The organism is Stenotrophomonas maltophilia (genome assembly GCF_001676385.1).
Lineage (GTDB): Bacteria > Pseudomonadota > Gammaproteobacteria > Xanthomonadales > Xanthomonadaceae > Stenotrophomonas > Stenotrophomonas maltophilia_J.
Genome location: NZ_LYVJ01000015.1, coordinates 1 through 52,214 on the forward strand (window position 1 = coordinate 1; position 52,214 = coordinate 52,214).

Consider the following 52,214-nt stretch of genomic DNA (forward strand, 5'->3'; position numbering starts at 1 on the left):
ATTCACGGCGTCCCCTGCCCAGCCCACCCGCTCGGCCCATCCCCGGGATCGCGCTTTGCGTCCACCCACGGGAAGAAAAAAAAGAAGAGCAAAAGCTGCTTGGCTGGGCGCTCTTTCTGGAGCCGAGCCCACGCTCGGCTGCTGTTCGCGGTAGACCCGGCCGAGCATGGGCTCGGCTCTACATTATTTTTCTCCGACAACAGAAACCGCTCTTGCTTCCGCCTTTGCCATCCGCTCTGCCTCATGAACCTGTCGAGGCCGGGGCGGTGTGGGCTGGCAGGGGTATCCGCGCCATGGATGGCGCGGCTAAGCCCCCAGGGAGGGGTTTACGGCGTCCCCTGCCAGCCCGCACCGCCTCGGTCCACCCATAGCGTCACAAGGCGCCAGCGCTTTGGCTTTGGCTCTGGCTGTTGCTGTCGCTCTGCGCCTCTGCCTGCCGCAGGCATCGGCCCTCCCACCACCCGCACCCGATACAATGGCCGTCTGCCGTACCCCGGCATCCCGTCCCTGAGCCAAAGAGTTGCCCATGTCCATCGTCCGCATGACCGACCTCGACCTCTCCGGCAAGCGCGTGCTGATCCGCCAGGATCTGAACGTGCCGATCGAGAATGGCCGCATCACCTCCGAACAGCGCATCACCGCTTCGCTGCCGACGCTCAAGCGCGCGCTGGAGCAGGGTGCGGCGGTGATGGTCACCTCGCACCTGGGGCGCCCGAAGGAAGGTGTTTGGAGCGAGGCCGACTCGCTGGCGCCGGTCGCCCAGCGCCTGTCCGAGCTGCTCGGCCGCGAGGTTCCGCTGGTTCGTGACTGGGTTGACGGCGTTGACGTGCAGCCGGGCCAGCTCGTGCTGCTGGAAAACTGCCGCATGAATGTAGGCGAGGGCAAGGACGACGAAGCCCTGTCGAAGAAATACGCCGCCTTGTGCGACGTGTTCGTGATGGATGCCTTCGGTACCGCGCACCGCGCGCAGGCTTCCACCCACGGCGTCATCCGTTTCGCCCCGGTCGCGGCCGGCGGCCCGCTGCTGATGGCCGAGCTGGACGCGCTGGCGCAGGCGCTGGATGCACCGGCCAAGCCGCTGCTGGCCATCGTCGCCGGCAGCAAGGTCAGCACCAAGCTGGAACTGCTTGCCAACCTGGTCGGCAAGGTCGATCAGCTGATCGTGGGTGGCGGCATCGCCAACACCTTCATCGCCGCCGCAGGCTACAACGTCGGCAAGTCGCTGTACGAGCCGGACCTGCTGGATACCGCGAAGAAGATCGTGGCTGATGCCAAAGCGCGCGGCGCCGACATCCCGCTGCCGGTCGACGTGGTCACCGCCAAGCAGTTCCTGCCCGACGCCGTTGCCGAAGTGAAGGCGGTCGACGCCGTTGCCGAAGACGACCTGATCCTCGACATCGGCCCGCAGACCGCCGCGCAGTATGCGCAGCTGATCGAGAAGGCGGGCACCGTGGTCTGGAACGGGCCGGTCGGTGTATTCGAGTTCGAGGCCTTCAGCAAGGGCACCGAAGCCCTCGCCCGCGCCATCGCCAGCTCCAAGGCGTTCTCCATCGCCGGCGGTGGTGACACCCTGGCGGCGGTCGACAAGTTCGATATCGCCGGGCAGGTCAGCTACATCTCCACCGGCGGTGGTGCGTTCCTGGAGTTCCTGGAAGGCAAGGCCCTGCCGGCGGTGGCCGCACTCGACGCGCGCGGCGCATGAGTGCCGGGCGCAGCAGGGATGTCCTGTTCTTCGACCTGGACGGCACCCTGATCGATTCGCAGGTGGGCATCACCACCTGCATCGCCTACGCACTGCAGAAGATGCAGTACCCGGTGCCACCGCAGGACACCCTGCTGGGCTGGATCGGCCCGTCGCTGCGGACCACCTTCGCACCGCTGTTCCTCGAGCCGGCGCGGGTGGAACAGGCAGTGGGCTTCTACCGCGAACGGTTCGATGCGGAAGGCTGGCGCGAGCACACCGTGTACCCGCAGGTGGAAGACACCCTGCGCACCCTGCACGGTCGTGGCCACCGCCTGGCGGTGGTGACCGCCAAGAACGAGCCGCATGCACGGCGCATCCTCGCCCACCTGCCGTTCGGCGGGTTGTTCGAGGAAATCGTCGGTTCGACTCTGGACGGCTCGCGCAGCCACAAGCCGGAACTGGTCGGGGAAGCACTGCGCCGCCTGCAGGTACAACCGGCACAGTGCTGGATGATCGGCGACCGCCGCATGGACATCGAAGGCGCGCGCCACCACGGCCTGCGCAGCGTCGGGGTCCTGTGGGGCTTTGGCGGCGAGGCGGAGTTGACCGCCGCCGGCGCCAGCCAGCTGGCGCATGAGCCGGCACAACTGCCAACGCTGCTGGCCTAGCCTGCTGTAGCGCCGGGCCCATGCCCGCTTGATCCGGCGTGGACCCGGCCGGCATGGGCGCGGCGCTGCAGAGCACCCTGCGCCAGCGTATGTCCTGGTGATGTCCGTTCCGTGACCCAAGAGCCAGGCGGCACAAGGCTGTAACCGTATACATGGGGCGTGAAGGATGTGCTAATTTCCGTTCTTTACCGGGAGAGGCCCATTCACCATGTTCGAGCGTCAGCGTCGCACCAAGATCCTAGCCACCCTCGGTCCGGCCACTGACCCGCCGGGCGTGCTGGAGGATCTGTTCCGCGCCGGCGTCAACGTGGTGCGCCTGAACTTCAGCCATGGCGACCCGTCCGGCCAGGCCAAGCGTGCTGCCGACGTGCGCGCCGCTGCTGCGCGCGTGGGCGTGGAAGTGGGCATCCTGGCCGACCTGCCGGGCCCGAAGATCCGCATCGAGCGCTTCGCCGAAGGCAAGGTGCAGCTGAAGGCGGGTGACCGCTTCGATCTGATTGCCAGCGACAGCGCTGGCCCCGGCGATGCGACCCAGGTCGGCGTCAGCTACCTGGGCCTGCCACAGGACGTTGGTCCCGGCGACGTGCTGCTCCTCGACGATGGCCTGATGCAGCTGCAGGTCGTGGAAGTGCAGGGCGAGCGCATTGTCAGCACCGTGCTCAACGACGGTGTGCTGTCCGACCGCAAGGGCCTGAACAAGCAGGGGGGCGGCTTGTCGCTGGGCGCGCTGACCGAGCGTGACAAGGAGCTGATCGGCATTGTCGCCAAGATCGGCGTCGACTTCATCGCCGTGTCGTTCTGCCGCAATGCGCAGGACATGAACGACGCGCGTGCGATCGCCCGTTCGCACGGCTGCGACGCTGCGCTGGTATCGAAGATCGAGCGCACCGAGGCCATCGAGAACCTGGAGGAAATCGTCGAAGCCAGCGACGTGGTAATGGTCGCCCGCGGCGACCTTGGCGTGGAAATCGGCGATGCCGAGCTGCCGGGCCTGCAGAAGAAGATCATCAAGGCCTCGCTGGCGCAGAACAAGGTGGTGATCACCGCCACGCAGATGCTGCAGTCGATGGTGGAAAGCCCGATTCCCACGCGCGCGGAAGTGCTGGACGTGGCCAACTCGGTCATCGACGGTACCGATGCCGTGATGCTCTCGGCCGAAACCGCTGCCGGCGCATGGCCGGTGAAGGCCGTCGAAGCGATGGCGCGCATCTGCCTGGGTGCGGAGCGGCAGTTCCAGACCGAGACCGACTTCAACGCCTCGCCGCGCAACCTGGAGCGCGCCGACCAGGCCATCGCCATGGCGACCATGTTCCTGTCACAGCACGTGGGCGTGCGTGCGATCGTGGCGATGACCGAATCCGGCGGCACGGCGCGTTACCTGTCGCGTTTCCGCGCCAAGGCACCGGTGTTCGCAGTGACCCGCCATGACGGTGCACGGCGCCAGATGGCGCTGATGCGCGACGTGTTCCCGATCAACTTCGACAGCCGTGGCCTGACGCCGCGCGAAGCGGCACGTGGCAGCATCCGCCTGCTGGTGGAATCGGATCTGCTGCAGCCGGGCGACCGTGTGGTGTTCACCAGTGGCGAGCACATGGAAACCCATGGCGCCACCAACACCCTGCGCCTGCTTGAAGTCGGCGCGGATGGCCGCGCCAGCGGCCTGGGCGACCTGTAAACGGTGGCCACATCGGGTCGGATCCGCGCAGCGGCTCCGACCCGGGGGCAGACCCCCCTAAGGGGCCCTGGCCCCCAACGGCAGGACACGGCCTGTCCGGTGCAGACATTGGAATCGTTTCCAGCCTGGCTTCGACATCGGGGTGACAGGCAGCGGAGCTATACTTGTGTTTTTCCCGCACCCGCCACAGGAAGTACATGAGCATCGAACAGCTGGCTGAAACCGCCCAGGCCATGGTTGCCCCGGGCAAGGGCATCATCGCGATCGACGAATCCACCGGTACCATCGCCAAGCGTTTCGCTGGCGTCGGCATCGAGAACACCGAGGAGAACCGTCGCGCCTATCGCGAGCTGCTGCTGACCACGCCGAAGCTCAACGAGCACATTTCCGGCGCCATCCTGTACGACGAAACCATCCGCCAGTCGACCCGCGATGGCGTGCCGTTCGCCAAGTACATGGCCGACCACGGCATGATTCCGGGCATCAAGGTCGACAAGGGCGCTCACCCGCTGGCCGGCTGCCCGGGCGAGCTGGTGACCGAGGGCCTGGATGGCCTGCGCGAGCGCCTGCAGGAGTATTACAAGCTGGGTGCGCGCTTCGCCAAGTGGCGTGCAGTGATCAACATCGGCGAGAGCATCCCGTCGGGTACCTGCATCGAGTCCAACGCCCACGCGCTGGCCCGCTATGCCGCGCTGTGCCAGGAATGCGGCCTGGTGCCGATGGTGGAGCCGGAGGTGATCATGGACGGCGATCATGACATCGAGACCTGCTACGAGGTCACCGAGGCCACCCTGCGTTCGCTGTTCGATGCCCTGTACCAGCAGAACGTGCTGCTGGAAGGCACCATCCTGAAGGCCTCGATGGTCATCTCCGGCAAGGACTGCGAAGAGCAGGCCGATGTCGAGGAAGTGGCCGAGTCGACCGTGATGTGCCTGAAGAGCACCGTGCCGGCGATCCTGCCGGGCGTGGTGTTCCTGTCCGGCGGCCAGAGCGACGAGCAGTCCACGGCCCACCTCAATGCCATGAACCAGCTGGGCAACCTGCCGTGGCCGCTGAGCTTCTCCTACGGCCGCGCCATGCAGCAGGCTGCGCTGAAGCTGTGGGCCAAGGACATGAAGGGCAACTACGCGGCTGCCCAGAAGACCGTGTTCGAGCGTGCCAAGGAAAACGGCCTGGCTGCGCTGGGCAAGTGGAACGGTTGACCGTTCCCATCGCTGGATGAACAGGGCAGCGCCGGCACCACGCCGGCGCTTGCTTTTGCGGGTATCGTTTCCGCCCTCGTGCGCCCGGCCGGTGCGCGGGTACTACATGGAAGGCCAAGGAGAAAACAACATGCGTTTGACAGCAATCACACTGGCCGTGGCCACCGTCCTCGCCGTGGGCGGGTGCAATCGCCTCGGCGGCAGCGCGGAGGGTGGCAAGGTCACGTCGCTCGATTTCGACAAGCCGGTGTCCGGCGAGATCACCTCGCGCAGCGGCGTCAATTTCAATGATGGCAGCCATCACCAGCTTTACCAGATAAAGCTTGAGGACAAGCAGCTGGTCGGCCTGAAGCTCACCGGTGCCCTCAGTGGTTCCATCGCCGTGTTCAACAACGGCAGCCTGGTTTCCACCAGCAATACCGGGCACGAGCACGAAGGCGATGTCTCACTGGCATTCCGCGCCAATGGCGCCGGCACCTACCAGGTGGCGGTCAATGCCGTAGGCCCAACGGCCTTCGGCCCGTACCGCCTGCGCGCCGAGAAGCTGAAGCCGTATGACGGCAAGCCGATTGCGGGCAGCGGCCAGATCGTCGATATGCTGGCCGGCAGTTCGCAGGAGTACGCCCTGCAGGTGGAAAAGGAAGGCCTGTACGAGATCCGCCTGGTGTCGGACGCGTTCGATCCGGTGCTGAAGCTGTCGGGCCAGGGCATCGATGCCGAAAACGACGACGGCAACGATGGCACCAACTCGCGTCTCAGCCTGGTGCTGAAGCCGGGCAGGTACACGTTGACGGCAACTGGCCTGGGTGATGGTGCCAATGGCATGTTCACGCTGTCCGCCAACAGCATCGAACTGCCGGCCAACCTGGTCCAGCGCGATGGTACCGCGTTGCCGAAGTCGGGCAGCGTGCACACCATGCTCGACAGCGAGGGCCGGCGTCGCTTCCTGCTGACCCTGGATCGTGCGGCGGACGTGCGCCTGGACGCGCTCTCCAGCCAGGTTGACACCGTGTTGCGCGTTGTCGGTGGCGACACCGAGTTCACCGACGACGACGGTGGCAATGGCACCAATGCCCGCCTGGAAGAAACACTGCCGGCCGGCCACTACACCGTGGACGTGACCAGCCTGAGCAACGGCGCTGGATTGGTGGAAGTCCGGGTGCAGGTGGATGGCGCCAGCGCCGATGGCATGGCTGCCGCCGCAGACCGCGCCTCCGCGGACGCGGCCGCCGCTGCGGCCGATGACGAAGCGGCAGTGGACGCTGCCAGTCGTTGAGTCCAGTTCACGCCTTGCGTGATCGAACAGGAAAGGCCGGGCAAATGCCCGGCCTTTCTTCATTCCGCGCGTCGCGGGGTCAATGCGCGGCAGCCAGACCCGCGTCGCCCAGCGGCGGTGGCGACGCCGGGCGCGATGGGCTCTCCGCGCTGCGTCCTGCAGCGCTCAACGCCTGCTGGAAAGCCTTGGCCGTGGCGGTATTGAACGCAACCAGCATGATGTGCATCGATTGTGCATGGCTGCGTTGCCACGCCAGCGTCTCGGTCACTGCGATCTGCGCGGCCAGGTAGAGCGGATAGCCGTACACGCCGCAGCTGATTGCCGGGAACGCAATCGTCTGCACGCCCAGCGATTCGGCCAGCTGCAGCGATTTCCAGTAGCAGTTGGCCAGCAGCGCGGGCTCGTCGCGCTGCCCGTCGTGCCAGACCGGTCCGACCGTGTGCAGCACGTGCCGCGCGGGCAATGCGTGGGCGCCGGTGGCACGCACTTCGCCCGTCGGGCAACGCACGCCCGGGCGCAGCTCCGGCAACTGCTCGCATTCGGCCAGCAACCCGGGGCCGGCGGCGCGGTGGATCGCACCGTCCACACCGCCTCCACCGAGCAGCGATTCATTGGCCGCGTTGACGATCGCATCCACCGCCAGGGTCGTGATGTCACCCTGCCAAACTTCGATCTTCATGCGTCCGTCTCCTGCCTGTGAGGTGTTCCGCGCAGCCTCTGCGCCGGCTGTCCCACAGTAGGGGACAGGGCATCGATACTGCGTCACGACCGTCTCACGCGCTGCGATCCGACGGCCTTGACGCACGATGGCGGGCGTCGCCTTCACGCAGGCTGAAGCGAGCGGGGGGCAGAACCCTTTCCGCGCGGAACAGGCTCTGAACCCCTCATGTTTCCGTGGCGCGGGACGGGATCAGGGCCCTTCCCGACGGGAAAGGGATTCTCCCGTGTTCATCACGGCAGGCCGGCCAGCCACTCGTCGTCGGACCCTTCATTCACCTCGGCGAACAGCGGCGTGGAGAAGTAGCGTTCACCGGTATCGGGCAGCATTGCCAGGATCACTGCACCGGGCTCGGCCCGGGCGGCTACGTCCAGCGCGCTGGCGACGGTGGCACCGGCGGAGATGCCGACGAAAATGCCTTCCTCGGCGGCCAGGCGGCGTGCAGTGGCGATCGCGCGCTCGTCGTCGACGGAGAGCAGTTCATCCACCACATCGCGGTTGAGCACATCCGGCACGAAGTCCGGGGTCCAACCCTGGATCTTGTGCGGCTTCCAGTCGTCGCCCTTGAGCAGGGCGGCACCGGCCGGTTCGGTGGCGACGATGCGGGTCTGCGGCCGCGCCACCTTCAGCACTTCGCCGACGCCGGTGAGCGTGCCGCCGGTACCCCAGCCGCTGACGAAGTAGTCCAGCCGACTGCCGGCGAAGTCGCGCAGGATCTCGGCGGCGGTGGTGTTGCGGTGATACGCGGGGTTGGCCGGGTTGGCGAACTGGCTGGCCAGGAACCAGCCATGCTGTTCGGCCAGCTCGCGTGCCCTGCGCACCATGCCGCTGCCGCGTTCGGCGGCCGGGGTCAGGATCACCTTGGCGCCGTAGGCACGCATCAGCTTGCGCCGCTCCACCGAGAAGGTCTCGACCATCGTCGCCACGAACTTGTAGCCGCGTGCGGCGGCGACCATGGCCAGCGCCACGCCGGTATTGCCCGAGGTAGCCTCGACAATGGTGTCCCCCGGCTTGAGCAGGCCACGCGCCTCGGCGTCGAGGATGATCGCCAGTGCGAGGCGGTCCTTCACCGATCCGCCCGGGTTGAACGACTCGACCTTGGCGTAGAGGCTGACCTGCGGCGGCGCCAGGCGCTGCAGCTTGACGATGGGAGTATTGCCGACGGTATCGAGGATGGAGTCGTAAAGGGCCATGGGAGCGCTCCAGAAACGGGGCCGCGCCGGGCTGCGGCGGGCAAGGAGGGGAGGGCTGGCGGTTCAGGCCAGCGGCTGCCGGCTGACCGTAGCGCCGGCATATGACACCCGGAAATGACCAGATACCTTTCTTAAACAACCTTTGGTTATAAGCTGGTGACGGCAATTGACCCTAGAGTGGACCTCCGCCCCACGCCGCCTGCCTGCCCATGACGCTGACCCAGCTGCGCTACCTGGTTGCCATCGCCGACGCCGAGCTGAACATCACGCTGGCTGCCTCGCGTGTGCACGCCACCCAGCCGGGCTTGTCCAAGCAGCTCAAGCAGCTGGAGGACGAGCTCGGCTTCCTGCTGTTCGTGCGCAAGGGCCGCAGCCTGGAATCGGTGACCCCCGCGGGCGCCGAGGTCATCGCGCGCGCCCGGGCGGTGCTGGCCGAGGCCAACAACATCCGGACGTACGCGGCCAACCAGCGCCGCGAAAGCCAGGGCCAGCTGATCCTGACCACCACCCATACCCAGGCGCGCTTCGTGCTGCCACCGGCGGTGGCAGCCATCAAGCAGGCCTACCCGCAGGTGAGCGTGCATCTGCAGCAGGCCGGTGAAACCGATGCGCTGGACCGCTTGAACCAGGGTGATGCGGATATCGCGGTCATCAGCACGGCGGGCGCCGAGCCCACCGATGGCGTCGCCGTGCCCCTGTTCCGCTGGCGGCGCCTGGTGGTAGTGCCGAAGGGGCACCCGCTGGACCGCGCCGGCCGTGCACCGGATCTGGCCGCGCTGGCGCGCCAGCCATTGATCAGCTACGAATCCTCGACGCGTCCGAACTCATCTTTGCAGCGCGCCTTCGCTGCCAACGGCCTGGTGCCGGATCTGGCACTGACCGCGCTGGATGCCGACCTGATCAAGACGTACGTGCGTACTGGTCTGGGTGTGGGCCTGCTGGCCGAGATGGCGGTCAGTTCCAACGATGAAGACCTGAAGGCGTGGCCGGCCCCGTCGCCGATCGCCGAGTGCATAGCGTGGGCGGTGCTGCCGCGCGACCGCGTGCTGCGTGATTACGCGCTGGAGCTCGTGCACGTGCTCGCCCCTCAGATCGATCCGCGCGACCTGCGGCGGGTGCTGGATGGCAACCAGGTGGCGGCCTGGCCGCTGCCCCCGACATGGGAGTCACTGACCCAGACCATCACGGTGTGAGGGGTTGGTCGAGCAGGGCTTGCAGCCCTGCACCTGCTGCGGACAAAGGCAACAGCAACAGCAGAAGCGGCATTCCGTGGGTTGGCGGGGCGGTGTCGGAGTGCGGGGACGCTGCAAGTACGTCCCTGTAAGCTTGGCAGCCGCATCCATGCGGCTGACACCCCGCACTCCGACACCGCCCCACCTCTGACAGATTCCGGTGGCTGTCGGTAGGTGTCGACCTTGGTCGACACGGTAGATCCACGCCATGCGTGGATGCTTTTCGATTCCAATTCGAAATATTCGATGCCGATGGAGATTCATCCACGCATGGCGTGGATCTACAGCAGATGGCGAGAATCTGTCGAAGGCGGGGTGGGTCCGGTTGCGGGGGTGTCCGCGGCATGGATGCCGCGGCCAAGGCTACAGGGATGTACTTGCGCCGTCCCCCGCAACCGGACCCACCCCGCCATCCCAAGGATTGCCCGCTTTTGACGTTGACGTTGACGTTGTTCAGCGGGTGCAGGGCTGCAAGCCCTGCCGATAAACCCCCTCCTGCGACGGTTCGTCGCACCGGCAACCGGTGACCCACCTCTACACTAGCGCGGTGACCCGCCTGTCCCGCCCGCAGCGCCTCCTGCTCCAGCTCGCCGTCCTGGCGACGCTGCTGATGGTGCTCGCGCCGCTGGTCAGCCGCGCGCTGCAGTCGTCGCCGATGGCTCCCGCAGCTATGGCGGGAATGGACCATGCGCACATGCACCATGCTGGCGCCGGATCGGGTCAGAGCCCTCTGCATGGGCAGAGGGCTCTGACCCCACCGGCCGATCCCCACGCCATGCACGGCGAAGCCTGCGAATACTGCGTGCTGGCCATGCGCCTGCTGCCGTGGCTGGCGGTGCTGGTACTGCTGTTGCCGTTGCTGTGGCGGCCACGGCCTGCGTTCCCGTGGTCGCAGCAGGTGCTGCCTGCACTGCGCTGGCCGGCACATGCTGCACGCGGGCCGCCACTCTTCTCCATCGTCCGCTGATATCCCCATGAATCTGCCGCACGACGCCCGACCGGGCGCCGTGCGCGCGTGCGTACCTTGGAGCTGTTCCGATGAAAATGACTTCCCGCCCCGCGGGCGCCTGCGCGCGCCTGCCGGTTGCCCTTGGCCTGGCCGTGGCTGCGTCCCTGGCGCATGCCGCGCCGGCCGAAGACACGCGTACCCTGGACACCCTGGTGGTGACCGCGGCCGCACCGTCCTCTCCGCTGCACTGGGTGACTGACCCGCGCCTGCCGCGGCAGCCGGTGCCGGCCAGTGACGGTGCCGATTACCTGAAGACCGTTCCCGGCTTCTCCGCCATCCGCAACGGCGGTACCAACGGCGATCCGGTGCTGCGCGGCATGTTCGGTTCGCGGCTGAACATCCTCAGCAATGACGGCAACCTGATCGGTGCCTGTCCCTCGCGCATGGATAACCCGCTGTCCTACATCGCGCCGGAGAGCTTCGACCGGCTGACCATCATCAAGGGCCCGCAGAGCGTGCGCTGGGGTGCAGGCGCCTCGGCCGGCACTGTGCGCTTCGAGCGCGATACGCCGCGCTTCGAGGAGCCGGGCCTGCGGGCCGAGGCCAGTGCGCTGGCCGGTTCGCGCAACCGCAATGACCAGGTGCTGGACCTGACCCTGGGCAATCCGACCGGCTATGTGCGCGCCAGCGGCAACCGGTCCGAAGCCGATGACTACAAGGATGGCCACGGCGACGTGGTGCCGTCGAAGTGGCGCAAGTGGAACGGCGACGTGGCCATCGGCTGGACGCCCGATACCGACACGCTGCTGGAGATTTCCGCCGGTGCCGGCGACGCGATCGCGCGTTACGCCGGCCGTGGCATGGACGGCGCTGCATTCGAGCGCACCAGCTATGCCGCGCGCTTCGAGAAGCGCAATCTGGCGGGTGCCTGGGACACCTTGCAGGCCAACGTGTACTACAACAACGCCGACCACGTGATGGACAACTACACGCTGCGCACGCCGAATCCGCACAGCATGATGCCGATGCCGATGGCCTCCAACGTGGACCGCCGCACCCAGGGCGGCCGGGTCAGTTCCGAATGGCGATGGCAGGACATGCAGGTGGTGGCGGGTGTGGACGGCGAAGACAGCCGTCACCGCAGCCGCATGGGCATGGGCCGCGACACCTACCGCCAGGCGGCACGGGAGACCGATGCCAACTTCCGCCGCTACGGCGTGTTCACGGAGTTGACCCTGGGAGCCGGCGCCGACCAGCGCTGGATCAGCGGCCTGCGCATCGATCGTGCCAGCGTGCGCGATGAGCGGCAGTCCATCCGCGCGATGATGGGGAACGTGCCCAATCCGACCGCAGGCGAGCGCCGCAGGGAATGGCTCGGCAGCGGCTTCCTGCGCTACGAGCAGGACCTGGCCGGTGGGCTGACCTGGTACGCGGGCCTTGGCCGCAGTGAACGCATGCCCGACTACTGGGAGCTGTTTTCGCCCGACCACGGCCCGGCCGGCGCAGCGAATGCGTTTGCCGGCATCCAGCCCGAACGCACCACCCAGCTTGACGTCGGCCTGCAGTACAAGGGACCGCGCGTGCAGGCGTGGGTTTCGGCGTACGCCGGGCAGGTCCAGGACTACATCCTGTTCACCTACCACGGCAGCGGCATGATGGGCATGAGCCAGGCCCGCAATGTCGATGCGCGCATCGCCGGCGCCGAGGCCGGAATGGAAGTGAGAGTGGGGGGGCAGTGGAAACTGGGGAGCACGCTGGCCTACGCCTGGGGCGAGAACCGCGACCAGCAGCGTCCGCTGCCACAGATGCCGCCGTTGGAAGCGCGCCTGAGTGCGAACTGGGAAGGCCAGCGCTGGAGCGCCGGTGCGCTGCTGCGTGCGGTCACCCATCAATACCGCGTTGCGGAGGGCCAGGGCAACGTCGTTGCCCAGGATCTGGGACCGAGCAGTGGCTTCGCCACGGTCGCCCTCAATGCCGCCTACCGATTCAGTTCGCAGCTGCAGCTCAGCGCCGGGGTCGACAACCTGTTCGACCGTGCCTACAGCGAACACCTGAACCTGGCCGGCAGCGCCGACTTCGGCTTCCCGGCCGATCCGGTGCGCATCAATGAGCCCGGGCGCAGCCTGTGGATGAAGGTGAACTACCGGTACTGATCCGCCGCGCACGGCCCGGCGCTACCCCACGCGTAACGGGCAAAAAAAACGGGGCCGGATCCCCGCCAGGATCCGTCCCCGCCCGACGCCCTCTGTCGGGCAGCGTCCACTCTACGATGCCGCTGTCGGTCCTGGGCCGCTGGATACACCTCGACACATGCCGACACCGCTGCCGGCAACCTTGCACGGAACGGGTTCAAAGCGCCATCGTGGCGATGGTTCCACGCCGGTAAACGCTTGGCACATACCGCTTTTGCGGGCCCTTGCCTACACTCGGCGGCCGTGGATCAATCAGGACCGTTCATGTTGGCTCGTATCGCTTCGACCCTGGCCCTTGGCCTCAGCCTGGCCGTGCTGGCCGGGTGCGCAGGCAAGCAGGAGTCCGCCGCGCGCGGGCAGGGCGAAGCCGTGCCGGTCACCGCGCAGATCGTGCAGCCCATGCCGTGGAATGACACCCTGCAGGCGCTCGGCACGGCGAAGGCGCGCGAGTCCATCAGCGTCACCGCCAAGGTCAGCGAGATCATCGAGAAGGTGCACTTCGAAAGCGGCCAGCACATCGCTGCCGGTGCGCCAATCGTGACCCTTCGCGGGCAGGCCCAGGAAGCCGCACTGGTGCAGGCCCAGGCCACCTTCCATGAGGCCGACCAGCTGTACAGGCGTCAGCGCGAGCTGGCCGCGCAGCGCCTGGTGTCCAGCGCCACGCTGGATACGCAGAAGTCGATCCGCGATGCCGCTGAAGCGCGTGTGATGGAGATGCAGGCAGACATCGGCGACCGCCGCGTGCGCGCGCCGTTCGCCGGCGTGCTTGGCATCCGCCAGGTCAGCCCCGGCTCGCTGGTGACGCCGACCACAGTGATCGCCACCCTCGACGACATCGAGCACATGCACGTCGATTTCCAGGTGCCGGAAGTGGAACTGGCTGCGCTGGGTGTGGGTGACAAGGTCAGTGCCACCAGCGTGGCCTGGCCGGGCCGCACCTTCGAAGGCGTGGTCAGCACCATCGACGCACGCATTGATCCGGCCACCCGCGCGGTGACCGTGCGGGCCGATTTCGCCAACGCCGACCATGCGCTGCGCCCGGGCATGCTGCTGGATGTGCGCCTGTTCCGCCCTGAACGCCCGGCGCTGGTGGTTCCGGAGATCGCCGTGGTGCAGGTCGGTCGCGATACCTTCGTGTATCGCATCAAGGCCGACGACAGCGTCGAGCGCGTGGACGTCACCACCGGCGCGCGCCGTGCCGGCGTGGTCGAGATCAAGCAGGGCCTGGAAGCGGGCCAGCGCATCGTGGTCGATGGCACCGGCAAGCTGCGCCCCGGCCTGAAGGTCGATGCCAGGGATGCGGCGCCGGCCGGAGCTGCCAAGCCGGCGGAAGCACCGGCGACGGCCGGGGGCCACGGCGGATGAAGCTGTCCGACGTTTCCATCCAGCGGCCGGTGTTCGCCGTGGTGATGAGCCTGTTGCTGGTGGTACTGGGCATCATGTCGTTCACCCGGCTGACCCTGCGTGAACTGCCGGCGATCGACCCACCGATCGTCTCGGTGTCGGTGGACTACACCGGCGCCTCGGCGGCGGTCATCGAGAGCCGTATCACCCAGGTGCTTGAGGACGCGCTGGCCGGCATTGAGGGCATCGATACGATCAACGCCCGCAGCACCAACGGCCGCTCGCAGGTCAGCATCGAATTCACCTCCAACCGCGATATCGAAGCGGCGGCCAACGACGTGCGCGATGCGGTCAGCCGCGTTGCCGACCGCATGCCGGAAGAGGCGCGGCCACCGGAGATCGCCAAGGTCGAGAGCGATGCCGACCCGATCATCTGGTTCAACATGGTGTCCTCGACCATGGACACGCTGGAACTGAGCGACTACGCCGACCGCTACGTGGTCGACCGCTTCTCCAGCCTCGATGGCGTGGCCCAGGTGCGCATCGGTGGCCGCCAGCGCTATGCAATGCGCATCTGGCTGGACCGCGACCAGCTGGCCGCACGCGGGCTGACCACCGGCGACGTGGAAACCGCGCTGCGCAACGAGAACGTGGAACTGCCGGCCGGCCGCATCGAGTCGACCGATCGCGACTTCACCCTGCGCGTGGAGCGCAACTACATCAAGCCCGAAGACTTCGCGACCATCCCGCTGGGCAAGGGCCGCGACGGCTACGTGGTGCGCATGGGCGACGTGGCGAAGATCGAGCTGGCCTCGGCGGAACGCCGCGCGTACTACCGCAGCAACGGCGAACCCGGCATCGGCCTGGGCATCGTCAAGACCTCCACCGCCAACTCGCTGGACGTGGCGCGCACCGCGCGCGCCGAAGCCGAGCGGGTGGCGCTGACCCTGCCCAAGGGTACGCAGATCTTCGTCGCCTTCGACAACACCACCTTCATCGAAGCGGCGGTGGACCGCGTGTACGCCACGCTGGTGGAGGCGATGATCCTGGTGCTGGCGGTGATCTGGCTGTTCCTCGGCAGTTTCCGCGCCGCGTTGATCCCGGCGGTGACGGTGCCGGTCTGCCTGGTGGCGGCGTTCATCGCGTTGTATGCGTTCGACTTCTCGATCAACCTGCTGACCCTGCTGGCGCTGGTGCTGTGCATCGGGCTGGTGGTGGACGATGCGATCGTGGTGGTGGAGAACGTGCAGCGCCGCATCGACCTGGGCGAACCCCCGCTGGTGGCCTCCAAGCGCGGCACCGCGCAGGTCGCCTTCGCGGTGATCGCCACCACGGCGGTGCTGGTGGCGGTGTTCCTGCCAGTCGGTTTCCTGGAGGGCAACACCGGGCGCCTGTTCCGCGAGCTGGCGGTGGCGTTGGCTGCCGCCGTGGCGTTGTCCGCGTTCGTGGCCCTGACGCTGACGCCGATGATGGCCTCCAAGCTGCTCAAGCCGCATACCGGACAGGCGCCACGCGGGCTGCATGGCTTCATCAACCGCAACCTGGAGCGCCTGGCGGGCGCCTATGGGCGGGTGCTCGATCAACATGTCGACCGTACCTGGATCTACCTGCTGGTGATGGTGGCTGCGCTGGCCGCCAGCTGGGGCCTGCTCAAGCTGCTGCCATCGGAACTGGCGCCGGCCGAAGACCGCGGTTCGTTCCAGATCATGATCGACGGCCCGGAAGGCGCCGGCTACGACTACACCGTGCAGCAGGTGCAGCAGGTAGAGGCACTGCTGGCCCCGCATGTCGGGCCCGACAAGCCGATCGTGCGCGCCAATCCGCGCGTGCCCGGCGGGTGGGGCGCCAGCGAGGAAATGCACACCGGGCGCGTCAGCGTCTTCCTGCAGCCGTGGCGCCAGCGCAGCGAAGATACGCCGGAAGTCGCCAACGAACTGCAGAAGGAGCTGGACACCATCCGCGGCGTGCGCGTGCGCACGCAGGTGGGAGGGGGCCTGGTGCGCAGCGGTGGCCAACCGTTCCAGATCGTGCTCGGCGGCCCGGAATATGGCGAGATCGCACAGTGGCGTGATCGCATCCTGCTGCGCATGGCCGACAACCCCGGCCTGGTCGGCCCGGACTCGGACTACAAGGAAACCCGGCCGCAGATGCGGGTCAACATCGACCGCCAGCGCGCAGCCGACCTCGGCGTGCCGGTCACTGCGATTGGTTCCGCACTGGAAACCATGATGGGCTCGCGTCGCGTCACCACCTTCGTCGACAACGGCGAGGAATACGACGTGCTGGTGCAGGCCGGCCGCGATGGCCGTGCCAGCCCGGCCGACCTGGCCGCGATCCGTGTGCGCGCAGACTCCGGCGAACTGGTGCCGCTGTCCAACCTGGTCACGCTGAGCGAGGTGGCCGAGGCCGGCACCCTGAACCGCTTCAATCGCCTGCGCTCGATCACCATCAGCGCCGGGCTGGCGCCGGGCTATCCGCTGGGCGAGGCGATCGCCTGGGCACAGGATGTGGCCCGCGAGGAACTGCCGCAGTACGCGCAGGTGAACTGGAAGGGCGAGTCGCGCGAGTACCAGAGTGCCGGTGGCGCGGTGCTGCTGACGTTCGCCATGGCCCTGCTGGTGGTCTACCTGGTGCTGGCCGCGCAGTTCGAGAGCTTCATCCACCCGTTGACCATCATGCTGACCGTGCCGCTGGGCGTGCTCGGCGCGCTGGCCGGGCTGTGGGTGAGTGGCGGCACAGTGAACCTGTTCAGCCAGATCGGCATCGTCATGTTGGTCGGCCTGGCGGCGAAGAACGGCATCCTCATCGTCGAATTCGCCAACCAACTGCGCGACGACGGCCGCAGCGTACGTGCGGCGATCATCGAATCGGCCATGGTGCGCCTGCGACCGATCCTGATGACCTCGATCGCCACCGTGGTCGGTGCCATCCCGCTGGTCGTGGCCGGTGGTCCGGGTTCGGCCAGCCGTGGCACCATCGGCATCGTGATCATCTTCGGCGTGACCCTCTCGACGTTCCTGTCGCTGTTCGTTGTGCCGGCGTTCTACGCGCGGCTGGCGCCGTACACCCGTTCGCCGGAAGCAGTGAAGCGCGAACTGGAGAAGCAGGAAGCGGAATCGCCGTCGGTGGGTGGCCATGCCTGACCGGCACGCCGACGGGGTTGGATCAGGGGTCGGATCCCTTTCCGGAACGGAAAGGGCTCTGACCCCGCCACTGCAGGGTGAAGGTTTCCAGCTGCGCCCCTGGCGCCAGGATGATCTGGACTCGCTGCTGCGCCACGCCAACGATGCCGACGTCTCGCGTGGCCTGCGCGACCGTTTCCCGTACCCGTACACGCGCGAGGATGGCGAGGCCTTCCTCGCTGGCCGCGTGCTGGCCGCCGGCACCCTGAACCTGGCCATCGAGATCGACGGCCAGGCCTGCGGCAGTATCAGCGCCCAGCAGGGCGTGGCCGAGCGTGGGCATACCGCCGAACTGGGCTACTGGCTGGGCCAGGCCTACTGGGGCCAGGGCCTGATGACCCGGGTGGTCGGTGTGTTCGCGCCTTGGGTGATGGACGAGCTGCGCCTGTTCAGGTTGCAGGCCACGGTGGTCGACTTCAATCTCGGCTCGGCCCGGGTGCTGGAGAAGAACGGCTTCCAGGAAGAGGGCGTGGAGCGCTGCGCGGTCTACAAGCGGGGCGTGCTGCACGACCTGCGCCGCTTCGCCCGGGTACGCACGCAGCTGCCCTGAACGCGCGGGCTGGCCGCTGTAGAGCCGAGCCCATGCTCGGCTGCCCTCGGGGGCCCAAGCCGAGCATGGGCTCGGCTCTACAAAACAGCGCTACCGCAGCGGCCTTCGATCAGGGAGAATCGACCGGTCCCCTCCAGCCGACGGGACGTCCTTACAACCCGCCGACTGGAGAGAGCGCGCGTGGAAGCAACCGTACACTTCATCAACAGCATCATCTGGAGCAAGGCACTGATCTACGTGTGCCTGGGCGCCGGCCTGTTCTTCAGCCTGCGCACACGCTTCATGCAGCTCCGCGGCTTCCTCGAGATGTGCCGCCTCACCGTCAGGGGCGAGAAATCCGAGGCCGGCGTATCGTCATTCCAGGCCCTGGCCATGTCGATGGCGGGCCGCATGGGCATCGGCAACATTGCCGGCGTGGCCACCGCCATCGCCTTCGGCGGCCCCGGTGCGATCTTCTGGATGTGGGTGATGGGCTTCCTCGGCGCGTCCACCTCGTACGTGGAATGTACCCTGGCCCAGATCTACAAGACCAAGGACGCCGAAGGCCGCTACCGTGGCGGCCCGGCGTACTACATCGAAAAGGCCATGGGCCTGAAGTGGTACGCGCTGGCCTTTGCCGTCGCCACGATCATCGCCGCCGGCTTCCTGATGCCGGGCGTGCAGGCCAACGCCATCGCCGACAGCATCATCAACGCCTGCCGCGGAACGGCCCTGTGCGGACCGCTGGACGGCCAGGCATTCGGCATGGAATCGGTGCAGGCGCTGAAGCTGGGTATCGGGATCGTCGTGGCGCTGCTGCTGGGCGTGGTGATCTTCGGCGGCGTCAAGCGCATCGCAAACTTTGCCGAAGTGGTGGTGCCGTTCATGGCTGCCGGCTTCATCCTCACCGCCGTCGCCATCATGGTTACCAACTATGACCGCGTGCCGGAAATGTTCGGCATCATCTTCAAGAGCGCCTTCGGCACCCATGCCGCGTTTGGCGCGATGATGGGCCTGGCGGTGGAATGGGGCATCAAGCGCGGCATCTATGCCAACGAAGCCGGCCAGGGCTCGGGTCCGCATGCAGCGGCCGCCTCGGAAGTCTCGCACCCGGCCAAGCAGGGCTACGTACAGGCTTTCGCCATCTACTTCGACACCATGATGGTGTGCACGGCCACTGCGTTCCTGATCCTGGCCAGCGGTACCTACAACGTGTATTCGCCGGTGCCGGGCGCCGCGCCGATCTTCCAGGGACTGGCCGGGGTGCCGGAAGGTGCCGGCTATGCGCAGGCCGGCGTGGAAGCGGTACTGCCGGGCTGGGGTTCGGCGTTCGTGTCGATCGCCATCTTCTTCTTCGCCTTCACCACCATCATGGCGTACTACTACATGGCCGAGACCAACCTCAGCTATGTGAACCATAACCGCAAGCGTCCGCTGACGGTGCTGGTGCTGCGCCTGGGCATTCTCGGCATGGTGGTGTTCGGCGCATTCCACAATGCGACCCTGGCCTGGGCGCTGGGTGACATCGGCGTGGGCCTGATGGCGTGGCTGAACATCATCGCCATCCTCATCATCCAGAAGCCGGCGATGCTGGCCCTGCGGGACTACGAACGACAGAAGAAGCTGGGCCTGGATCCGGTGTTCGACCCCGATGCCCTGGGCATCAAGAACGCCGATTTCTGGCGCCAGCGCAAGCAGGAGAGTGTGTAAGTGAACAACCCGTGGAACAACCGCCGCCCGTCCGCCCGTCCGCCGCGCGCAACACCGTTGCCGCGCCCGGAGGTGCCGGCCACGGGCGGTGGCGGGCGCGGTGGCAGCGACGAACTGCGCCTGTACGGCCTGAATGCCGTGCTGGCCGCGTTCGAAGCGCGGCCGCAGGCGCTGCGCAAGCTGTACCTGCTGGAAGCACGCATTCCGCGCCTGCAGCCACTGTTGAAGTGGTGCGTGGCCAACCGCGTGGGCTACCGCGTGGTCGAGGACGGTGACCTCAACAAGCTCGCTGGTACCACCCACCATGAAGGGGTGGTCGCCGACGTGCTGCGTGCGCCGGTGCTGCCGCTGGCGCAGTGGCTGGAGCAGGTTGGTGACGGCCCGGCGCTGGCGCTGTGGTTGGATGGCGTGGGCAATCCGCATAACCTCGGCGCGATCCTGCGTTCGGCCGCGCACTTCGGCGCCAGGGCGCTGCTGCTGCCGGCCGGCAGCACGCTGGCGTTGTCCGGCGCTGCTGCGCGGGTGGCCGAAGGCGGGGCAGAGGCCGTGCCGCTGGTGCAGCTGCCGGCCAATCCCCAAGCGGTGGCGCAGTTGCGGGATGCCGGGTTCGGTCTGGCGGCGACCCTGGTCGAGGGCGGTGACGATGTATTCCGTGCATCGCTGCCGGCCCGGCTGGTCTATGTGATGGGGGCCGAAGGCGAGGGCATGGACCGCAGCCTGGCGGGTGAGTGCGATCTGCGGATCTCCATTCCCGGCAGCGGCGCGGTCGAGAGCTTGAACGTAGCGTCAGCCACTGCGGTGCTGCTGGCGCAGTGGGCGAGCCGCCAAGCCTGAACCCCTGACCGGGGTCAGATCCCTCGCCCAGGGCAAGGGGGCTGACCCCACGGCGTCACCGCCTCATTCGTTCGGCGGCGTGGTCGCCTTGGCCTCGCTGCCAAAGCTGCCGTCGGCTTCCGCCGCCAGATACGCGAACACCGTGTACGCCGCCACGTTCTGCGCCAGCGCCTTCGGGTCGATCTTGTCGAGCGTGTCGTCGGCGGTGTGGTGCAGGTGGAAGTAGTCCGAGCCATCCTGCGCCAGCCATGCCCAGGCACCGCCCTTGGCCGCCAGCGGGCCGACGTCCGGGCCCGGTCCACCCTTGTCGGCCTGGTACTCGATGCCCAGCGGCTTCATCACTTCGGCGATCTGGCGGGTCGCCTCGCGCGAGCCCTGCGGATTCGGCGAGCCGGTGTTGAACGCATAGATTCGGCCGGCACCAAAATCGCTCTCGGCGGCCAGCTGGTGCAGCGCCACATCCTTGGCATGCGCTTCGGCGTAGGCCTTGCCACCGTACAGGCCCTGTTCTTCGTTGGCGAAGGCGATCACGCGAATGGTGCGCTTCGGTGCCTGCCTGAGCTGGCCGATCAGGTGGCCCGCGGCCATGGTGATGCCCACGCCCGCGCCATCATCGACGGCGCCGGTGCCCAAGTCCCAGGAATCCAGGTGGCCGCCGATCACCACCACTTCCTTCGGCAGGCTGCGGCCGGTGATCTCTCCGATCACGTTGTACGACGTCGCCGTGCCATCCCAGCCGCAATCCAGCGCAATCTTCACGGTGGTGCTGCCACGGGCCAGCAGGCGCGCCAGCTGGTCGGCATCGGGCACTGACAGCGCGGCCGACGGCACCGGGACCAGGCCTTCATCGAAACGGGTGATGCCGGTGTGCGGCACGCGGTGCGAGTCGGTACCGGCCGAGCGCATCAGGAAACCGACGGCGCCCTTGCGGATGGCCTCGGAAGGACCCTTGCTGCGGATCGCGCCGCCGCGGCCGTAGTCGCGGCCATCGCGGAACGGCAGCATCTGGTAGTCAACAAAGGCGATCTTGCCCTTCAGCGAGCCCGCCGGTGCCGCCTGCAGTGCGGCCAGGTCGGCAAAGCGCACCACTTCCGCTTCCACCGTGCCGCCCGGGCTGCCGCCCAGTGCAGTGATCTGCAGCGGCTGCGGGTTCCTGCCGGTCACGGCGGCGTGCTCGCTGCGGCGCTCCCACTTCGGGAACGTCACCGGCTCCTTCCACACCTTGTCGAAGCCAAGTGCCTTGAACTTGGCCTCGGCCCAGGCCACGGCGCGGGCGTCGGCTTCGCTGCCGGCGATGCGCGGACCGATCTCGGTGGTGAGCGATTCGACCACCTTCCAGCCGGTGTCATCGGCCAGCGCCTGGTCGCGCAGCTGGGCTGCGGTGGCCAGTGACGCCGGGGGCAGCGTGGTGGCGTGCGGTGCTGCGAAGGCCGGGGCGGCCAGCAGGGCGAGGGAGGATGCGATGGCAAGGACGCGGCGACGCATGGACAGCTCCGGGAAGGGACCAAGCCTGGGAGCTTAACAGTCGTTCAGCGCAGCGCATGGGCGGGAGGTCATGGCCAGCGCGGATGTTGTTTTCCACCACGTCCGGCAAAGCGAAAGCCCCGCCGGGGCGGGGCTTTCGCCTGCTTCTGTAGATCCGAGCCCATGCTCGGCCCTACAGGTGGGAGGGGCGCCAACGACGCCCCGTACCCTTATTTCTTCAGGCTGTCGCGGATCTCGCGCAGCAGCACCACTTCTTCGGCCGGTGCGGCCGGTGCCGCTTCCTTCTTGCGCGACAGCCGGTTGATCGCCTTGATCACCAGGAAGATCGCGAAGGCAACGATGATGAACTGGATGACGGTGTTGATGAAATCACCATAGCCGACCACCACGGCCGGGATCTCCTTGCCATCCGGACCGATGCTGGCGGGAGACAGGGTCCAGGCCAGGTGCGAGAAGTCCACACGGCCAATCAGGTAGCCCAGCGGCGGCATGATGATCTTCTCCACCAGCGCGGTCACGATCTTGCCGAAGGCCGCGCCGACCACCACGCCGACGGCGAGGTCGATGACGTTGCCGCGCATCGCGAATTCCTTGAACTCGGTGAGCATTCCCATTGTTGTTTTTCTCCGGAGGGGAAGTGGACAGCGCGCAGGGTAGCGCAGGTGATGTCAGCCGGCGATCACGCCGTGGCGTTCGGCCACGTTTTCCAGGCGCGCGCTGAAGCGGTCGCCTGGCTTCAGCGCGGCTACGCCGGACGGGGTACCCATGAACACCAGGTCGCCTGCGCGCAGCTGCCACAGCTTGGACAGCTCATGCAGGATCTCCGGTACGTTCCAGATCATCTGGTCGAGCAGCGCCTGCTGGCGCACCTCGCCGTTGACTTCCAGCGACAGGTTGAGCGCGGCCAGCTCGCCCACTTCGGCAGCATGGACGATCTCGCTGATCGGCGCCGAGGCATCGAAGCCTTTCGCCGCATCCCACGGGTGGCCCTTGTCCTTGGCGGCGGCCTGCAGGTCGCGGCGGGTCAGGTCCAGGCCGACGGCGTAGCCGTAGACCAATGCATCGGCGTCGGCCACGGCCAGCTCACCGGCAGGCCCATCGCGGCCGATCGCCACCACCAGCTCCACTTCGTGGTGCAGGTTGGCGGTCGCCGGCGGATAGGGGATGGCATCGTCGTGGCCGACCACGATCGCATCGGCCGGCTTGCTGAAGAACATCGGCCGGCCGCGGTCATCGGCCGCTGGCACTGCTGCGCCCATTTCGCGGGCATGGTCGGCGAAGTTGCGGCCGACACAGTAGATGCGGTGCACGGGGAAACTGCCACCACCGGCTACCGGCACACGCGGCAGGGCTACGGCGGGGATCACATCGGAGGCATCAGGCATGCGGGCATCCAGGAAGGGCGTGCCCGCAGTCTAGAACGCATGGCGCCCGCCGTCAGCGGGCGCGGAAGGCGTGGATCAGCGCGAGGCCGGCAGTATCGGCTTGCGCACCACGCGGTACTCGCCCTCGACCACGGTCGGGTCGGCGGGACGGGCGGTGCCCGGCTTCCGCGACGCCAGCAGCTTCCAGGCCAGGCCGGCGAGGATCATCGCCGCACCCACGAACACGCCGATGAACACCATTGCAGCCAGGATTGCCAGGCCGAGCAGGCCCACGGCAATGCGCACCAGCGGATGACGCGGCTTGCGCGGCGCGAACAGGGTGCGGAACTGGTTGACGGCGGATGCGCGATTGAACATGGCGGCTCGATAGGCTGGGATCAGCGAAACCAGAGTATCGGGACGCGCCACTGTCATTGAGTGAAAAACTCGTTAAAAATAGCAGGTGTCTATTACGGATCAATGACTTGTATTCATGTCGCAGCCAGTCACCTGAGTGGGCGTGCGACAATGCCGGTTTGATGCCCGAGCGTTTGCCATGAATACCGCTGCCGCCTTGATTGCTCTTGATGCCATTGCCGAGGGGGCGTTTGCCGAGGTCGAAGCCGTGGTTGATGGTGATGCCGAATCGCTGCTGCTGTACCGCGACGGCACGCAGGTGCGCGCGTTCCTGAACATCTGCCCGCACGCCGGCCGCCGCCTGGACTGGGCACCGGGCCAGTTCCTGAAGAGCCGCGAGGGCCACCTGGTATGCGCCGCGCACGGTGCCTCGTTCGCGCTGGACAGCGGCGACTGCATCGCCGGCCCGTGCAAGGGCGATCGCCTGCGTGCGGTGCCGGTGGACGTGCGCGACGGGCAGGTCTACCTGGCTTGAGGCCAGAAGCAGTCGAGCACGGCTCGACGCTACAAAAGCCGTGTCGACCAAGGTCGACAGCTACCAGAGCGAGATCCGTGCCGACCAACGGTCGGCACCCACCACCCGCCGCGTGAAACTGTCGAAGGCGGGCTGGGTCCGGTTGCGGGGGTGTCCGCGGCATGGATGCCGCGGCCAAGCCCCCATGGACGGGTTCACGGCGTCCCCCGCAACCGGACCCACCCCGCCATCCCACGGAATGCCAGCCTTTGACGTTGACGTTGACGTTGATTCGGCGGGTGCAGGGCGCAGCCCTGCCAACAAACCCCAACCCTCAGAACATCAGGTTGATCATCAACACCACCACGCAGGTGTAGATCAGCGACAACGGGCCGCCGACCCGCCACATCTCGCGCGGGGTGTAGTTGGCCGGGCCCGTGATCATCGAAATCACCGGGTTGGAGGCCGTCATCAGGTTGTTGGACGCGGACAGCGCCACGATCAGCGCGAACGCGGTCGGATTGCCGCCTGCCGCCAGCGCCAGGTTCACCGCAATGGGCACCATCACGATGGTCGCGCCTACGTGGCTGATCACCAGCGAGAACGCCGTCGTCAGCAGCGCCAGCGCCACTTCCAGTACCCACAGCGGGATGCCGGTGGGCAACTTGTCGATGGTATGGCCGGCCACCCACGCCGCCGCGCCGCTGGAATCCATCGCCCAGCCAAGCGGAATCAGCCCGGCCATCATGAATACCGTCTTCCAGTTGATCGAGGCATAGGCCTCGTCCATGCGCAGCACGCCGGTCAGCAGCATGCCGGCCACGCCGGTCATCAGCGTCAGCGCCACCGGCAACTTGCTGGTCAGTGCGATCAGGATGGTCAGCGCGAAGATCGCCATCGCGATCTTGAACTTGTGCGGGCGCTGCTCGCCGGTGGGGTAGTCCGTCACCACCACGAAGTCGCGGCTGCGCGCGGCCTGCGCCAGGTCGGTCCAGATGCTGTGGAACACCAGCATGTCGCCGGCCCGGAGCGGCACGTCACGCACGTCCTCGCGGATCACCTGCTTGTCGCGGTTGATCGCCAGCAGGCTGATCCCGCGCTCCTTGCGCAGGCGCAGGTCGGCCGCGCTCTTGCCGATCACGTTCGAGGTTGGCGGTACCACGGCCTCGGAAATGCCGGCACGGCTGGGATTGAACAGATCACCCAGGTGTTTCAGGCGCGAGGACATGCGCAGGAACTGGTTCTGTGCGAAGTCGCTGATCTGCTCGCGCGGGCCCATCGCCCCCAGCACGCTGCCCACCCAGATGCGCATTTCGGCAGGCGGTGCCAGGCGGGTGTCGTTGCCGGTCTTGAGCGCCAGCAGCAGCGGCGCATCGTGCAGGTTCTCGGCCTCGCCCAGGGTCATGCCGACCAGTGGGCTTTCGGCGCTGACCACCAACTCGTACACATCGCCGTCGATGCCATAGGTCTTGGCGAAGTAGCTTTCGGTACGTGCCGGGGTCACCCCGTCGTTGACCAGGTTTTCTTCCTCGATCAGCTTGCGGTCGCCGTAATAGCGGAAGTACAGCAGCGAGGCCACCAGCAGCGCCACGCCGATCGGCAGCGGCGCGAACATGCGCAGCGGCTCGATGGTGGCCAGGCCGGAGGGCAGGTTGTTGTTGGCCGAGGCCAGCAGGTCGTTCAGCAGGATCAGCGGCGAGTTGCCGACCATGGTCAGTGCGCCGCCCATCACGATCGCTGCCGAGATCGGCAGCAGCAGCCGCTGCAGGGTCAGCCCCGTGCGCGCCGCCAGCCGCGAGGCGACCGGCAGGTACAACGCCATCACCGACGGGTTCTGCATGAACGACGAGTTCAGGCCGGCGATGGCGGTCGTCATCATCAGCAGCCGTTGCTCGACGCCATGGCCGCGCCGCAGCAGCCAGGCAGCCAGCCGGTTCAACGCCCCGGTGCGATCCAGGCCGGCGCCGAGGATGGTGGTGGCGATGATGCTCATCACCGCATTACCGGAGAAGCCGCCGAAGATTTCTTCCGGCGCGATCAGGCCGGTAACGCCGAGCACCACCAGCACCACCAGTGCAACCACATCGGCGCGGATGCGCTCGAACAGGAACATCGCCATCGTGAAGCCGACCAGCCCGAGCACGAGCTTCATGTCGTTGGTCAGCGTCAGCGCGGTATCCATGTGGGGCGCGGCGTCCTCGGGCGATGATCAGGTGCGGTCGTACAGCAGGTCCCAGACACCATGGCCGAGCTTCTGGCCGCGGGTCTCGAAGTGGGTCTGCGGGCGCCAGTCCGGGCGCGGCACGCTGCCACGGGGGCCGGCGCGGTTGACCAGGCCCGCAGTGGCGTCGAGCACGTCCCACATCTGCTCGGCGTAGTCTTCCCAGTCGGTCGCACAGTGCAGGCGGCCGCCCGGGCGCAGCTTGCGCACCAGCAGCTCGGCGAACGCCGGTTGCAGCAAGCGGCGCTTGTTGTGGCGCTTCTTGTGCCACGGATCCGGGAAATAGATGCGCACTTCGTCGAGCGCGCCGTCGGCGATCTCGTTCTGCAGCACTTCCACCGCATCGTGGTGGTACAGCCGCACGTGGTCGGCGTTGTCCTCGGCCAGCGCGTTCAGCAGCCGGCCCACGCCCGGGGCATGCACCTCGATGCCGATGTAATCGCGCGCGGGATCGTGCTGGGCGGCGAAGCGCAGCGCAGCACCGTTGCCGAAGCCGATTTCCAGCACCTTGGGCGCCGGGCGACCGAAGGTGGCGTCCAGGTCACGTGGCTGCCCGGTGTAGTCGATGCCGAAGCGCGGCCAGCGTTCGTCGAACGCGCGCTGCTGGGCGGGGGTGAAGCGACCCTGGCGCAACACGAAGCTGCGCACCTCGCGGCGGCCCTCGCTCACGGTGAAGGGCTTGGGCGGAGCCTTGGAACCGGCACTATCGAATGGATTGGTCATCAGCCGATCAGCCCATCCACCGGGGAGGAGGCACTGGCATAGCGCTTGCGCGGAATGCGCCCTGCCAGGAACGCCTCGCGGCCGGCCTCGACCGCCTTGCGCATGGCGCTGGCCATCAGCACCGGGCTGCGCGCACCGGCAATGGCGGTGTTCATCAGCACGCCGTCGCATCCCAGCTCCATCGCGATCGCCGCGTCGGAGGCGGTGCCCACGCCGGCGTCGACGATGATCGGCACCTTGGCGTCTTCGATGATCTGCAGCAGGTTGTACCTGTTCTGGATGCCCAGGCCCGAGCCGATCGGTGCGGCCAGCGGCATCACCGCCACGCAGCCGATCTCCTCCAGGCGCTTGGCCAGGATCGGGTCGTCGGAGGTGTACACCATCACTTCGAAGCCGTCCTTGACCAGCTGTTCGGCCGCCTTGAGGGTCTGTACCACGTCCGGGTACAAGGTCTTCTGGTCACCCAGCACTTCCAGCTTGGTCAGGTTGTGGCCGTCCAGCAGTTCACGCGCCAGCCGGCAGGTACGCACGGCGTCCTCGGCGGTGTAGCAGCCGGCGGTGTTGGGCAGGATGGTGAAGCGCTCCGGCGGCAGCACGTCCAGCAGGTTCGGCTCGCCCGGGTTCTGCCCGATGTTGGTGCGGCGGATGGCCACGGTAACGATCTGGGCGCCTGCAGCCTCGGTGGCCAGGCGGGTTTCTTCCAGATCCTTGAACTTGCCGGTGCCGGTCAGCAGCCGCGAGCCATAGGTCTTGCCGGCGATCACCAGCGAATCGGGGGAGACATGAACGTTCATGGCGCGATTATCGCTTATCCGCCTGAAGATGGGGTCACGCAGAAACCTGGGGTCAGATCCGACCCCGCGCAGCCTCACCCCCCGCCCAGCGCGTGCACGATCTCCACCACGTCGCCTTCGGCCAGGACATGTTCGCTGTGACGGCTGCGGCTGACGATCTCGCCATTGACCTCCACCGCTACCCGGCGTTGCAGAAGCTGCTCGGCCTGCAGCAGATCGTGGAGGGTCGCCGAGGCGGGCAGGGTACGGGGTTCGCCGTTGAGCTGGATGTTCATCGCCGCATTGTCGCCGATGGCCTGCGGGGATCGGAACCCTTGCAAATGTCGTTGATCGCCAGCCCCGGCACAGCGTGGGCCAGCGCGCTCAGGCGACAATCCATGCGGCGGCGCAGCGTGAGCAAAACGCGGCGCAGTGAAACCATTCACCGTGCGCCGGCGTACGTGCGCCGGGTCCTCAACGATATCCCCACAGGAGTTTTTTCATGCTGCTCAGCAAACGCCCGATCCGCACCCTGATGGCGGCCGCGATCGCGCTGGCCGCGCTTCCGGCCATGGCAGGCGAATCCCCGTATTCCAAGGCCGTGTTCTTCGGCGACAGCCTGACCGATGCCGGCTACTTCCGCCCCCTGTTGGATCCGGGCGTGCAACCGGTCACCGGCCAATTCACCACCAACCCGGGTTGGGTGTGGGCGCAGCAGGTCGCCAACTACTACGGCCTCAACGGCGCCGCCAACGGCAACGGCCAGAGTGGCGACAACTATGCCGTCGGCGGTGCCCGGGTGTCGGTGGACGAGGCCGGTGGCCTGGGCGTGATTCCGTCGCTGAAGTCGCAGGCAACCCGCTACCTGGCCGCGAACGGTGGCAAGGCTGACGGTAATGCCCTGTACACCGTCTGGGGGGGCGCCAATGATCTGTTCGCGGCTACTCGTGCGGCGGCAGGCGGCGCGTCCCAGGCCCAGGTGCAGGGCATCATCGGCGCAGCGGTCACCGACCAGATCGCGCTGGTGGGCGCACTGAAGCAGGCCGGTGCCCAGTACGTGCTGGTACCGAACCTGCCGGATGTGGGCATCACCCCGCAGTTCCGCGGTCCGAATGCCGCCGCCGCCACCGCGCTGTCGGCCGGCTACAACAAGGCCCTGTACGGTGGCCTGAAGCAGGCCGGCATCGAGTTCATTCCGCTCGATACCTTCAGCATCCTGCGTGAAGTGACCGCCAACCCGGGCATGTACGGCTTCACCAACGTCACCGGTACTGCCTGCAGGATAGATCCGAACAACGCCACGGCAAGCATCATCGGCTGCAACCCGACCAGCTACGTCAGCCCGGATGCGGCCAATACCTACCTGTTCGCCGACGGCGTGCACCCGACCACCGCAGGTCATGCGCTGCTTGGCCAGTACGCGGTGTCGGTGCTGGAGGCCCCGCGCCTACAGCAGGTGCTGAGCCACTCGGCGCAGACCATCGGCCGCTCGCGCGCCGACCAGGTCAGCATGCACCTGGGGGGGCGCCCGGCTGACGGCCTGTCCTGGTGGGGCGGTGTCCGCGGTGACCTGCAGCGCTACGACCACGCCGATCTGTACGACGGCCTGGCCCCGGCCGGCCTGTTCGGTATCGACTGGGCCCGCGACGGCATGGTGTTTGGCGGCTTCGCCGGCTTCGGTCGCCTCAACGCCGACTTCGGCAACAGCCGAGGCGACTTCACCCAGAAGGACACCACCGCTGGTCTGTTCGCCGGCTGGTATGGCGACCGCATCTGGGTGAACGGCCAGGTCAGCTACACCTGGCTGTCCTATGACGTGAACCGCAAGGTCCAGCTGGGCCCGGCCACCCGCGAGCACGGTGGTTCGCCGGACGGCAGCAACCTGACCGCCGCCCTGAACGCAGGTTACGAGTTCGGGACCGAAGGCGGCTTCCGCCACGGCCCGATCGCCTCGGTGATCTGGCAAAAGGTGAAGATCGACGGTTACACCGAAAGCGCTGCCGCCGGCACCCTGGCCACCGCGCTGGGCTACGACCGCCAGAACGTCGATTCGACCGTTGGCCGCATCGGTTGGCAGGCCCGCTTCGATGGCGGCACCCTCAAGCCGTACGCGCAGGTGACCTACGATCACGAGTTCGAGGACACCCAGCAGGCCAGCGCCTGGCTGCAGACCCTGCCGGAACTGGGCAGCTACCGCGTGCCGGGCCTGAAGTTCGACAAGAACTACGCTACCGTCGTGCTGGGCGCCCGCACCGAACTGTTCGGCCTGCAGAGCAACTTCGGCCTGAGCGCGTCAACCGGCCAGAAGCGCGCGCAGGACGCCACCCTGTTCGCCAACTTCAGCGGCACGTTCTAATCAGCAACCGCCGGGGTCGGATCCCTTTCCGCAGGGAAAGGGATCTGACCCTTCGTGCCAGGGGGCGGATCCGTTTCCGCCAGGAAACGGCTCTGACCCCATTGCGGCCCTGCTGCCATTGCGCAACACCGGGCCAACCGCATAGACTTTCACCGCGCACTGCGGGCGTAGCTCAATGGTAGAGCTGTAGCTTCCCAAGCTACTGACGTGGGTTCGATTCCCATCGCCCGCTCCATGTCTCCCAACGGTTGGCGCTATCCTAGGCGCTCCGCAATCTTCGGGCCGCTCCGCAATACCTCCAGCTGGGTATCCTGCGTTCACACCTCGTGGACATTAATCCTCCGTGAACCTATGATTGGTGCACAGGAGGGATCCATGGATAAGTGGGGCGAATTTCTTTATCGGCATGCTTCAAAGCTGATCGCAATCGCGGTCGTTCTTGCATTTGTGTCGTTCGCTGGTGGTGTGTACTTTAAGGCGTACCAAGCGGCCTTGTTTAAGGGCGCCGAGTTGTTTGTATGGGCGGCCGGCCTAATGTCCGTGCTGCTCGTTAGACGCCAGCTTCACGCGCAAGAGGTAATCCTAGAAGCCCACCGGCAGCAGCAGGAAGAGGGGTACGAGCAGCTTCAGCGTGATCACGACTGGCGCTGTTATGCCTTCTACCACCAGCACTTCTCTGATCTGCCGGCAGCGAATTTGCGGAAGGGTGTTTACGACTTGGCGCATGCACCTGAGACACAGTTTATCGATTGTTTTTCCGATCGTGGTCGTCCGATGCCCGCTGATGTCTTGGCAAAGGTGAGGGGGAGTTCGGCTGAATGGGATTACATCCGTCCCTACCTTGACGGTTTTGAAACGTTTTGCGGCGCTATCAACGCTAAGTTGGTCGATGACGATTATGCGTTCTCACTGCAGGCAACGCGGGTGATACGGAACTACACTGTTTTTGAACCACTGATCGATGAGTATCGGAAGGCGTCGCCATCGGCTTACTGTGAGTTCTACAAGGTCGCGTACAGGTGGAAAATCCGCCTCCTGCCGGCAGAAGGTCGGGACGTTGGGGGGCTTGGTGTAGATGGAAACGGCGCCAAACCGATTGCCGGCCCCCGGAAACGGGGGGGGCTTGACCGGGCTGCATAGCCGATGTATGGTTTGCTCAACTACAAGGAGAAGTGACATGCGGGATACCACCGGTTTCTAACTTAGGTCGGCCCTGTTATTTCACGAAAGACGGCCCGGAAGGGCCGTCTTTTTTTGTGCGGGATTTAACGTGTAGGGGTCGCCTTGGAACCCCGCTTCTTTCGGACGTAGATCTCGGTCGTGGTGACCGATGAATGCCCCAGCTGGTGCTGCGCCTCGCGAATGTCCTTTGCCGAATCGGCCTTGTCCGTACCCGCTTTTGCGCGGAGATCTCGGAACTGAAACTCCCCCTTTGCAATTCCTGCTGCCTTCCGGGCCTTGTCGAACCGGTAGCGGAGCGCCGCGCGCCCTAGGGCCAGGCCGTCGTCGTCTACGATCAGCCGCGTGCTGTAGACCTTCTCTCGCCCGTTCGGGCACTTCTCCCCCTTACGTTTTGCAATCCGCTCAAGCAGCGTAGCCAGCTCGCCAGTGATCTCCATGGTGACCCGGTTGCTGGTCTTCGACTGTTGGATGACGAGGCCGCGCGCTGTGACCTGGCGCACGTCCATGGACCACACGTCGCCAACGCGCTGGCCGGTGAGGTAGGCCAGATCCATGGCGTCGCGCAGAGCTGCGTCGGCATGTGCATAGACGGCCCTGAAAGCGTCATCGTCCACGTAAACGTCGCGGCCCGCTTCCTTGTTGCGACGAATGCCCTCGCACGGGTTGGGTAGATCGGTAATGCCTTTGCCGCGCGCCCAGTTCCAGATATGCGAGAACAGCGAAACCTCGCGGTTCGCGATCACCTTCGCCTTGCGCCAATCCAGATACTGCCGGATGTTGATCGGACGGATGGCTTCAAACGGCGCTGGCGGTGCGTCAAAGTAGCTCAGCAGCGCAGTGATGCAGCGATTGTTGAGGCGCTGGGTGGTGACGGCCTTGGTAGGAACCACCTCGGCGCGGTAGCGATCGGCAACGTGCCGGAAGGTCACGACGGCCGCTGCGGGGATCGTGCTCGCGTGTTCGATCTCGGCCCATCGCTTGATGGCCACGCCGTAATCGCTGCCGAGGGGTGTTTCGCGCCTCGGCTTGCCGCCGTGGTCATAGTAGTAGTGGGTCACGCCCGACTTCTGCTTGCGTGGCCTGAACCGGGGGATTGCCCCCGGCTTACTCGGTTTCCGTCCCATTTCAAGCGACCTTGCTGGAAGTCCATGTCGTCGGCGCCTTTGGTGCATGCGCCGTTCCCTCAACGCTGGAGCGCAGCACGACCGGCCAGTCGTGCGCGTCCAGGTAGTGCTTGATCCCATTCTTGCGGAGAAATGCCGCCTGGCGCGCGCGCTGTGGCGTGCGGCACAGGCCGGTGATCTCGTCCCGCGACAAATACATGTCAGACGCCACTGGCCACCTTCCCTCCGCCTGCCATCACCAGGCGCATCTGTACGACGTTGTCGGCAACAGCTGCCGGCGACGGTGCCCGCGCGCTGCGCGCCGGACGGTTGAGCCGACGCCATGCGGCGATGGCGTTGTCGGGGTCGGCATGCTTGCTGGTCGACCTGCAGGCGCACTCGACCAGGTGACCACCGCCGGCGGAGGCGCAGCGCTTGTCGTGGATGTGGCGCGCGCGGTGGCCGGCGGCGCAGTTCGGCAACCCTTCCGGGTGGCTGATATGTTCCTGGGTCATGGCTTGTTGCACTCCTCGATGTGGGCTTCGAGCTGTTCAATCAGGAATGTGGCTTCGGTGGCCCTGCGGCGGCGCTCGTGCGTGCTGACCGGCGCCGGGCCGGCGTCCCGGATCCACTTCAGCGGCTCAAGGAACCAGCTCGGGTCGACAGGCAGCAGCTTGCGCGGGTCGGGCTTGTTGTTGGGTGGGAAGCAATCCGGCCCTGCCCAGTCCTCGCTCATCCCGCAGCGCGTGCACACCCGCCGCTGGAAGTCGTGGACCTTCTCGGGCTGGATTACGCGCGGTGTCTCGAACAGTGCGCGGACAACGAGCCCACGCTGGTGCGCAGCGTAGACGTGTCCCGCGTCGGCCTGCATCCAGCAGCCAGGCCGGTGATCGTCCTTGTTGCGGTACTCCCAGCGCACTGGCTGAGCGGTGTAGAGCGCTTTCAGCAGGGTGTCAGCCCAAGCGCGCACCTCGCGACCGTCGACAGCGGTGGCCGGATCGACACGCCGCATGGCAGAGACAACCGCGGCGACAGGCGACGATGCCTTGGTGGCCTCGACAACGGTGGCCGAGGAAACAGGAAGTGGTGTGGTCATGCGAACAGATCCAGTTGGGCCGGCGCGGCCGGCGGTGGTGCGGGTTCATCACGCAGCAGGTCGGCCATGCGGAACGTCACGGCCCACGCGTCGGTATGGCGGATCAGATACTGGTTTTCCTGGCACACAGAGATCTTTCCGGCGGAGATCAGGTAGCCGGCGTGCGCCGGGCCCGTGAATCCTTCGTACTCGATGCGCAGGATCTGCTCTCGACGCCAGCCGGCACGCAGCTTGCGGTCGAGGATCGAGCGGGCGAAGGCACGAAGCTGATCAGGGCCCATCGCTGCTTCCCTTGGGCGGAATCGGCCCGGTGTGGCGGTAGTCACGGAGCGGGTCGGTGATGAATCGGCCATGTTCTTTGCGCAGCACGCTGTATTCGGGGAAAGCGCTGTCGGGAAGATGGTCGTACGCCTCGGCCATCAGGGCGACGAAGCGTTCCTGCCATTCCTTTGGCATTGACTGCAGGGTGCGACGAGGCACCACCAGGTATGCGGCATAGGTGAGGCCAAACGCGTTCCAGATCGGGCCGTCGGAATAGGGCACCGATGCCTGGGCCGGGTTGCTGAGCAGCTGGTCAGTCATTGGACGACGCGCTCCACGTTGGCGAGGTCTTGTATGCTGAGAAGTGGGATGGCTGTGACAGGGGAGTTAAGTGGTCGAGCGAGCGCGGTGGCACGAGGACTGGAACTTCAAGATCAGGGGAAGAGACGTGACGGTCCGTGTAGCTACTGATGGCCCCGGCAGGGGCGAGGTGACTGCTATCCACGTGATCTATGGTCCTAGCCAGGCCGGCTTGGCCATTCCGGTGACTTCGCAGAAGGACGCCATGGAGAAAGCCGAAGCTCTGCTTAGCGATCTGATGGGCTCGAACTGGTACTGACTTAGCGCTCGCCAGCGCCGCAATCTTGTTGGCATCGCTTATGCCTGCATGTCCTTGCTAGTGGTGGAGCGCGCGCTGTGCGCGGCGAGGTGTTCCCAGCGTTCGGCTTCGCCCACGTAGTAGTCGTGGCGTTCCTGCCGGACGGTGGCGGTGAACTGCACGTCGTGCAGTGCGCGCTCGGCGGCGGCGCGGTTGGCCGCTGCCGTGCGGGCCGGATCGTGGTCGAAGATGTCGAGCTGGTTACGCACGCTGGACTCCTGGGATGGGTTGCCGGCTGCTGGAACCCGGCCGGCGCGGATTCCCTGCGCTACAGGGGGCGAGCGCAGGGCAGGGGATCAGTGGGTGTCGTCGGCGGAGAGCGGGCCGCGCTGTCGTTCATCGCTGCGGCGCTGTATCTCGGCCTTGAACGCCGGCCAGGTGGTGTTGAGGTCCTCCCAGCAGCGCCATGCGAAGAACACGGCGCCGATGGCGCAGGCGAGGGCGACAGCGTCGACCTGGTTGCGCAGGGCCCAAGCGAGCACGGCGAGGAGCAGGCCGACGACGACGGCGCAGAAGAAGGGCAGGGCCAGGTGGCGCATTACTCGGTCTCCTGTTCGGCAGTGGGCTCGGCCGGCGCCGACGCCGGGCTGACGGGCGGGGTGATGGGCGGGATGCCGGCGGCCATGGCGGCGAAGAAGTCGTGGTCGGTCACGCGGCACCGCCGTTGGCATGCTCAGTGAGGAATGCCTGGATCTTCGGCGCGAGGGTGGCCGGCAGATCGATGCATGCCGAGCCAAGCCACAGCGCGGCAGGGGTGTCGGTATCAGCATCGTGGGCATCTACCCGCGGCACTTTTCCGGGACTGGCGCAGGCGAAGGCAATCCCTCGGTGCTTCCTGTCCTTCCCTACGAAGGTGTAGAGCGACATGCGCCAGGAGTTGTCGCTGTTCCGGGTGAGGCCGAGGTTCGCGCCGAAGCACTTGGCGGTGAATTCGACTTGGGTGCTCATGCAGCACCGCCTTTGGCGCGCGCTGCACGGCGGACGGCGGCGACGGCGCCTGCAGCGCTCTGACCGTGCCGCAGGACGGCATTGGCGGCGATGCTGGCGGCGATGACGACCTGGTAGGGGAGGAGGCCCCAGCGGCGCCCGGCGCGGGCGACGATGCCTGCGGCGGCGGCCGCGCGCTGAGCGTTGGAGTGGCGGGCGAGGGTAGCGCTCATGCGGCGGCGCCCTGCTGCGCGGCGCGCAGCTGCTTGGCGGCTTCCAGCAGCTGGCCGGCATAGTGCTCGGCTTCGTCAGCGGACTGAAGGAGGCGGGCAGCGCCCAGGTCGGAAACCACCTTGGCGTTGAGGCTGTCGGCGGCGACGGTTGGCGTCGACTGGCGGACGCCGAGGGAAAGGGTGGCCATGCTGATCTCCTGCGCCTGGCCCCGGGATGGGGTGATGTTGGGCGACAGGATGTAGACTACGGAATACCGTAATACCTTGTCAAACGGAATTCCGTAGAAAATTATGAACCTACGGAATTGGGTTCATGAATGGCTCGTCCGCCCCTGCAAGTGACACGGCTGAGCCAGGCTGGGATGCTGCTCCTTGGGCAGTAGTAGCAGTACTAATGACTGCAATAGGCACACACCTATATGATTCGGCTGCCCAGGACGGGCGGACGACAGGGGAATGGCTTGAGTAAGGTGACGATGAAGCACGTGCAGCACCCCGCGTTTACCAGCGCCATGGCGACTGGAATCGCGCTGGCTGGCCCTAGCCCGGACGGATATGTGCATATCCAGTACTGGCGCGAGGGTCTGCGCATGCTGCAGGAGAATTTCGAGCAAGAGATCTTTGTTCAAGACGGAATTCAGGTCGCTCGCCTTAAGGCCGAGGGCAACGAAACGGAGGCCTTCCGGGAGGACGTTGCAACGGTTCTCATCCCAGTGGCTAAGTTCGACGAATTCTGCGACGCGATGTGCAAGATGCGGGACTCACTTAAGCAGTCCCTAGCGGCGCGTGAAGCCGCAATAGCCAAGCACGGCACGGAACCTTAACGGTGTCCGGCGTAGACAAGGCTGGTGGTCTGGACTTCGTTGTTCAGTTTCCAGCAGCCATCGTGTCGTCTTCTCCGGACGGGCTGAGAACGGTAGTTGTTAGAGTAAGCCCGTCGGCCCCCATTCTGAAGACGTTGGAAACACCCGTGTCGAGTTCGGGTCCGCAACCTATGACTGATTTTTCAAAGTTCGACGACCGTCTCCGTGCGGTCGAAATCGATGTTGCGACGATCAAGGAGCGCATCACTCATATGCCTACTACCGTGAAGATGTGGGTGGCGATAGCCTCCATCACGATTCCGGTGGGAGCGGCCGTTGTGGGTATCTTGAGCTGGGTTCTTCAGAACATGCTGGAACCGCTATTGAAGGCTGCGACGTAATCGCCTTGCTTGTCGCTGGGAAGAAAGCCCCGCTCCGGCGGGGCTTTTTTGTTGTCCCAGATTGGGACGATAGTGGCAGCCTGTTGCGACCTCAGAACTTCCGCAGCCCTGCGTGGATCAGCGCCTTGCCAAGGATGCTCACATCGCCAGGATCCGGCCTATAGGCTGGGAAGTCGGTGTTGACACTTACAACGTAGAGACCGTCGCCACGCTTCTGCAGCATCTTGATCTGGGTCTCGCCCCCGATGTTGATCAGGTAGTAGTCGTCGCCGTCGAAGTAGTTGCAGCTGGTATCGATCCAGACAATGTCGCCGTCTTCGAGCTTGGGCCGCATCGATGGCCCGCGGCCGGTGATGATCTGGATCCTGCCAGGCTTAGGTAGGTATCCGAGCTTCCGGCGGACCTCCCACTCGGCGACCTCGATGGTCTTCACTACCTCCGGGTAGTCCTGGTTGACCAGCCCTGCACCCATCCCTGCACCCCCTTCAAACAAGTCGAAGCGAACATAGCCCGGGGGCGTCTCAGTCTCCGAGAACGATGCGACTGGAGCCCCACGGTCACCCTTGGGGCCGCGTCCGGTTTCCAGCCAATCGGCATGGACACCGAGTCGAGCGGCGATCTTGTGTAGGGCGGTGCTGGACTTCGATAGGCCCAATTCAAGATTGGAAAGGGTGGTCGGCGCGATGCCGGCGAACTTTGCCAGTTCCCCGCGACTGATCCCCTGGGCTTCGCGCTCTGCGCGAATTCTTGTGCCGATAGTCTCCATCCCATCATTTGAACGGAACTCCGTAACGGAATGCCGTTGACTTGATGCTACGGAATACCGTAGTGTGGCCGGCATGGACAAATCTTGGGCTTCCATCATTGGTGAGCTTCAGTCGGTGGGTATGACGTATGCCCAGATCGGCGAGGCGATCGGCGCAGCTGGGTCGACCGTGGGTGATCTCGCCACGGGACGATCACAGTCGCCTCGAGCGGCGAGTGCCTTTGCGTTGCTTAAGTTGCATTCGAGCAGGTTCCTCCAGGGCAGTCCGGCTGAAGGTTCAACCCTTCGCCAGTTGGTCGACAGCCGCATGAACAAGCGCGCGCTGCGCGCCCGGCTCGGCCTCGCAAACGACAAGCACCTCGCGACCTTGCTCCAGCTTCCCGTAGCTGAGGTCGAGGCTTGGCCGGAAGAGGGCGTTTTGCCGGCACTGCCGCAGATCCAGCGCCTGCTCGGCGGCGAGGTGAAGCCGCCCGATCCCGTAGCACCTACCGATTTCGACCATGACCGAATTGTCCCGGTCGATGCGGCCTGACGTGTCGCGCGCTGTAGCAGTTCGTTCCACAACTTCCTCCTGAACTTCTCATACGGATATGTACGCAGATCCTTCGAACCTTCGTGACAACCCGATCAAGGTCCGGTTCAACGACACGGAAAAGGCATTGATCGATGCGGCGGCGAACTTCAACGGGCGCCAGCCTGCGGTGTTCGTTCGTGACTTGGTGCTGGCCGGCCTCGCCGCGCTGGAACAGCGTAGCCCCGACCGTGATGTGGCCTGAAGGACCCAAAGAGTCCCTGGGGAGGGTCCATGGAAATTCAGCTGTCGCGCGATCAGCGAAAGCTGCTTGATCAATACGCGGCCTCGCTGGGGATCACTCCTGAGGAGGCCGCAACAGAGCTGGCACGCGGCGAACTTGGGCGCCGCTACCGGCTCCCGAGAACCAACGGCGAAGTAGTCCCTTTTCAGGGACTGAAACGGCCCGAAGACCCTACGAGGTAGTACCGATGAGCAGCACGCTCGCGCGCTCCACCGATCCGCACACCAGCCATGCCGCTGCTGCCGAACTTGTCGCCAGCGGCGCGCTACGCGTCCAACACGCCAAGGCTGAGGCTGCGGTGATCCGCCATCCAGGCCAGAGCAGCCTGCACCTGTCGACGCTGACTGGCCTCGATCGCCATATGTTGGGTCGCCGACTGCCTGAGCTGGCCCGCGAGGGACGCATTTGGCGCGGCCCAACCGCGCCGTGCGCAACCACGGGCAAGCCTGCATGCACCTGGTGGCCGGTTGCGCCGGGCGAGAACCTGACGCTGGGGCTCTGACATGTCGACCATCATCATGTCTCAGTGCTGGCCGCTACAGGGCCTGAGCGTCACGCAGAAGGCGGTGCTGATCTCGTTGGCTGATCAGGCGAACGACGACGGCGTGTGCTGGCCGGCGGTGGGCACCATCGCCGCGCGCTGCTGCATGTCGGCGCGCGCTGTGCGCACGGCAATGGATCATCTGGAGGCCGTTGGCCTGCTGACCCGTGACCGCCGGTTCAACAGCAGCACGGTCTACAGGGTCACTCCGGCCAACTTCGACAAGGCCGCTGCGCCGTCGAAGGCTGGCCGCAAGTCTGGAAAAGCAGGTACTGCACCGGGCGCAGGGGCTGCGCCCCATGCAGGGGGTGCGCCCGATGCAGGGGGGGATGCGCCCCATGCAGGGGGTGCGCCCGATGCAGGGGGGGATGCGCCCCATGCAGGGGGGGATGCACCGGGCGCAGGTCTGGGGGTGCGCCCCGTGCCGCCTAACCGTCATATAACCCTCAATGAACCGTCAGGAGAACCGTCATTTCCGGCGGGCCTGCCGGCCGCGCCGCCGGCGGCGGATTCCGAGACCGACCTGCAGGCAGCGTGCCGTGCCACCTGGGCGGCCTACGCCAGCGCTTACCGCGACCGCCACGGTGTGGCGCCGGTGCGCAACGCGAAGGTCAACGCCAACGTCCGGCAGATCGTGCAGCGGCTCGGCCACAGCGAGGCGCCGCTGGTGGCCGCGTGGTTCCTGACCGTCAACGAGCGCTACGTGGTGCAGAACATGCACGACCTGGGCGCGCTGCTGGCGAAGTGCGAGGCATACCGCACGCAGTGGGCCACCGGTCGGCAGGTGACCGAGGAAGCCGCCCGGCAGACGGACAAGACCCAGACCAACCTGGGCGCCGCCGACGCCGCCAAGGCGCTGCTGGCACAGAGGAGGGCGGCACATGCTGGGTAATCAGGAGCAGGATCGGCTAGTCGATCTGCTGGTGGCCACCGCCGAGGTGATTGGCGACCAGCTCAGCCCGAACGCCGCCGCCTACATGGTTTCGGATCTGGCGCAGTATCCGCTGCCGATGCTGGAGCGCGCGCTGGCGGCCTGCCGCCGAGAGCTGAAGGCGCGGCTGTCGCTGGCGGCGATCCTGGAACGCATCGAGGACGGGCATCCGGCGCCGAATGAGGCATGGGCAAACGCGATCCGAGCCGCCGACGAAGGTGCGACCGTGGTGTGGACTGAGCAGACCCGCGATGCGTGGGCGGCGGCGCTGCCGCTGGTGCAGGCGGGCGACATAATCGCTGCGCGCCCGGCGTTCCTGGAGGTCTACACCCGGCTGGTGAAGGAAGCGCGCGCTGCACACCGGATCGCCACCTACCAGTTTTCTCTGGGCGGCGACGTGTCCGGTCGTGACAGCGTCCTGCGAGAAGCGTTGGCCGCTGGCCAGCTGTTGGAGGGGCAGGTGGCGGAACACCTGGCCCTTCCGCCCGCCACCCCGGCCTTTAACCCGATGGCGCTGCTGGCCGGAACGGTCGAGGCATCGCCGACAGCGGATGACAGGGCCCGTACGCGCCTGGCCGAGATCGTGGCGCTGCTGGAGGGCAAAGCAGCATGAGCCCCGATCACTTCAACGTCGAAGTCCGCCCGGTGAGCGAGCCGGTGGCCGAGGCGGGCTGGTATCTGGCCTACGGCTACGGGATCAAGCCGATGGTGGTCTACGCGACACGCGGGATGACTGTCTGGCGCGACGGCATGCGGCGGATCCCGATCACCCGCTACGCGGGTCCGATCCCGGAGCTGCGGTGATGTGGTCGAACGCACCGCCGCCGACGGAGGCGGAGGCAGCACGCATCGAACTGGCGAAGACCGGGCCGTGCATGGCGTGCCTCGTCCGCTACGCGCAGGGACTTATGGCGAAGAAGCATGTGATCTACGGCTGCGAATACAACCACGCGAAGTCGGGAAACATCCGGCGCGGCCATTTCTTCGGCTACGCGTTGTGCCAGTGGCATCACCAGCGATACCGCAGAGAACACATGACTCAGAAGCAAATGGTGGCCCGCTGGGGCCCACCACTGCACTGGTCCAAGAGATTCCACGAGGCGTTCGGATCGGACGACGACCTGATCGCACAGCAGACCTACATCAACGAACTGAGGGCGGGAGCATGAAGAAGACGAAGGCCATGGCGCCGAGGATCAACCCCCAGCGTGCACCCCGCGAGCGTCGAATGGATCACAACACAGTGTCCCGGCCGAAGCGGGTAAAGACCGACGCGATCGCCAAGGCCCCGGCCGAGACGGTGGAGCAGTTCGAGGCCCGCGGCGGGCAGGTGCAGCGCCTGACGGCCAGTTGGGAGCAGGCAGCATGAGCGGCAGTGCAGCGAAGGAATTTCTGGCTGCCTTGGGGCACCCCCTTGCGACCCGGATCGTTGATTGGAGGCCCATCGCGGAGGCGCCGCAGGACGGCACGCGGTTGATGCTGTGGGACTCGGTGAGCAAGCGGCCGGTGTTCGGCAGCTGGCGGGGTGGCAACCCCAAGATCACGCACTTTGCGGACGAGCCGGCCGGCCCGGAGGTGGCCTGATGGACGCCATCGAGAAGCGGGCGCGGGAGCTGTTGGCTCAGGCTTTCGGCTGTGATCCGGAGGAGCTCTTGCCAGTCGAGGTTAGGGCAGTTCGTGCGGTCCTTGCCTACCATGCCGCCCTCACGCCGCCCGAGGGCTACGTGCTGGTGCCGGTGGAGCTGCCAGTGGAGATGGAGATCGCCTTCATGGAGACGTGGGTCCTCAAACGGCGCTGCATTGATGATCCTGAGATGCAGGACGCTTGGGAAGCAGCGCTCGCCGCTCGCCCGGAGGTGCCTACCTGATGGGACAGCGAGAGAGGGCCTCAAAAGGGCCGCAGAAGGTGCCGCGCGCTGCGCGGGTGAATAGCCGAAGACTGGTAGGGGAACGGAAATGCAGGTGGATACCTTCGGGGCATACGTGAGGGCGGAGTTGGAGTACTGGGGAGTGCAGTTCGCCTTGCATCGGGACTGTGACTACCTGGGGCATCAGTCGCGCAGCATCTTGCAGGCGTTGATTGACTACAAAGGCGACCTGCCAGGCCGGGCACAGGGCTTCAAGCCGATGACCGTGGACGCGCGTGCTCAGCGAGTCGAGGACCTGGTGACGGTGATAGCCCGGGACAACAAGGCAATGTCCTGCGTGTTGCGCGCGCGGTTTTGCGGAAAGGGCAGGGTGAAGAACGAGCGGTACGAAACGGCGCAGCTGCTGCTCGCCAACGCGGGTGAACCAATGATGCACGTTAAGGCGTACTTGGAGCTGGTTCGGCGCGGGGAGGACAGGATCCACGGGATGCTCGCGGGTATCGCATTGGCTGCCTAACGCGCGCGCGATACAGCTTGACAGGTGCCACCTGCAAGGGGTTTAATTCCGGCACGATGACATAGAAGCCTCCGGCGAAAGCCGGGGGCTTTTTCTTTTCCGGAGACGCTATGGCGCAGATCACTCCCCAACAGGCTGGCGGCGTGAACGTCGTGGCCTTCCTCGACATGCTGGCTTGGTCCGAAGGTACGGACAACGGCCGGCAGCCGACAAACGACCGCGGCTACGACGTGCTGGTCGGTGGTGGCTTGTTCCGCGGCTACGCCGACCATCCGCGCGTGCTGGTGGATCTGCCGCGGCTGAAGATCCAGTCCACCGCAGCTGGCCGCTATCAGCTGCTGCGCCGCTACTACGACGCCTACAAGAAGACGCTCGGCCTGAAGGACTTCTCGCCTTTGAGCCAGGACCTGATTGCGCTGCAGCAGATCCGGGAGCGCCGCGCGCTGCCGCTGATCCAGGCGGGGAAGATCGAGGAAGCCATCAAGGCCGTCCGCAAGACCTGGGCGAGCCTGCCCGGCGCGGGCTACGGCCAGCACGAACAGAAGCTTGCCGACCTGTTGGCCGTGTACCGCAAGGCCGGCGGGACGGTGGTGCCGTGACTGAGCCCGTGAGCACTCTAAAAACCATCGTCGGGACGTTCACCGCGGCCGTTGTGGCGCCTGCGACAGCTGATGCGCTGAGGGAGGCCGAACGGGTGATCCTGGGCGTACCGCAGTCCGTGCTGCTGGTTGCGATGGCGGGAGCGCTGATCGGCGTCCTGCTGCTGCCGGAGAAGGATGCGGAGCGGGTAGCCGCTGACGCCAGCCGCCGGCGCGGCCACCGCCTCCTGCAGACCGCCGCGCGCTGGGCGGCCCTGGCTGTGGCGGTCGTGGCCTACGCCATCGTGGCCGCATGGGTCATCGCTGTTGCGGCGTCGATCTGGCCCGCATTGGCGGGCGCCCCGCAGCTGCCCCTGGCCGGCCTATCCGGCGTCCTGATCCGCCGGCTGTTGCCCGGCTACGTGCGCATGGTGGAGCGAGCCACCGGCGCCATCGGAGGCGATAAGCCATGAGCGTATTGATTCGATTCCTGCGGGCAGTCTGGGACCTGGTCATTGGAACCGCCGCCGACGCGCTGCATTGGCTACGCAAGCCGGGCAGCAAGCTCAAGGCGGTGTGCGCTGTGCTGGCCTTTGGCTGCATGGTCTCTGCCCTGACCGCATACGAGAAGGAGCAGAAGATCCGTGACCTGAGCGCCCAGGTGATCAAGGTCCGGGCCGACTGGCAGGCCGATGCCGCCCGACTGCAGGCGGACGTGGACAGCCGCGATCAGCGTTTGGCCGAGGTTGCCGCTGCGCTGAGGGCGGAAGCCGAGAAGCTGGAAGCCCTCAAAGCAGAAAGCGCCGCAGCACTTCAGGAGCTGGCCGGCAAGATCGAGGCGTCCGAGAAGGAGGCTTCCACCTGGCGCGGCCGCTACGAACAACGGCCCGACACCTGCAAGGCAGCACTGGAGCTGCTCGATTCCGCCTGCCCGGCACTGAAGGGGTACTGACATGCGCGCCATCGTGGTTGCTACCGCTGCGCTGCTGGCCGCGTGCCAGGCCGCACCTACCAAACCGAACCCGCCGCCGGCAGCCGTCATCAAGGTTCCGGTGGTCACCTACGTGCCGATCGATGCCCAGCTGCGCAAGCGCTGCAAGTGGGTGAAGGAGGCGGCGCCGTCTGCCGTGTTCGAGGTGAGTAACGGCCGGAAGCGTTGCCTGCTGCAGTACGAGGCGCAGCTCGACGGAATCGACCAGGTGCAGGGCAAGCCTGTGCCGGATTCGCCCTGATGGTCCGCCAGACGGCGCGGGAACGCCGCGTGCTGGCGCTGGGCCGGCTGAAAACGGGCGAGATGAACAAGACCGAGGCGGCGTATGCCGAGCGGCTGAGCGCGCTGCAGGCGGCAGGCGAGGTGCAGTGGCACCGGTTCGAGGGCATGAAGCTGCGCCTGGCCGACAACACGTTCTACACCCCGGACTTTGCGGTCATGGCTGCCGATGGCGTCATGGAGTGCCACGAGGTGAAGGGGCACTGGCAGGACGATGCACGGGCCAAGATCAAGATCGCAGCGGCCATGTACCCGTTCCGCTTCATTGCGGTGAAGGTCAGGCCCAAGCGCGACGGCGGTGGCTGGGAAGTGGAGGAATTCTGATGCACGCGACAGTGACTGCGTCGGTCCGCCTGCGCTGGTGGCTGCGGTGGTATCTGGCTGCCGTGGTGTGGACTGCCCGGGCCACGGGCTTGGAGCCGGACTGGGAGCGGGTCGAGCGGTGGATACGCCGCGGCCTGGTACTGCGAACGACGAGGGTTGGTGATGGACGCTGCACGGATTGAAGAGGTTGCGCGCGCTTCTGCAGTCGCTGCCCTCGCGGGCCTGATTGAGAGCAGCACCGACAGCCGTATCGACCGACTCGTCGGGATCATCGAGCAGCAGGGCAAGCAGATCGCCGAGCTGGCAATGCACGTTGGCCTGCTGGTGCAGGCCGTGGCGCAGCTGCTGGGCGAGGAGGCCGGTGCACCGGTGCAGGACGAAGATGCCGAGCCGGAGCGAGTCGACCTGGACGGGAAGCCCTACTGATGGCCGCGGGCCCGACCCAGCGCCGCGGCAGGACCCGGCAGACAGGCGGCAGCGCCTTCGCACACCTGTACGGCACCGCGCGCTGGCAACGCACGCGCAAGGCGCAGTTGGAGCGTGAGCCGCTGTGCAGCAGGTGCAAGGCCAGAGGCCACGTCACGGTCGCCACGGTGTGCAACCACACCAACGGCCACCCTGCCGGCGAGACGGAGGAGATGTTCTGGGCAGGCCCCTTCGACAGCCAATGTGCCAACTGCCATAGCAGCGACCAGGCCCGACTCGAGCGAGGCGCCGCGCAGGTCCGTGGGTGTGACACCGACGGTTGGCCGATCGGTCACTGACGGTTCCACGGTTCATCGTTCCACGCCAACGGGGTAGGGGGGACGAATTTATGGCGTTGGCCAGCTCCTAGACCGAGCGCCCCCCTAAATTCGCGTATCCACAATTCACGGGACGACCCTCGAACGGGCGCTCCCAGTTAAGAAATCCCGCATTTTCCCGAGGAATTCATGCCAAGGCCCCGATTGCCCGTCGCAAAGGCTGCGACAAGCGGCGCCGCCATCAAGAATCCCGGCCGGCACGCTGGCCGGAAGAAGCCAGCGGGCACACGAAGCCTGGGGGAGCCGTACAAGGCCATGACTGCGGCGGAGAAGCGGGCATGGAAGGAATTCGCGACGGAAATGCCCTGGCTCAACGCGAGCCACCGAGTACTGCTCCGCCTTGCCTGCCTCTGGACGGCTCGGATGGATGACCCGAAAGCCGAGTTCGGCGTGTCAGCAACCCAGGCGCTCAGCTCGATCCTTTCGAAGCTGGGCGCCACACCTGTGGATGAATCGAAGGTCTCGCATGGCGGTGACGAAGACGACCAGGGCGAAGAATTCTTCGGTGGCCCCAGCTCCGGCAGACCGCACTAAGGCGTATGCGCTGGATGTGGTGGCTGGCCGGATCGTTGCAGGCCCCCATGTCCGAAACGCCTGCCGACGCCACCTGCAGGATCTGATCGAAGGCCCCGAACGGGGCCTTTACTTTGACCACGAGGCTGCCGAATACGCGTTCCGCTACTTCGAGAACGTCCTGATGCTCTCCGAGGGTCAGTTCGAGGGCCGGAAGTTCGAGCTGCACCCCTCGCAGGCGTTCATCATCGGCTCGCTGTTCGGCTGGAAGGGCGCCGACGGGCTTCGCAGGTTCCGGCGCGCGTACATCGAGCAGGGAAAGGGCAACGGAAAGAGCCCGCTGGCCGGTGGGCTGGGCCTCCTGGGGATGACGGCCGCAGGCGAGGCCGGCGCACAGATCTACTCGGCGGCAGCGAAGAAGGACCAGGCGGGCATCCTGTTCGCCGACGCGGTGAAGATGGTCAAGAAGTCGCCCCTCCTGGCCAAGCGCATCGAGTTCGCTGGCGGCGAGGGTCGGGAGTTCAGCATGGCGCACCACGCCAGCGCGAGCTTCTTCCGGCCGGTGTCGCGCGATACGGGCCGCACCGGCTCCGGTCCTCGACCGTTCTTCGTGCTGGTCGATGAGGTGCACGAGCTTCCCGACCGGCGAATCATCGAAATGCTGGAGCGCGGCTTCAAGTTCCGCCGCGAGCCGCTGCTCTTCATGATCACCAACTCCGGCAGCGACCGGACCTCGGTGTGTTGGGAGGAGCACGAGCATGCCGTCAAGGTCGCCGCCGGGCATACCGAGGCGGTGAACGATCCGACCTTCGTCGGCAACGTGATCGATGACAGCACCTTCAGCTACGTGTGCAGCTTGGACGACGGGGACGACCCGCTTGAGGATCCCAGCTGCTGGGCGAAGGCTAACCCCCTGTTGGGGGTAACTATCACCGAGCAGTACCTGGCGGGCGTGGTGGCGCAAGCCAAAGCGATCCCCGGGTCACTGAACGGCATTCTTCGTCTGCACTTCTGCGTGTGGACCGATGCGGAGACCGCTTGGATGACGCGCCCAACGCTGGAACCGGCGCTGGCCGACTTCGACCCGCGCATGCATGAGGGACGGAAGGTCTACCTCGGCCTCGACCTGTCGCAGGTTCGCGATATCACTGCGATGGCAGCGGTCGTGGAGACCGGCACTGTCCCGGTGGAGGTGGAAGTCGAGGGCGAGAAGCTGGTCATCGAGAAGCCGACCTTCGACGCCTGGATCGAGGCTTGGACACCCGGGGACACGCTGGATCAACGGCAATTGCAGGACAAGCTGCCCTATCGGACGTGGGTCAACGGTGGACACCTGCACGCGCCTCAAGGGCAGGCCATCAACTTCCGGCACGTGGCCCAGGTCATGGCCGAGTACGACAACCGCTATGACGTGCAGTTGGTCGCGTACGACCGCTACGCGTTCCGCCGCTTCGAAGAGGAGGTCAATGACATTGGCCTATCTGTGACCTTCGCGGAGCACCCGCAGGGCGGTTGCAAGAAAGGCAAGCCGCTCGAAGCGGCGGTGGCGGCCGCCGAGCAGTCGGGGCAGCCAGTGCCTGAAGGCATGTGGATGCCCGGATCGTTGCGCCTGCTGGAAGAGGCGCTGCTGGAAGGTCGCCTGCGCCTGCGCCGCAACCCGGTTCTGGTGTCCGCAATCATGTCCGCCGTCATCGAATCGGACCGCTGGGGCAACAGCTGGCTGTCGAAGGCCAGGTCGGCAAACAAGATCGACGCAGCGGTGGCCCTTTGCATGGCCATCGGCGCGGCACACGCCATGCCGCCGGATGCCGGCGGCATAGACGACTACCTGGAAAACGGCTTCTTTGGACTGATCGGATGACTACCTTTCGCTGGTACAACCCGCTGAGCTGGCGGTTCTTCGGATACGACGACCCTGCCACCGGCAACTACGTGGAGGTCGACCTATCCACCGGTGGCCGAGGCACCAAGGCGGGCGTCCGGGTGACGCCCAAGAAGGCGCTGACGGTCAGCATCGTCTGGTCGTGCGTGAAGGTGCTGTCCGAGTCCGCCGCGGGGCTGCCTTGGAAGCTGTATGAGGACGCGGGCGGCCTCCGCCAGTTGGTCAGGGGGAGCAGCCCGCAGAGGCGCCGTCTGCTTCGCCTGCTGAGCAAGCCGAATCCGTTCATCAAGTGGCTGGACCTGATCAAGGCGGTCGTGGTGAACATGGCGCTGCGCGGCAATGCCTTCGCCATCATCCAACGTGACGACGACGGTGGATGGATCGGCCTGATTCCCGTGCCGGTGGATAGCGTCCGCATCGACACCGACGACGGCCTGATCTACTGGGCGACGATCAACGGCAGCGAAACGCCGGTCTCGCCGCAGAACATGCTGCACTTCAAGCTGTTCAGCCCAGATGGCATCACTGGCCTGTCGCCAGTCGAGTATCAAGCCGAAACCATCGGCCTCGCGCGCGCTGCGCAGGACTGGTCCGCGCGGTTCATGCGCAAGGGTGGCTTCACCGGTGGATACATCATCTATCCCGGCTTCCTGACCAAGGAGCAGCAGGCGCAAATCAAGGCGAAGCTGCCTGATATCCGCCAGGGCGATGTGGACGACCTCGGCAAGATGGCCATCCTGCAGGGTGGGCCGACGATCACGCCGGCCGGCCTGACCCAGAAAGACAGCCAGTTCATCGAATCGCAGCAGTTCCAGGAGGAGGCGCTCGCCGGCATCTGGGGCGTTCCGCTGTACCTGACCAACCGCGCTCGCTCCACTTCGGTGCTGGGCTCCAATCTGGAGCAGCAAACCAGCGGCTTCGTCACCTTCGGCCTGAAGCCTTACCTCGACGCGATCGAGAGCGAGATCAACGACAAGCTGTTCGCCGATGGCGACATGTTCGTGGAGGCCGTTGTAGAGGGCCTGCTGCGCGCCGACAGCGGTGCCCGTTCCACCTACTACAAGACGGCCCTCGGCGGCTCCGGCGGCTCGGGCTGGATGACCATCAACGAGGTCAGGGTGAAGGAGAACCTGCCTGTGCTGGAAGGCGAGCAATACGACCAGGTCACACGGTGGACCAGCAACAAGCCCGATTCCAGTAACGACGACCCAACGGGAGATCCCGCCAATGCTTAGCAAGTATTCCTGCCCGTTCGAGGTAAAGGCGGCAGACGATGCAGGCAACTTCGAGGGCTATGCCTCGGTGTTCAACAACGTGGATCTCGGCGAGGACCTGATCCTCCCGGGTGCCTTCGTCAAGGTGAAGACGACTCGGACTGGCCGACTGCGCCTGGCGCTGTACCACAACCTGACACGGCTGATCGGCGATGCCGAGTTCAAACAGGACGGCAACGGCCTGCACTTGAAGGGCAAGGTCAACCTCAACGTCAGCTACGCCAAGGACGCCTACGAGCTGATGAAGGCCGGCACCTTGGACGAGATGTCAGTCGGCTTCAACACGTTGGAGGACGCGATCGAGAACCGCGAGGGGCGGCGGGTGCGCGTCATTAAGAAGGCCGAATTGTGGGAGGCATCGGTCGTCCCCTTCGGCATGAACCCGGAAGCACAGGTGATGAGCGTCAAGTCCGACGTTCGCGCCTTCGAATCGGCCCTGCGCGAACGCATGGGGCTGTCCCAGAAAGAGGCGGCGGCCGTCGCCTCGCTCGGCTTTCCCGCGATCCACCGTGACGGTGGCATTGGGGACACGGAGACCGTGAAGCAGCTGAAGCAACTCGGCACATCCATCGAATCCATTTTCAAAGGAATGCACCAATGAGCGAGAACATCAGCGATATCCGTGAGGGCTTGGAGAAGCAGCTGAAGGACGGCTTTGCCGGCCTGCAGAAGAAGTACGACAGCGCCTCGGCCGAGATCGAAAAGGGCAACCAGGTCACCACCGATCTGAAGAAGCAGATCCAGACCGCCACCGACGAGATCCAGAAGGTCGTCGACAAGGTACTGAAGCTCGAGGAGAAGGGCATCGGCCTGGGCAACCAGCCCGGCACGAAGAAGGGCTTCATCGACTTCATCAAGGGCAACGATGAATACAAGGCGCTGCAGGGCCGTGAGAAGTCGGCTGCAGAGATTGAGGTCAAGAAGGACGAGCTGGCGTCCATGCAGGAGACCAAGGCGGTAACCAGCGCCGGCATTGTCGTACCCAACTACGACCCGACGATCCAGCCGGGCATCCGCCAGGAGTTGCGCATCCGCGACCTGATCCCGTCGATCTCCGTCACCGGCCAGAGCTACACCTACTTCCGCGAGCTTCTGCACACTCGCGGCGCCGGACCGGTCGGCGAAGGCACGGCCAAGCCACAGAGCAACGTCACCTTCGAGCAGAAGACCGACTTGGTGAAGAAGCTGGCGGTCTGGATCCCCGTCACCGACGAAGCCCTGGACGACGTGCCGCAGATGTACGGCTACCTGCAGCAGCTGCTGCGGTACGACCTGAAGCTGGAAGAAGAAGCCCAGATCCTGAAGGGCGACGGCTTGGGCAACAACCTGCCCGGCCTGATGACTGACGCCACGGTATTCGATGACGCCCTTTCGAAGGCGAGCGACACCTCGATCGACACTGTCCGCCGCGCGATCTACCAGGTGCGCAAGCAGTCGAAGCTGTCGGCCGACGCCACGGTGATGACCGAACTGGACTGGATGAACATCGAGCTGGAGAAGGACAGCCAGAACCGCTACCTGTTCGCCAACCTGCAGGGCTTCGTGACCCCGATCCTGTGGGGCCGGCCGGTGGTCGCCTCGGACAGCATGGACGAAGGCGACGGCACCACCACCGGTGGCGAGTTCCTGGTCGCCAACTTCCAGCGCGGCGCCACGATCTACGATCGCATGAGCTTCCTGTTCAAGGTCGGCCTGATCAACGACGACTTCGTGAAGAACCAGCGCGTGCTGCTGGTCGAAGAGCGTCTGGGTCTGGCCAAGCGCCGCATCGAGGCATTCGTGAAGGGTCGCTTCAAGCCGCAGGCTTGATAAGCCGTTGACCCTGTAGGAGGCCGGCCATGCGCCGGCCTCTCTCTCCCGAGATGGAGTAGGAACATGAAGATCAAAGCAGAATGGGGCTTTCGCGGTGACGCCCCGAAGCTCAACGCCGAGTCCGCCGATGTGAAGGCTGGCGACGTGTTCGATGGCGTGGATCCGGAATACGGGCACGCGCTGGTCGGCAAAGGCTTGGTGGTGCAGATTCACGAAGGGTCCGCGCCCCTGGAGACGAAGCCGGCCCAGCCCAGCGAGCTGAAGGCGGGCGAGGACGACGGTGCAGTCGGATCCACGAGGACCGACGAAGCGACCGGCGCCGCGGGAGCGCAGATCACCGGTGGTGGTGCGCCTGACGGTGCGGCAGTGCCCGGAGCCTCTACCGAGTCCGCCGCAGGTACTCCGACCAGTTCTGACCGGAGCGGTGCCGACAAGAAGGCGCTGCTGATCCAGCAGCTCGAGGCCGCCGGCGTCGAGTTCGACCGCCGATGGGGTGCTGATCGCCTGGCAGCGGTGCTGGCCGAAGCCCAGAACAAGGATCACGAGTAATGGCAATCACCCTCGACCTCGCGCTTGTGCGCGAACAGTGCCGCATTGTCGATGAGATCAGCGACGCGCTCCTGCAGACGTACATCGACGCGGCCCTCGTGCACGTGCAGATGCACTGTGATCGCCGTCTGGTTGAGGGTGAGCCGTCCAGCGAAGAAGAGATGGCACTCACGGCGGACGTGCACCAGGCGGTTCTATTGATGGTCGGCAGCTGGGCGGAGAACCGCAGTGCCTTGGGTGAGCTGGCCTCGGAGATTGCCCTTGGGGTGTCACGACTTCTTTGGTACAGGAAGCGATTCTGATGGCTACTTCAGCAGGCCAGCGCCGTCACCTGATCCGCTTCGAGCGCGCAGTCGACGTCCGCGATCCGCTAGGCGGTCCGCCCAAGAAGGAATGGCAGTTCGTCGCCGAGGCGTGGGCAAAGAAGACGAACCAACTCAGCGCGACGGCCGAGGCGGTCGCAGCAGGGGCGGAGCGATACCGTGAGCAGGTCCGGTGGGACATGCTCCCGCGACATGTCGAGCCCACTTGGCGCATTGTCGAGCGGGGCAAGCCTTATGCGATCAAGAGCATTGCACCGAGCAACGACGGTAGTGAGATGGCGATCATCGCCGTAGCGGGGTTGGGCAATGGCTGAGCAAGTGTCAATTCAGGGGCTGGATGGCCTGTTGCGCTCGCTGCGGGAGGCCCCCAAGGCCATCCAGGGCAGGGCGGTCCAGGCCGGCATGCGCAAGGGCGGCAATGTCATCCGGGACGATGCCAGACGCCGGGCGCCGAAAGCATCGGGCTTCATGGCGTCTCAGATCGTCACCCGCCGGGCCAACTCCAAGAGCCGACAGCGCGCAGGTGTAGGCCGAGGCGGCGAGTACTTCACCGTAGGCGTTAAGACGGGGCGCCGCCGCAAGTACGCCAACACCAAGCGCAAC

65 protein-coding genes and 1 tRNA gene (1 of these 66 running past the window's edge) are annotated in these 52,214 nt (G+C 66.1%); 44 read left to right on the forward strand and 22 right to left on the reverse strand.

Translation table 11 applies throughout. The annotated features are described in order from the left end of the window. Nucleotides 1–526: 526 nt before the first annotated feature. The 5 genes from A9K58_RS17145 to A9K58_RS17165 all read left to right on the forward strand — a co-directional run bounded on the left by A9K58_RS17145 (nucleotide 527) and on the right by A9K58_RS17165 (nucleotide 6,505). Entirely contained in the window at nucleotides 527–1,702 is a 1,176-nt protein-coding gene (locus A9K58_RS17145) for a phosphoglycerate kinase (protein ID WP_065200486.1), read from the forward strand. Next, the gene (locus tag A9K58_RS17150; protein ID WP_065200487.1) at nucleotides 1,699–2,352 is read left to right on the forward strand and encodes an HAD hydrolase-like protein; all 654 of its coding nucleotides are present in this window, start codon (nucleotides 1,699–1,701) and stop codon (nucleotides 2,350–2,352) included. The genes A9K58_RS17145 and A9K58_RS17150 overlap by 4 nt, the downstream gene beginning before the upstream one ends. Nucleotides 2,353–2,560: 208 nt before the next feature. Further along, the gene (pyk, locus tag A9K58_RS17155) at nucleotides 2,561–4,027 is read left to right on the forward strand and encodes a pyruvate kinase (protein ID WP_065200488.1); all 1,467 of its coding nucleotides are present in this window, start codon (nucleotides 2,561–2,563) and stop codon (nucleotides 4,025–4,027) included. A gap of 197 nt (nucleotides 4,028–4,224) precedes the next feature. After that, a complete protein-coding gene (locus tag A9K58_RS17160; protein ID WP_065200489.1) occupies nucleotides 4,225–5,229 on the forward strand; it encodes a class I fructose-bisphosphate aldolase in 1,005 nt (334 codons plus the stop codon). A 130-nt stretch (nucleotides 5,230–5,359) separates the two neighbouring features. After that, entirely contained in the window at nucleotides 5,360–6,505 is a 1,146-nt protein-coding gene (locus tag A9K58_RS17165; protein ID WP_065200490.1) for an ABC transporter substrate-binding protein, read from the forward strand. A 79-nt stretch (nucleotides 6,506–6,584) separates the two neighbouring features. Here the strand turns inward: A9K58_RS17165 and A9K58_RS17170 are convergent, their stop codons facing one another. Both A9K58_RS17170 and cysK read right to left on the reverse strand, forming a co-directional pair. Beyond that, nucleotides 6,585–7,184: an O-acetyl-ADP-ribose deacetylase gene (locus A9K58_RS17170; RefSeq protein ID WP_065200491.1), complete on the reverse strand. Its 600-nt coding sequence runs from the start codon at nucleotides 7,182–7,184 to the stop codon at nucleotides 6,585–6,587. Between the two features lie 272 nt (nucleotides 7,185–7,456). After that, nucleotides 7,457–8,416, reverse strand: a complete 960-nt coding sequence (cysK, locus tag A9K58_RS17175) for a cysteine synthase A (RefSeq protein WP_065200492.1) — start codon at nucleotides 8,414–8,416, stop codon at nucleotides 7,457–7,459. 209 nt (nucleotides 8,417–8,625) lie between these two features. Between cysK and A9K58_RS17180 the strand changes: the two genes are divergently transcribed. The 8 genes from A9K58_RS17180 to A9K58_RS17215 all read left to right on the forward strand — a co-directional run bounded on the left by A9K58_RS17180 (nucleotide 8,626) and on the right by A9K58_RS17215 (nucleotide 20,388). Beyond that, on the forward strand, nucleotides 8,626–9,609 hold the full coding sequence (locus tag A9K58_RS17180) for a LysR family transcriptional regulator (protein ID WP_065200493.1): 984 nt from the start codon (nucleotides 8,626–8,628) through the stop codon (nucleotides 9,607–9,609). 586 nt (nucleotides 9,610–10,195) lie between these two features. Further along, the gene (locus tag A9K58_RS17185; RefSeq protein ID WP_065200494.1) at nucleotides 10,196–10,615 is read left to right on the forward strand and encodes a DUF2946 domain-containing protein; all 420 of its coding nucleotides are present in this window, start codon (nucleotides 10,196–10,198) and stop codon (nucleotides 10,613–10,615) included. Nucleotides 10,616–10,686: 71 nt separating this feature from the next. Further along, entirely contained in the window at nucleotides 10,687–12,750 is a 2,064-nt protein-coding gene (locus A9K58_RS17190; RefSeq protein ID WP_065200495.1) for a TonB-dependent copper receptor, read from the forward strand. Between the two features lie 303 nt (nucleotides 12,751–13,053). Beyond that, nucleotides 13,054–14,154 (forward strand): efflux RND transporter periplasmic adaptor subunit, encoded by a 1,101-nt coding sequence (locus A9K58_RS17195; RefSeq protein ID WP_065200496.1) that lies wholly within the window; start codon nucleotides 13,054–13,056, stop codon nucleotides 14,152–14,154. Further along, entirely contained in the window at nucleotides 14,151–17,276 is a 3,126-nt protein-coding gene (locus A9K58_RS17200) for an efflux RND transporter permease subunit (protein ID WP_065200497.1), read from the forward strand. Before A9K58_RS17195 ends, A9K58_RS17200 begins: the two co-directional genes overlap by 4 nt. Beyond that, nucleotides 17,269–17,865, forward strand: a complete 597-nt coding sequence (locus A9K58_RS17205; protein WP_065200498.1) for a GNAT family N-acetyltransferase — start codon at nucleotides 17,269–17,271, stop codon at nucleotides 17,863–17,865. The genes A9K58_RS17200 and A9K58_RS17205 overlap by 8 nt, the downstream gene beginning before the upstream one ends. Before the next feature lie 180 nt (nucleotides 17,866–18,045). After that, on the forward strand, nucleotides 18,046–19,554 hold the full coding sequence (locus tag A9K58_RS17210) for an alanine/glycine:cation symporter family protein (RefSeq protein ID WP_065200499.1): 1,509 nt from the start codon (nucleotides 18,046–18,048) through the stop codon (nucleotides 19,552–19,554). Further along, a complete protein-coding gene (locus A9K58_RS17215) occupies nucleotides 19,555–20,388 on the forward strand; it encodes a TrmH family RNA methyltransferase (RefSeq protein ID WP_065200500.1) in 834 nt (277 codons plus the stop codon). Between the two features lie 63 nt (nucleotides 20,389–20,451). Here the strand turns inward: A9K58_RS17215 and A9K58_RS17220 are convergent, their stop codons facing one another. The 4 genes from A9K58_RS17220 to A9K58_RS17235 form a co-directional block, all read right to left on the reverse strand. Then, nucleotides 20,452–21,873: a M28 family peptidase gene (locus tag A9K58_RS17220; RefSeq protein ID WP_065200501.1), complete on the reverse strand. Its 1,422-nt coding sequence runs from the start codon at nucleotides 21,871–21,873 to the stop codon at nucleotides 20,452–20,454. Between the two features lie 209 nt (nucleotides 21,874–22,082). Beyond that, complete coding sequence (gene mscL / locus A9K58_RS17225; protein ID WP_065200502.1) at nucleotides 22,083–22,487, reverse strand: large-conductance mechanosensitive channel protein MscL; 405 nt, start codon at nucleotides 22,485–22,487, stop codon at nucleotides 22,083–22,085. Nucleotides 22,488–22,541: 54 nt separating this feature from the next. Continuing rightward, nucleotides 22,542–23,258, reverse strand: coding sequence for a fumarylacetoacetate hydrolase family protein (locus A9K58_RS17230; protein WP_065200503.1), 717 nt, complete (start codon nucleotides 23,256–23,258; stop codon nucleotides 22,542–22,544). A 75-nt stretch (nucleotides 23,259–23,333) separates the two neighbouring features. Then, nucleotides 23,334–23,615, reverse strand: a complete 282-nt coding sequence (locus A9K58_RS17235) for a hypothetical protein (protein ID WP_065200504.1) — start codon at nucleotides 23,613–23,615, stop codon at nucleotides 23,334–23,336. A gap of 178 nt (nucleotides 23,616–23,793) precedes the next feature. On the opposite strand from A9K58_RS17235, the gene A9K58_RS17240 reads away from it, so the two are divergent. Beyond that, on the forward strand, nucleotides 23,794–24,129 hold the full coding sequence (locus A9K58_RS17240; RefSeq protein WP_065200505.1) for a Rieske (2Fe-2S) protein: 336 nt from the start codon (nucleotides 23,794–23,796) through the stop codon (nucleotides 24,127–24,129). A 313-nt stretch (nucleotides 24,130–24,442) separates the two neighbouring features. Here A9K58_RS17240 and A9K58_RS17245 read toward each other — a convergent pair whose 3' ends face one another. The 4 genes from A9K58_RS17245 to thiS all read right to left on the reverse strand — a co-directional run bounded on the left by A9K58_RS17245 (nucleotide 24,443) and on the right by thiS (nucleotide 28,121). After that, on the reverse strand, nucleotides 24,443–26,290 hold the full coding sequence (locus A9K58_RS17245; protein ID WP_065200506.1) for an SLC13 family permease: 1,848 nt from the start codon (nucleotides 26,288–26,290) through the stop codon (nucleotides 24,443–24,445). A 27-nt stretch (nucleotides 26,291–26,317) separates the two neighbouring features. Further along, on the reverse strand, nucleotides 26,318–27,052 hold the full coding sequence (gene trmB, locus A9K58_RS17250) for a tRNA (guanosine(46)-N7)-methyltransferase TrmB (protein WP_065200507.1): 735 nt from the start codon (nucleotides 27,050–27,052) through the stop codon (nucleotides 26,318–26,320). Then, entirely contained in the window at nucleotides 27,052–27,846 is a 795-nt protein-coding gene (locus tag A9K58_RS17255; protein ID WP_065200508.1) for a thiazole synthase, read from the reverse strand. The genes trmB and A9K58_RS17255 overlap by 1 nt, the downstream gene beginning before the upstream one ends. A 74-nt stretch (nucleotides 27,847–27,920) precedes the next feature. Next, nucleotides 27,921–28,121 carry a sulfur carrier protein ThiS gene (gene thiS / locus A9K58_RS17260; RefSeq protein WP_065200509.1) on the reverse strand — a complete coding sequence of 67 codons (201 nt, stop codon included), beginning with the start codon at nucleotides 28,119–28,121 and terminating at the stop codon, nucleotides 27,921–27,923. Nucleotides 28,122–28,327: 206 nt separating this feature from the next. Here thiS and A9K58_RS17265 point away from each other — a divergent pair, with 206 nt between their 5' ends. The 3 genes from A9K58_RS17265 (at nucleotide 28,328) to A9K58_RS17275 (ending at nucleotide 31,321) form a co-directional block, all read left to right on the forward strand. Beyond that, nucleotides 28,328–30,181 (forward strand): autotransporter domain-containing esterase, encoded by a 1,854-nt coding sequence (locus A9K58_RS17265; RefSeq protein ID WP_065200510.1) that lies wholly within the window; start codon nucleotides 28,328–28,330, stop codon nucleotides 30,179–30,181. Nucleotides 30,182–30,342: 161 nt separating this feature from the next. Further along, nucleotides 30,343–30,416 (forward strand) — tRNA-Gly (locus A9K58_RS17270). A 140-nt stretch (nucleotides 30,417–30,556) separates the two neighbouring features. Then, entirely contained in the window at nucleotides 30,557–31,321 is a 765-nt protein-coding gene (locus tag A9K58_RS17275; RefSeq protein WP_065200511.1) for a DUF4760 domain-containing protein, read from the forward strand. 125 nt (nucleotides 31,322–31,446) lie between these two features. Here the strand turns inward: A9K58_RS17275 and A9K58_RS17280 are convergent, their stop codons facing one another. The 11 genes from A9K58_RS17280 to A9K58_RS17335 all read right to left on the reverse strand — a co-directional run bounded on the left by A9K58_RS17280 (nucleotide 31,447) and on the right by A9K58_RS17335 (nucleotide 35,829). Beyond that, nucleotides 31,447–32,487, reverse strand: a complete 1,041-nt coding sequence (locus A9K58_RS17280; protein ID WP_065200512.1) for a tyrosine-type recombinase/integrase — start codon at nucleotides 32,485–32,487, stop codon at nucleotides 31,447–31,449. A 1-nt stretch (nucleotide 32,488) separates the two neighbouring features. Further along, on the reverse strand, nucleotides 32,489–32,686 hold the full coding sequence (locus A9K58_RS17285; protein WP_065200513.1) for a DUF4224 domain-containing protein: 198 nt from the start codon (nucleotides 32,684–32,686) through the stop codon (nucleotides 32,489–32,491). A gap of 1 nt (nucleotide 32,687) precedes the next feature. Next, the gene (locus tag A9K58_RS17290) at nucleotides 32,688–32,981 is read right to left on the reverse strand and encodes a hypothetical protein (protein ID WP_065200514.1); all 294 of its coding nucleotides are present in this window, start codon (nucleotides 32,979–32,981) and stop codon (nucleotides 32,688–32,690) included. After that, nucleotides 32,978–33,562, reverse strand: coding sequence for a hypothetical protein (locus A9K58_RS17295; protein WP_065200515.1), 585 nt, complete (start codon nucleotides 33,560–33,562; stop codon nucleotides 32,978–32,980). The genes A9K58_RS17290 and A9K58_RS17295 overlap by 4 nt, the downstream gene beginning before the upstream one ends. Beyond that, nucleotides 33,559–33,843: a hypothetical protein gene (locus A9K58_RS17300; RefSeq protein WP_065200516.1), complete on the reverse strand. Its 285-nt coding sequence runs from the start codon at nucleotides 33,841–33,843 to the stop codon at nucleotides 33,559–33,561. The genes A9K58_RS17295 and A9K58_RS17300 overlap by 4 nt, the downstream gene beginning before the upstream one ends. Further along, nucleotides 33,833–34,144: a hypothetical protein gene (locus A9K58_RS17305; protein WP_065200517.1), complete on the reverse strand. Its 312-nt coding sequence runs from the start codon at nucleotides 34,142–34,144 to the stop codon at nucleotides 33,833–33,835. The genes A9K58_RS17300 and A9K58_RS17305 overlap by 11 nt, the downstream gene beginning before the upstream one ends. A 336-nt stretch (nucleotides 34,145–34,480) precedes the next feature. After that, nucleotides 34,481–34,690, reverse strand: a complete 210-nt coding sequence (locus tag A9K58_RS17315) for a hypothetical protein (RefSeq protein ID WP_065200519.1) — start codon at nucleotides 34,688–34,690, stop codon at nucleotides 34,481–34,483. 87 nt (nucleotides 34,691–34,777) lie between these two features. Continuing rightward, nucleotides 34,778–35,020 (reverse strand): hypothetical protein, encoded by a 243-nt coding sequence (locus tag A9K58_RS17320; RefSeq protein WP_065200520.1) that lies wholly within the window; start codon nucleotides 35,018–35,020, stop codon nucleotides 34,778–34,780. 109 nt (nucleotides 35,021–35,129) lie between these two features. Further along, entirely contained in the window at nucleotides 35,130–35,429 is a 300-nt protein-coding gene (locus A9K58_RS17325; protein ID WP_065200521.1) for a hypothetical protein, read from the reverse strand. Further along, nucleotides 35,426–35,641 (reverse strand): hypothetical protein, encoded by a 216-nt coding sequence (locus A9K58_RS17330; protein WP_065200522.1) that lies wholly within the window; start codon nucleotides 35,639–35,641, stop codon nucleotides 35,426–35,428. The genes A9K58_RS17325 and A9K58_RS17330 overlap by 4 nt, the downstream gene beginning before the upstream one ends. After that, nucleotides 35,638–35,829 (reverse strand): hypothetical protein, encoded by a 192-nt coding sequence (locus tag A9K58_RS17335; protein ID WP_065200523.1) that lies wholly within the window; start codon nucleotides 35,827–35,829, stop codon nucleotides 35,638–35,640. The genes A9K58_RS17330 and A9K58_RS17335 overlap by 4 nt, the downstream gene beginning before the upstream one ends. 288 nt (nucleotides 35,830–36,117) lie before the next feature. Here A9K58_RS17335 and A9K58_RS17340 point away from each other — a divergent pair, with 288 nt between their 5' ends. Further along, nucleotides 36,118–36,465, forward strand: coding sequence for a hypothetical protein (locus A9K58_RS17340; RefSeq protein ID WP_065200524.1), 348 nt, complete (start codon nucleotides 36,118–36,120; stop codon nucleotides 36,463–36,465). A gap of 2 nt (nucleotides 36,466–36,467) precedes the next feature. Beyond that, nucleotides 36,468–36,845, forward strand: coding sequence for a hypothetical protein (locus A9K58_RS19565; protein WP_155760534.1), 378 nt, complete (start codon nucleotides 36,468–36,470; stop codon nucleotides 36,843–36,845). 91 nt (nucleotides 36,846–36,936) lie between these two features. Here A9K58_RS19565 and A9K58_RS17350 read toward each other — a convergent pair whose 3' ends face one another. Beyond that, entirely contained in the window at nucleotides 36,937–37,611 is a 675-nt protein-coding gene (locus A9K58_RS17350; protein WP_065200525.1) for an XRE family transcriptional regulator, read from the reverse strand. 73 nt (nucleotides 37,612–37,684) lie between these two features. On the opposite strand from A9K58_RS17350, the gene A9K58_RS17355 reads away from it, so the two are divergent. The 25 genes from A9K58_RS17355 to A9K58_RS17485 form a co-directional block, all read left to right on the forward strand. Beyond that, nucleotides 37,685–38,143: a hypothetical protein gene (locus A9K58_RS17355; protein ID WP_065200526.1), complete on the forward strand. Its 459-nt coding sequence runs from the start codon at nucleotides 37,685–37,687 to the stop codon at nucleotides 38,141–38,143. 58 nt (nucleotides 38,144–38,201) lie between these two features. Then, nucleotides 38,202–38,387 carry a hypothetical protein gene (locus A9K58_RS17360; RefSeq protein ID WP_008268731.1) on the forward strand — a complete coding sequence of 62 codons (186 nt, stop codon included), beginning with the start codon at nucleotides 38,202–38,204 and terminating at the stop codon, nucleotides 38,385–38,387. Between the two features lie 226 nt (nucleotides 38,388–38,613). Next, nucleotides 38,614–38,928: a hypothetical protein gene (locus A9K58_RS17365; protein WP_065200527.1), complete on the forward strand. Its 315-nt coding sequence runs from the start codon at nucleotides 38,614–38,616 to the stop codon at nucleotides 38,926–38,928. A gap of 1 nt (nucleotide 38,929) precedes the next feature. Beyond that, nucleotides 38,930–39,859, forward strand: a complete 930-nt coding sequence (locus A9K58_RS17370) for a helix-turn-helix domain-containing protein (protein WP_065200528.1) — start codon at nucleotides 38,930–38,932, stop codon at nucleotides 39,857–39,859. Further along, complete coding sequence (locus A9K58_RS17375) at nucleotides 39,849–40,511, forward strand: hypothetical protein (protein WP_065200529.1); 663 nt, start codon at nucleotides 39,849–39,851, stop codon at nucleotides 40,509–40,511. Before A9K58_RS17370 ends, A9K58_RS17375 begins: the two co-directional genes overlap by 11 nt. Beyond that, nucleotides 40,508–40,702, forward strand: a complete 195-nt coding sequence (locus tag A9K58_RS17380; RefSeq protein ID WP_065200530.1) for a hypothetical protein — start codon at nucleotides 40,508–40,510, stop codon at nucleotides 40,700–40,702. The genes A9K58_RS17375 and A9K58_RS17380 overlap by 4 nt, the downstream gene beginning before the upstream one ends. Continuing rightward, entirely contained in the window at nucleotides 40,702–41,067 is a 366-nt protein-coding gene (locus tag A9K58_RS17385; protein WP_065200531.1) for a Ref family recombination enhancement nuclease, read from the forward strand. Before A9K58_RS17380 ends, A9K58_RS17385 begins: the two co-directional genes overlap by 1 nt. Next, entirely contained in the window at nucleotides 41,064–41,267 is a 204-nt protein-coding gene (locus A9K58_RS17390; protein ID WP_065200532.1) for a hypothetical protein, read from the forward strand. Before A9K58_RS17385 ends, A9K58_RS17390 begins: the two co-directional genes overlap by 4 nt. Then, nucleotides 41,264–41,482 (forward strand): hypothetical protein, encoded by a 219-nt coding sequence (locus A9K58_RS17395; protein WP_065200533.1) that lies wholly within the window; start codon nucleotides 41,264–41,266, stop codon nucleotides 41,480–41,482. The genes A9K58_RS17390 and A9K58_RS17395 overlap by 4 nt, the downstream gene beginning before the upstream one ends. Next, nucleotides 41,482–41,766, forward strand: a complete 285-nt coding sequence (locus A9K58_RS17400) for a hypothetical protein (protein ID WP_065200534.1) — start codon at nucleotides 41,482–41,484, stop codon at nucleotides 41,764–41,766. The genes A9K58_RS17395 and A9K58_RS17400 overlap by 1 nt, the downstream gene beginning before the upstream one ends. A gap of 88 nt (nucleotides 41,767–41,854) precedes the next feature. Next, complete coding sequence (locus A9K58_RS17405) at nucleotides 41,855–42,283, forward strand: hypothetical protein (RefSeq protein ID WP_065200535.1); 429 nt, start codon at nucleotides 41,855–41,857, stop codon at nucleotides 42,281–42,283. Between the two features lie 110 nt (nucleotides 42,284–42,393). Continuing rightward, nucleotides 42,394–42,882: a glycoside hydrolase family 24 protein gene (locus A9K58_RS17410; RefSeq protein WP_065200536.1), complete on the forward strand. Its 489-nt coding sequence runs from the start codon at nucleotides 42,394–42,396 to the stop codon at nucleotides 42,880–42,882. Further along, nucleotides 42,879–43,334 (forward strand): hypothetical protein, encoded by a 456-nt coding sequence (locus tag A9K58_RS17415; RefSeq protein ID WP_031270409.1) that lies wholly within the window; start codon nucleotides 42,879–42,881, stop codon nucleotides 43,332–43,334. Before A9K58_RS17410 ends, A9K58_RS17415 begins: the two co-directional genes overlap by 4 nt. Then, entirely contained in the window at nucleotides 43,331–43,813 is a 483-nt protein-coding gene (locus A9K58_RS17420; protein ID WP_065200537.1) for a hypothetical protein, read from the forward strand. The genes A9K58_RS17415 and A9K58_RS17420 overlap by 4 nt, the downstream gene beginning before the upstream one ends. A gap of 1 nt (nucleotide 43,814) precedes the next feature. After that, nucleotides 43,815–44,093, forward strand: coding sequence for a hypothetical protein (locus A9K58_RS17425; RefSeq protein ID WP_065200538.1), 279 nt, complete (start codon nucleotides 43,815–43,817; stop codon nucleotides 44,091–44,093). After that, nucleotides 44,093–44,455 carry a DUF1064 domain-containing protein gene (locus A9K58_RS17430; protein ID WP_065200539.1) on the forward strand — a complete coding sequence of 121 codons (363 nt, stop codon included), beginning with the start codon at nucleotides 44,093–44,095 and terminating at the stop codon, nucleotides 44,453–44,455. Before A9K58_RS17425 ends, A9K58_RS17430 begins: the two co-directional genes overlap by 1 nt. Nucleotides 44,456–44,617: 162 nt before the next feature. Continuing rightward, on the forward strand, nucleotides 44,618–44,881 hold the full coding sequence (locus tag A9K58_RS17435; protein WP_065200540.1) for a hypothetical protein: 264 nt from the start codon (nucleotides 44,618–44,620) through the stop codon (nucleotides 44,879–44,881). Between the two features lie 843 nt (nucleotides 44,882–45,724). Then, a complete protein-coding gene (locus tag A9K58_RS17450) occupies nucleotides 45,725–47,632 on the forward strand; it encodes a terminase large subunit (RefSeq protein ID WP_231109341.1) in 1,908 nt (635 codons plus the stop codon). Continuing rightward, entirely contained in the window at nucleotides 47,629–48,888 is a 1,260-nt protein-coding gene (locus A9K58_RS17455) for a phage portal protein (protein WP_065200543.1), read from the forward strand. Before A9K58_RS17450 ends, A9K58_RS17455 begins: the two co-directional genes overlap by 4 nt. Beyond that, nucleotides 48,881–49,528 (forward strand): HK97 family phage prohead protease, encoded by a 648-nt coding sequence (locus A9K58_RS17460; RefSeq protein WP_065200544.1) that lies wholly within the window; start codon nucleotides 48,881–48,883, stop codon nucleotides 49,526–49,528. The genes A9K58_RS17455 and A9K58_RS17460 overlap by 8 nt, the downstream gene beginning before the upstream one ends. Further along, the gene (locus A9K58_RS17465; RefSeq protein WP_065200545.1) at nucleotides 49,525–50,736 is read left to right on the forward strand and encodes a phage major capsid protein; all 1,212 of its coding nucleotides are present in this window, start codon (nucleotides 49,525–49,527) and stop codon (nucleotides 50,734–50,736) included. The genes A9K58_RS17460 and A9K58_RS17465 overlap by 4 nt, the downstream gene beginning before the upstream one ends. Before the next feature lie 66 nt (nucleotides 50,737–50,802). Further along, on the forward strand, nucleotides 50,803–51,288 hold the full coding sequence (locus tag A9K58_RS19735; RefSeq protein ID WP_065200546.1) for a hypothetical protein: 486 nt from the start codon (nucleotides 50,803–50,805) through the stop codon (nucleotides 51,286–51,288). Then, nucleotides 51,288–51,590 carry a head-tail connector protein gene (locus A9K58_RS17475; protein ID WP_065200547.1) on the forward strand — a complete coding sequence of 101 codons (303 nt, stop codon included), beginning with the start codon at nucleotides 51,288–51,290 and terminating at the stop codon, nucleotides 51,588–51,590. Before A9K58_RS19735 ends, A9K58_RS17475 begins: the two co-directional genes overlap by 1 nt. Further along, nucleotides 51,590–51,925: a phage head completion protein gene (locus tag A9K58_RS17480; protein ID WP_065200548.1), complete on the forward strand. Its 336-nt coding sequence runs from the start codon at nucleotides 51,590–51,592 to the stop codon at nucleotides 51,923–51,925. The genes A9K58_RS17475 and A9K58_RS17480 overlap by 1 nt, the downstream gene beginning before the upstream one ends. Next, a protein-coding gene (locus tag A9K58_RS17485; RefSeq protein ID WP_065200549.1) for an HK97-gp10 family putative phage morphogenesis protein crosses the window boundary here: on the forward strand, nucleotides 51,918–52,214 show its 5' portion. Its footprint extends 207 nt past the window's final position; only the first 297 of its 504 coding nucleotides appear in the window; its start codon is at nucleotides 51,918–51,920; its stop codon lies off the right edge, out of view. The genes A9K58_RS17480 and A9K58_RS17485 overlap by 8 nt, the downstream gene beginning before the upstream one ends.

Coding starts and splice junctions, on each gene's coding strand:
- A9K58_RS17145 (WP_065200486.1), top strand. CDS start 527: ATGTCCATCGTCCGCATGACCGACCTCGACCTCTCCGGCAAGCGCGTG.
- A9K58_RS17150 (WP_065200487.1), top strand. CDS start 1,699: ATGAGTGCCGGGCGCAGCAGGGATGTCCTGTTCTTCGACCTGGACGGC.
- pyk (WP_065200488.1), top strand. CDS start 2,561: ATGTTCGAGCGTCAGCGTCGCACCAAGATCCTAGCCACCCTCGGTCCG.
- A9K58_RS17160 (WP_065200489.1), top strand. CDS start 4,225: ATGAGCATCGAACAGCTGGCTGAAACCGCCCAGGCCATGGTTGCCCCG.
- A9K58_RS17165 (WP_065200490.1), top strand. CDS start 5,360: ATGCGTTTGACAGCAATCACACTGGCCGTGGCCACCGTCCTCGCCGTG.
- A9K58_RS17170 (WP_065200491.1), bottom strand. CDS start 7,184: ATGAAGATCGAAGTTTGGCAGGGTGACATCACGACCCTGGCGGTGGAT.
- cysK (WP_065200492.1), bottom strand. CDS start 8,416: ATGGCCCTTTACGACTCCATCCTCGATACCGTCGGCAATACTCCCATC.
- A9K58_RS17180 (WP_065200493.1), top strand. CDS start 8,626: ATGACGCTGACCCAGCTGCGCTACCTGGTTGCCATCGCCGACGCCGAG.
- A9K58_RS17190 (WP_065200495.1), top strand. CDS start 10,687: ATGAAAATGACTTCCCGCCCCGCGGGCGCCTGCGCGCGCCTGCCGGTT.
- A9K58_RS17195 (WP_065200496.1), top strand. CDS start 13,054: ATGTTGGCTCGTATCGCTTCGACCCTGGCCCTTGGCCTCAGCCTGGCC.
- A9K58_RS17200 (WP_065200497.1), top strand. CDS start 14,151: ATGAAGCTGTCCGACGTTTCCATCCAGCGGCCGGTGTTCGCCGTGGTG.
- A9K58_RS17205 (WP_065200498.1), top strand. CDS start 17,269: ATGCCTGACCGGCACGCCGACGGGGTTGGATCAGGGGTCGGATCCCTT.
- A9K58_RS17220 (WP_065200501.1), bottom strand. CDS start 21,873: ATGCGTCGCCGCGTCCTTGCCATCGCATCCTCCCTCGCCCTGCTGGCC.
- mscL (WP_065200502.1), bottom strand. CDS start 22,487: ATGGGAATGCTCACCGAGTTCAAGGAATTCGCGATGCGCGGCAACGTC.
- A9K58_RS17230 (WP_065200503.1), bottom strand. CDS start 23,258: ATGCCTGATGCCTCCGATGTGATCCCCGCCGTAGCCCTGCCGCGTGTG.
- A9K58_RS17235 (WP_065200504.1), bottom strand. CDS start 23,615: ATGTTCAATCGCGCATCCGCCGTCAACCAGTTCCGCACCCTGTTCGCG.
- A9K58_RS17240 (WP_065200505.1), top strand. CDS start 23,794: ATGAATACCGCTGCCGCCTTGATTGCTCTTGATGCCATTGCCGAGGGG.
- A9K58_RS17245 (WP_065200506.1), bottom strand. CDS start 26,290: ATGGATACCGCGCTGACGCTGACCAACGACATGAAGCTCGTGCTCGGG.
- trmB (WP_065200507.1), bottom strand. CDS start 27,052: ATGACCAATCCATTCGATAGTGCCGGTTCCAAGGCTCCGCCCAAGCCC.
- A9K58_RS17255 (WP_065200508.1), bottom strand. CDS start 27,846: ATGAACGTTCATGTCTCCCCCGATTCGCTGGTGATCGCCGGCAAGACC.
- thiS (WP_065200509.1), bottom strand. CDS start 28,121: ATGAACATCCAGCTCAACGGCGAACCCCGTACCCTGCCCGCCTCGGCG.
- A9K58_RS17265 (WP_065200510.1), top strand. CDS start 28,328: ATGCTGCTCAGCAAACGCCCGATCCGCACCCTGATGGCGGCCGCGATC.
- A9K58_RS17275 (WP_065200511.1), top strand. CDS start 30,557: ATGGATAAGTGGGGCGAATTTCTTTATCGGCATGCTTCAAAGCTGATC.
- A9K58_RS17280 (WP_065200512.1), bottom strand. CDS start 32,487: ATGGGACGGAAACCGAGTAAGCCGGGGGCAATCCCCCGGTTCAGGCCA.
- A9K58_RS17285 (WP_065200513.1), bottom strand. CDS start 32,686: ATGTATTTGTCGCGGGACGAGATCACCGGCCTGTGCCGCACGCCACAG.
- A9K58_RS17290 (WP_065200514.1), bottom strand. CDS start 32,981: ATGACCCAGGAACATATCAGCCACCCGGAAGGGTTGCCGAACTGCGCC.
- A9K58_RS17295 (WP_065200515.1), bottom strand. CDS start 33,562: ATGACCACACCACTTCCTGTTTCCTCGGCCACCGTTGTCGAGGCCACC.
- A9K58_RS17300 (WP_065200516.1), bottom strand. CDS start 33,843: ATGGGCCCTGATCAGCTTCGTGCCTTCGCCCGCTCGATCCTCGACCGC.
- A9K58_RS17305 (WP_065200517.1), bottom strand. CDS start 34,144: ATGACTGACCAGCTGCTCAGCAACCCGGCCCAGGCATCGGTGCCCTAT.
- A9K58_RS17320 (WP_065200520.1), bottom strand. CDS start 35,020: ATGCGCCACCTGGCCCTGCCCTTCTTCTGCGCCGTCGTCGTCGGCCTG.
- A9K58_RS17325 (WP_065200521.1), bottom strand. CDS start 35,429: ATGAGCACCCAAGTCGAATTCACCGCCAAGTGCTTCGGCGCGAACCTC.
- A9K58_RS17330 (WP_065200522.1), bottom strand. CDS start 35,641: ATGAGCGCTACCCTCGCCCGCCACTCCAACGCTCAGCGCGCGGCCGCC.
- A9K58_RS17335 (WP_065200523.1), bottom strand. CDS start 35,829: ATGGCCACCCTTTCCCTCGGCGTCCGCCAGTCGACGCCAACCGTCGCC.
- A9K58_RS17340 (WP_065200524.1), top strand. CDS start 36,118: ATGAAGCACGTGCAGCACCCCGCGTTTACCAGCGCCATGGCGACTGGA.
- A9K58_RS17350 (WP_065200525.1), bottom strand. CDS start 37,611: ATGGAGACTATCGGCACAAGAATTCGCGCAGAGCGCGAAGCCCAGGGG.
- A9K58_RS17355 (WP_065200526.1), top strand. CDS start 37,685: ATGGACAAATCTTGGGCTTCCATCATTGGTGAGCTTCAGTCGGTGGGT.
- A9K58_RS17360 (WP_008268731.1), top strand. CDS start 38,202: ATGTACGCAGATCCTTCGAACCTTCGTGACAACCCGATCAAGGTCCGG.
- A9K58_RS17365 (WP_065200527.1), top strand. CDS start 38,614: ATGAGCAGCACGCTCGCGCGCTCCACCGATCCGCACACCAGCCATGCC.
- A9K58_RS17370 (WP_065200528.1), top strand. CDS start 38,930: ATGTCGACCATCATCATGTCTCAGTGCTGGCCGCTACAGGGCCTGAGC.
- A9K58_RS17375 (WP_065200529.1), top strand. CDS start 39,849: ATGCTGGGTAATCAGGAGCAGGATCGGCTAGTCGATCTGCTGGTGGCC.
- A9K58_RS17380 (WP_065200530.1), top strand. CDS start 40,508: ATGAGCCCCGATCACTTCAACGTCGAAGTCCGCCCGGTGAGCGAGCCG.
- A9K58_RS17385 (WP_065200531.1), top strand. CDS start 40,702: ATGTGGTCGAACGCACCGCCGCCGACGGAGGCGGAGGCAGCACGCATC.
- A9K58_RS17390 (WP_065200532.1), top strand. CDS start 41,064: ATGAAGAAGACGAAGGCCATGGCGCCGAGGATCAACCCCCAGCGTGCA.
- A9K58_RS17395 (WP_065200533.1), top strand. CDS start 41,264: ATGAGCGGCAGTGCAGCGAAGGAATTTCTGGCTGCCTTGGGGCACCCC.
- A9K58_RS17400 (WP_065200534.1), top strand. CDS start 41,482: ATGGACGCCATCGAGAAGCGGGCGCGGGAGCTGTTGGCTCAGGCTTTC.
- A9K58_RS17405 (WP_065200535.1), top strand. CDS start 41,855: ATGCAGGTGGATACCTTCGGGGCATACGTGAGGGCGGAGTTGGAGTAC.
- A9K58_RS17410 (WP_065200536.1), top strand. CDS start 42,394: ATGGCGCAGATCACTCCCCAACAGGCTGGCGGCGTGAACGTCGTGGCC.
- A9K58_RS17420 (WP_065200537.1), top strand. CDS start 43,331: ATGAGCGTATTGATTCGATTCCTGCGGGCAGTCTGGGACCTGGTCATT.
- A9K58_RS17425 (WP_065200538.1), top strand. CDS start 43,815: ATGCGCGCCATCGTGGTTGCTACCGCTGCGCTGCTGGCCGCGTGCCAG.
- A9K58_RS17430 (WP_065200539.1), top strand. CDS start 44,093: ATGGTCCGCCAGACGGCGCGGGAACGCCGCGTGCTGGCGCTGGGCCGG.
- A9K58_RS17435 (WP_065200540.1), top strand. CDS start 44,618: ATGGACGCTGCACGGATTGAAGAGGTTGCGCGCGCTTCTGCAGTCGCT.
- A9K58_RS17450 (WP_231109341.1), top strand. CDS start 45,725: ATGGCGGTGACGAAGACGACCAGGGCGAAGAATTCTTCGGTGGCCCCA.
- A9K58_RS17455 (WP_065200543.1), top strand. CDS start 47,629: ATGACTACCTTTCGCTGGTACAACCCGCTGAGCTGGCGGTTCTTCGGA.
- A9K58_RS17460 (WP_065200544.1), top strand. CDS start 48,881: ATGCTTAGCAAGTATTCCTGCCCGTTCGAGGTAAAGGCGGCAGACGAT.
- A9K58_RS17465 (WP_065200545.1), top strand. CDS start 49,525: ATGAGCGAGAACATCAGCGATATCCGTGAGGGCTTGGAGAAGCAGCTG.
- A9K58_RS19735 (WP_065200546.1), top strand. CDS start 50,803: ATGAAGATCAAAGCAGAATGGGGCTTTCGCGGTGACGCCCCGAAGCTC.
- A9K58_RS17475 (WP_065200547.1), top strand. CDS start 51,288: ATGGCAATCACCCTCGACCTCGCGCTTGTGCGCGAACAGTGCCGCATT.
- A9K58_RS17480 (WP_065200548.1), top strand. CDS start 51,590: ATGGCTACTTCAGCAGGCCAGCGCCGTCACCTGATCCGCTTCGAGCGC.